The following is a 49,735-nucleotide window of genomic DNA, read 5'->3' on the forward strand; positions in this document are numbered from 1 at the left end:
ATTTCATCAGTTACAGATAGAGATATAGTAAATACAAGTATTGCCTTTATTTTGGTTTTAATATTATCAATTTCAAGATATTCATCTCTTTTAGCTATAGCGATAGATCCAAATACAGCTAGGCTTTCTGGAGTAAAAGTAAAAAGACTTGATGCATCTTTTACTCTCCTTGCAGCCATAACTATAGCCTTGTCTGTAAAAATAATTGGAGCTTTAATGGTTACAAGCTTAATAGTTTTACCAGTAGCAACAGCCTTAATTATTGCTAAAAGTTATAAACAAACATTTTTTATAACAATTACACTCGGCGTAATCTATATGATGCTTGGTATTATTCTAAGTTATCAATTCGATATAAAACCCGGTGGAGCAATTGTTGTAAATGCAATAATAGGAATGTTAATATTTGTTTTATATAAAAAGTTAAGAAAAAATAAAGTATAAAAATTGGGCTTTTACAGAATCTTATATTTTGTAAAGCCCATTTTAAATTTAAAAATTTCACTTAAATTCAATTCGATTTTATAACTTTAATAAAATTAATATTTTAAATATAGATTAAATTGATTTATAAATGTTTTTTTGGTAAACTGTTTATATATTGTGCAAATGTTTTCTAATGGAGATTATCTTATGAAAATTTCATAAAAAAATACTCTTATCAATCATATTTGTCCTAATTATTCTTTTTATTATCGCCATTATTACTTATTATTCTTTTAAATAATCACAAGGAGCCTTAATGAAAATAAAAATTGAACTATTACTTATTATAAGCTTATTTTCTATATTTGTAGGATGTAATATCATAAAAAATGAAAAAAATTTTTCTGAAGAAGAAATAAAAAAAGACGCCTTTATTATGTATAATCCTAAAAAAGAAAATGCAAAAAGCATTGAAACTTACAAGTCTTCTATGGCTGATGAGCTTTTTGAAGATACTTATGCTTACAAAATTTATGAAAAAAATAAGGAAAATCTTGGCAAAACTCGTGATATTCTTATGGAAGAATGCATTGATTACGCAAATAATTTGTATTTTATTTTTAGCTCTGATCTTGAAAAAATCAAAAAAAATAAGGGAAGTCTTAGGGCTAATTTGACTAATGAAAACGGCGAAGAATCTATCGAAAAAAGTTTATACGAAACTCAGCTTTTGGCAATTTGTGACACTTCTTCCAAACTTTATTATGCAATAAATGATTTAAAACTTGTAAATGATTTGATGGGAAATTCCTCTGATGATTTAAAAATTTATACAAAAGATTTTGTTGAAAAAAACGGGGAAAGTTTGCTTGATGACCAAATGAAAAATTTTGGTTTTGCTTATAATGATAAGGCTAAAGAAACTATAGAAAATCTTATAATATCCTATCTGGATGAATTTAAAAAAGATCTCCCTCACAAAGATGGAGATAAGACAAATATTAAAATCGAAAAAGAAGTTAAGCTCAGCATGGAAAAGCTTGAAATTTTGAAATATTTTGATGATTTAGAAAAAGCTTTGAGAAAAACTTATAAGGAAAATTAAAAAAATTAAATAATTTCAATCAAAAAGGCTCAAAATGAATTTTCATTTTAAGCCTTATTTTTTATCCCAAAACCTCTGATTTTTCTTTTATTTTTTCTTTTTTGTTGGCAAAATTTATTTTTCCTTCTTTTACTGTAAGATTTATTACCATATCTTTTGATAATTTTCCTTCCAAAATTTCTTCTGCCAATTGGTTGTCAATTTTATTTGTGATGTGACGTTCAAGTGGTCTTGCCCCGTATTCTTTTGAAAATCCGCCTTCTGAAAGTAAATCAACTACTCTCTTGTTGTAATTTATTTCTATTCCAAGATTTTTAAGTCTATCTTTTGTTTCTTCAAGTAAAATTTTTGTAATTTCCTTGATAGCATCTTTATCAAGTGAATTAAACATTATTATATCGTCAAGTCTGTTTAAAAATTCTGGAGCAAAGGCGTTTTTTATTGCCTTATTTATTATTTCCTTATTTGAATCGTCAATTTCTTTTTCCACATCTCCGGTTCCAAATCCAATTTTTGGATTTTGATTTAAAGAAGAAACTCCAACGTTACTTGTCATAATTATAATTGTATTTTTAAAATCTACAGTTCTTCCTTGACCATCTGTCAAACGTCCATCATCAAGAATTTGTAAAAGCAAATTGAAAATATCTGGATGGGCTTTTTCAATTTCGTCAAATAAAATTACAGAATATGGATTTTTTCTTACAGCTTCTGTAAGTTGACCGCCTTCTTCGTAACCAACATATCCTGGAGGAGATCCAACAAGTCTTGACACAGCAAATTTTTCCATATATTCACTCATGTCCATTCTGATTAGATTATCCATATCTCCAAATAAATTTTTTGCCAAAGATTTTGCAAGATATGTTTTACCAACTCCTGTTGGCCCTACAAAAATAAATGAACCTATTGGTTTTTTTGGATCTTTTAAGCCAACTCTTGCTCTTTTTATAGCGTGAGAAATTTTATCAATCGCCTTATCTTGACCTATAACTTCTTTTTTAAGGTCAATATCAAGATCCATATATTTTTGTTTTTCGTCTTCTGTTAATTTTGTTATTGGAACTTTTGACCAAGATGAAACAATTTTTGCAACTTCATCAAAAGAAATTTTTAAATCTGTTTTGTTTTCTTCTTTTTCTTTTTCAAGTTTTTCGCGAGTTTCATTTATTTGATCTCTTAGGCTTGCGGCTTTTTCAAAATTTTGCTCATTTATAGCCATATTTTTTTCTTCAATGAGCTTATCTAAAATTTCTTTATTTGAAACTTGATTTTTATTTTCCTTATAATTTTTAATTCTTTCTTTTGAACAAGCCTCATCAATTACGTCAATCGCCTTGTCTGGCAAAAATCTATCTTGGATATATCTTTGTGATAAATCTACAGCAGCTTTTATGGCTTCATCTGTAATTTCTACCTTGTGATGGTCTTCGTATTTATCTTTCAATCCTTCAATTATTTTTATTGTGTCATCTTTATTTGGCTCTTCGACATGAACTGGTTGCATTCTTCTAGTTAAAGCTTGGTCTTTTTCTACATGCTTTCTATATTCATCAATTGTTGTCGCACCAATTATTTGAATATCGCCTTTGGCAAGAATTGGTTTTAAAATATTTGCTGCATCCATAGAGCCTTCGCTTGCTCCAGCTCCCAAAACCATGTGAAATTCGTCAATAAATAAAACTACATCTTCTCTTTGTTCAAGTTCTCCAAATAATTTTTTAAGTCTATCTTCAAAATCTCCACGATATTTTGTTCCAGCAATCATGCTTGCAAGATCAAGAGATACAATTGTTTTTTCTTTCATAACAAAAGGAACTTTTCCATCAACAATTCTTTGAGCAAGTCCTTCGATTATTGCTGTTTTTCCAACTCCTGGATCTCCAATCAAAATCGGATTGTTTTTTGTTCTTCTTAAAAGAATTTGAATAACTCTTTCAACTTCATCTTCCCTTCCAATAACTGGATCAATTTTTCCAGCCTCTGCCATTTCATTTAAATTTTTGGCGAATTTTTTTAAATTTTCGCTCAAATTATTAGATGTATTAGAAGATTTTTCTTCCTTTTGCAAACGAATCAAATTGTCTCTGATAATTTTTTTATCAAGACCTGACAACATAAACATTAAATTTGTAAATGAATCATCGTCATTTAAAATTGCAAGAAGAACATCTTCCTCGCTTGCAGAAACTTTTTTTCTTTTTTGGGCAAAAAGTCTTGCCCTATCAAAAATTTGTCTTACTTTATTAGAATATTCCTTTGCAGGCCTTACCGCAGAGCCTTTGCCAATATTATTTATTACAATTGACCTTAAAAGTTCGTAATTTGCACCAGCTTCTTCCAAAGCCTTTGTCGCAAGAGAACCTGTTTTCATAAGAGCCAAAAGCAAATGTTCAACTCCTATATAATCGTGGCTAAGAGAATAGGATTCCCTTCGAGCCTGACCTGTTAGCCTATTTAATTTGTTATTTTCCATTATCTAGCCTCCATGTACGAATTTAAAAATTCATTTCTTTCATTGTCACGGTTGCCCTTGTACTTATCCTTTGTAATATTGAAAATCAAATACTCAATTTCTTGATTTGATAATTTTGTTTTAAAACCCAAAATATTATATTTTTTTAAATCATAAAGACAATTTATCATACTGGTTAGGGTCTTTAAATTCTTACTTTCTAAATTATCTTCCAAAATTTTTATAGAATCTTTTATATCTTCATCATTTAATCCATTTAAAGATTGGAAATCTCTCCTAAATCTTCTCTCATTTCTAACGACTGTATCTAAAATATTTTCAAAATTTTCCAAATATTCGTCCATTTTCTCCCTATAATTTCCGAAATTTTTCAAAATATAAATATCATCGTCATAGGATTTAAAATATTCTGGAACAAATCTTGTAAGATAAATTCCATCATGAGCAAGACTTGATTTTAAAGTTAGATATGCTTGGGTATTATCCAAAAGTCCAAACAAAAATAATTTAAACCTTATTTCAATTCCATTTCCACAATCTCTACCAAAACTTGTCAAATATCCATATTGAGGAGAAAAAGAAAAATCAAATTTTTTATCCAAATCTTCTTCAATTTCCATCGCCCTTTCATAAGCAAGTTTAATTTCTTCTCCAAAATTTGAAATATTTATAGAAATATGATCCTTATCATTTATAACAAGAATATAATCATCCTCAAAAACAAAACCAATCACAGCTTCTTTATTTTTTGAATCTTCTGTAATTATTCCTGCATTAATAAGTTTATTTAAAGTATTTTCATCTATCTCATCTAAAAGTATCAATTCATCCCCATAAATCCCCCTAAATTTTTCAATAATTTCTAGAGAATCTTTTTCCGAAAGACTTATGGGAAAATTATATCCTTCAATATTTCTTTTCAAAGATAAGTTGTTTTCAAGTATTATGTCCTTATAATAATCTATCAATTTCTCACCTTCATATTTAATTCATCTATTTTTTCTTTAAGATCTTGAGCCTTCTCAAAATCTTCAATCTCAACTGATTTTTGCAACTGTTCTTGCAAATTTTTAATTTTTATTGCCACTTCTCTGAAATCTCTGTGTTTTTTTGGAAATTTTCCGTCATATTTTTTCAAATTATTTACAGCCTTCAAAATTTCTACCGTAAGTTTTTTGTCGATTTCATAGCAATGAGGACATCCAAAAACTCCACTTTTTATATTTGTCAAAGAATTTCCACACTTTGGACAAGTTTCTTCTTTTAATGATGAAAAATAATCATAGGAAAAATTATTTTTGGAAATTTTATAATCATAATAAGAATCTATAATTTGATCCAGGCTTGGAACAAATTTATCTACCAAGCTTTTCCAATCAAAATTATTTATATCAATATCTTTTTCATTTCCATCAAAAAGAAAATTTCCTTCGCCTTTGGATAATTTTTCCATACAATCATTGCACAAGTGGAAATCATGTTCTATGCCATTTATAATTGCTTTTACAGTTACATTTGCTTCGTTGTCGCATCTGTCACACTTCATAATTAACTCCTTATTAGAAAGCTCAGTAAAATATTTTTTACTATATCATGCCTTACTAAATTTCTCTTATTTTTTTCTACATTCATAAGGGACTTGTCAAGGATAGCATAGACTGCAATTCCCAATTCATTTTCGTTCATATATCCCTTGTTAAAAAGTTCTGTAAAAAAACTTTTTGCCCTTTCCTCAGTTAATTCTTTATCTAAATTTTTAATAATATATTTTATATAATCATCTTCATCTTCAACTATAGTAATAATTCTTATAAAGCCGTTGCCGCCTCTTTTGCTTTCAATTAAATATCCATTGTATGGAGTAAATCTTGTAGAAAGCACATAATTAATTTGACTTGGAGAACACTCAAACCTTGTTGCCAAATCATTTCTTCCAATTTCTACAAAACCATCTTGAGTATCTTCCAAAAGAGCTTTCAAGAATTTTTCTATATCAGACGTTAGTCCTGCCATAGATTTACCTCGATTTCTTTGACTTTCTCTGACCTTTCAAATAATAAATAAAGATTCAATTCGAATCTTATTTTTATTGTACACTAAAATAGTATAGATTCAAGAATGTTGATATGCAATAAAAATATAAAAAAACAAGGCCAAAAAATTAGCCTCATAGTGTAGTCAAAGTATAAATGTAGATACTGTTTTATTTTAAAATAAAAATTAAGCTACGTACCATCTCGACTAGGTGAGTTAAGCGAACGCACGGAGAGATCTCATGAGATTTCTCGACTCACTACGTTCGCTCGAAATGGGCAAATTTTTAGTTTGTCAAAAGGCTGAGGCTAAAAATTAGCTTTATTTTTTAATCATCTCGCCTATTGCCAAACAAAATCCAAAGTCTTAAAAATTGTAAGGCAGTAGAAATTGTAGCTGCCACATAAGTTAAAGCTGCAGCTTTTAGCATATCTTTTGCATAATCATTTTCAACACCAACAAGCATGCCCGATTCATTTAAAACTTTCAAAGCTCTCCTTGATGCATCAAATTCTACAGGAAGAGTAATAATTTGAAAAATTAAAACAAAAGAAAATAAAAATATTCCAATGCTAATTAATTTTCCCATAGAAAGAAAGATTCCCAATAAAATCATAGGAAAAGATAATTTTGAGCCAAGATTTACTGCAGGAATCAAGAAAGATTTTATTTTTAAAGGAATATAGCCTTTTTTGTATTGAATAACGTGTCCACATTCGTGAGCTGCCGCAGCCAAAGATGCAATCGAAGTATCATCAATAGAATCTTCCGTCAAAGCAATTTCTTTACTAATAGGATTAAAATAATAAGATAAATCCCCTTTTATTTTTTTGATTGAAATATCATTATAAGAATTTGTAGATAAAATATATCTTGCAGCATCAAAACCTGTTATAGATTTTTGAGTTTTTATTTTTTTGTACTTATCAAATTTTCTTTGAATATTAGCTTGAGCAAGACTACTAATAAAAAGTCCAATCAAAACTAAAAAATAAGTTCTGTCAAAATAAAACATAATTTTCTCCTTTTATTTTTTTCAATATACTACAGGGATTTTTTATTTCAATTGTAAAAAAATAAAACACAAGGAAATTAGAAATTTAAAATATAAAGATAATAAAAAGAGCTATTGATTTAAATATGCAAAAAATCAAATAAAATCTTTGAAAATATTTCCCAAAATAAAAAGACCCCTTTGGGCCTTTTTATAATATAGAAAAGAATAAGTTAGTCCTAGTTTTCTATAGGGAAAACTATAAGGAATTAATAATGAAAAACCTAGCTATTTACTAGCTAATATTATTATAGCATGATTTTTTAAAAATGCAAACTTTTTTCACGAATTTTTACATCCTTTTGTTTTCAATATTTATAAGATAAATTTTCGTTTTCCTGAAATTATTTTATTTGTATTTGTCTACTTCTTTTTGAAGTTTTTCTGCATGCTCGCTGTCTCCCAATAAAACTAGGGTATCATCTTTTTTTATTTTCCAATTTGCATCTGGATTTATAACCATTTCTCCATCTCTTTTATAAGCTATTACCATCATTTTATATTTTTTTCTAAAATCTACTTCTATCAAATTTTTTCCAATTATTTCTTTGAAAGCTTTTAATTCTAGCATAGAATAATCATCTGAAAAATGGAAAAATTGTAGAAGATTTGATCCTGCAATGCTTCTTGCAAGCTTTTCTCCCATATCAATTTCTGGAAAAATTATTTGATCTGCTCCAATTTTTTCAAAATTCTTGCGTGATTTGTTGATGTTGCTTTGGCTATAATTTTTTCTACATTATGGTCTTTGGCAAATAAAGTTGCAGCCATTGACGCCTCAAGACTTTCTCCTGTTGCTATTACTGCCACATCAAAATTTCCAATTCCTAATTCTTCTAGCGCTTTGTCATTTGAAATATCGCATTGGACAGCACTTGTTACTTTGTCTGAAATATTTTGAACTAAATCATAATCTTTGTCCACCGCCATAACTTCTAATCCGTCTTCAAAAAGTTTTGTTGCAACTCTTTCTCCAAATCTTCCGATTCCTAAAACTATTACACTTTTTATCATTTTTTTCTCCTAACCTATACTAATATTTGCTTCTGGATATCTTATATATTTTGTTTTTGATTTAAGTCCAATTGAATAAGCCATAGTCATTGGACCAATTCTTCCTAGATACATACTTATTGTTATCAAAATTTTTCCAAGTGTTGACAAGTCCCCTGTGATTCCTCTACTTGCTCCAACTGTTGCAAAGGCTGATGAAACTTCGTAAGAAATATCAATTACTTTAAAATTTTCGCTCAATGACAAAATAAAAATAACTATAAATATAAGTCCCAAATAAACCATTATAATTGCAAGTGCCTTTCTAATGATTTTTGGTTCTATATGTTTTTTAAAAATTGTAACTTCATCTTCTTGTTTAAAAATTGAAATTGTTGATAAAATTAAAACTCCAAAAGTTGTTGTTTTTAATCCACCAGCAGTTGATCCTGGGGAACCACCTATTACCATCAAAATTATCAAAAGCAAAACACTTGTATCGTGCATTTGATTTAATTTTACAGAATAAAATCCCGCAGTTCTTGCAGAAACTGATTGAAAAGCTGATTGCATTATGGAATTTTTAAATCCTTCCTTATACAAAACTCCACCAGCTTGGCTTTCGATTAAATAAAAAGCAAGTGTTCCTATAACAATAAGACTTGCACTTATTATCAAAACTAGTTTGGCGTGAGTTGATAATTTTTCGAAAGATTTTTTCCTAAAAATTTCTGCTGTAACCATAAAACCAAGTCCGCCGATTACAACCAAACTCATAAGAGTTATATTTATTAAATTATCATTTCTGTATGGATAAATTGAATCTCCCAAAAGATCAAAGCCTGCATTACAAAAAGCAGAAACCGAATGGAAAATAGAATACCACAAGCCCTTTGCCATTCCAAAAATCGGCACAAAGCGAAGGGATAATAAAATTGCTCCCAAAATTTCTACTAAAAAAGTAAAAACCAAAACATATCTAAATAATTTCATAATGCCTTGGAGGGTGTCAATATTTAATTGTTCTTTTAAAATTTGTCTTGACTTTAATCCTATTTTTTTTCTTAAAAGTAAGGGAAAAAGTGTAGCCAAAGTCATTACACCAAGTCCTCCTATTTGAATGAAAATCAAAATCAAAATATGACCGTAGGTATTCCAATGTTCAGCCGTATTTACAGTTGTAAGTCCTGTAACGCAAGATGCAGATGAGGCAACAAAAATTGAATCAACTAAATTTGTAGCCTTGCCACTTCTTGTAAAAATCGGCAAAGATAAAATACATCCTCCAATAATAATCAAAATTGCAAAACCCAAAGTCAAATACAAGGGTGGATTTGATGTAATTTTATCTGATAATTTTTCCAAAAAATTTTGTTTATTTTTACTAATATTTCTCATTTTCTTTCCTTAAATAAAACCAATAAATTTAAAGCCTATTTTAAAGCTTATCTCATCTAATTTTATACCCTAGATTATAAATGTCAACACAAAGACAAAAGACTTTACAAATAATTTATTTTTTTGTTTTATATTATTTTTGAGGGTATAAATTAAAAAAGCAGATTGGAGTTTTTTATGAAAAAATATTATTTTAAGGAAAAATTTTTTAAAATTACAGATAAGTATCCGATTTTAGATGAAAACGGAAAGGAAGTTTTCTTTTTTGACCAAGATTTTAAATTCGTAGGTTATGAGGCGAAATTAAAAGATATGGATGGAAATATTTTATTTAATATTTCCAAAAAAATTCTTTCTTTTCTCCAAACTTATTATGTTGATTTTTGTGATGGAAGTCGTATGGAAATAAATCAAAAATTATCTTTTTTAAAAAGGAAAGTCGATGCTTTTTATGATGGAAAAGAATTAAATTTAAAAGGCTCTTTTATGGACCATGATTTTGAAGTTTATTACCAAAATAATTTGATTGCTGATATGAACAAGAAATTTTTTGCTTTTAGCGACCAATATGAGCTTACGGTTTATGACGAAAATTTTACTTTAGTTTTGATTGCCCTTTGTCTTTGCATAAATGAAATGAAAAATAGAGATGATGCTGCAGCTAACGCTTCAAATTAAAATTGATTTTTAAAATATTTAACATATAATTATATCAACAAGAGGGAGTAGCTTAATTATTCAATCGTCATTACGGTTTAACCCGGTTGAATAAACCACTTGGTAGCAAGACTTTTGGCGATGTGCCAGAAGTCTTTTCTTTTTGTAAAGAAAAAAATTAAAATAAAAAAATTTAAGGAGGTAGGAATGGACTATTTAGGTCAAAAAAATGAAATTGTAAAAAAACTTGACTCAGATAGCGCAAGAGGCTTGTCAAGCGAACTTGCAGCAAAACGTCTTGAAGAAAACGGCCCAAATAAAATTGAATCTAAGAAGAAAAAATCTCTTGGTAAAAAAATCGCCGAGCAAATCATTGATCCTATGGTAATTTTATTGATAGTTGCATCAATCGTTTCAGCTTTTACAGGCGATAAAGTTGAATGTTTTATAATTATTGCTATCGTTATTATCAATGCAATTATGTCAATTATTCAAGAAGGAAAAGCTGAAGATTCTGTTGAGGCCTTGCAAAAAATGTCATCGCCTGAGGCAAGCGTAATTCGTGATGGCAAAAAAATAAAAGTAAAAGCAGAAGAATTGGTTGTGGGAGATGTTGTCGTAATTGAAACTGGCGATATTGTTCCAGCTGATATGCGTTTATTAGAATCATCAAATTTAAAAATCGACGAGTCTTCTCTTACTGGAGAATCTGTTGCAACAGAAAAAAATTCTGAGGCTGTTTATGACAGCGAAGTAGGAATTGGCGATAGGGAAAACTTTGCTTTCTCATCAACAATTGTAACTTACGGACACGCAAGAGGAATTGTTACTCAAACTGGTTCTGACACAGAAATGGGAAAAATCGCATCAAGCCTTCATCAAGTTGAAGATAAGGATACGCCATTACAAAGACAATTAAATAAATTATCAAAACTTTTGGCAATTCTTGTAGTTGTTGTTTGTATAATTGTATTTGTTGTTGGATATTTTAGAACTGGCGATTCGCTTTTAGATAATTTAATGGTTGCAGTTTCTCTTGCAGTTGCAGCAATTCCTGAAGGACTTACAGCAGTTGTAACAATAGTTTTATCAATCGGAATGAACAGAATGGCAGAAAGAAAAGCCATTGTAAAATCCTTGGTTTCTGTAGAAACTCTTGGAGCAACAACAGCAATTTGTTCAGATAAAACTGGAACTTTGACTCAAAATGAGATGACCATTACAAAAATTTGGACAAATGAAAAAGAATATGAAGTTGAAGGGAGTGGATACGAACCAAAAGGCCACATAAAACTTGACGATGAAAAAATAGAAGATGAAGAAAATATAAAACTTCTAATGAAAATTTCGACTTTATGTAATGATGCTGATTTGGTTTTGGAAAATGACCAATATAAAATTATTGGAGATCCAACAGAAGGCGCTATGCTTACATTTTCTGAAAAATGGGGAATTGTTCAAGAAGATTTAGAAAAAAAACATCCAAGAATTGAAGAAATTCCTTTTGATTCTGACAGAAAAATGATGACAACCTTCCACAACGTCGAAGAAAATTATAAGGCAATGACAAAAGGCGCTCCGGATATAATAATTTCAAATTCTTCAAAAATTTTATTAAATGGAGAAATTGTAGATTTCACACAAGATTTAAAGCAAAAGGCAATGGATGAAAATAAAAATCTTGCCAAACAAGCTCTTCGTGTAATGGCTTACGCCTTTAGAGAATTTGATTCAATAAAAAATGAAGATTTAACAAGCGAAAATATAGAAAGAGATATGGTATTTGTTGGACTTACTGGAATGATAGATCCACCAAGACCAGAAGCAAAAAAAGCAGTAGCAGAATGCCACTCATCAGGAATTGATGTTGTTATGATTACTGGAGATTATTTAGAAACAGCCTTCGCAATCGCAAGAGATTTGGGAATTGCAGATTCCAAAGACCAAGCAATTGAAGGAAAAGAATTAAATAATATGAGTGATGAAGAAATTAGAAAAATTGCCAAAGAAAAAAGAGTTTTTGCAAGAGTATCTCCACAAAATAAGGTGCAACTTGTAAACGCCCTCCAAGAAAACGGCGAAATAGTTGCCATGACAGGAGACGGAGTAAACGATGCTCCAGCAATTAAAAATGCTGACATAGGAATTTCTATGGGAATTACAGGAACTGACGTTGCAAAAGATACAGCAAATATGATTTTGGTTGATGATAATTTTGCAACAATTGTAAATGCAGTCGAAGAAGGAAGAATAATTTTTGCAAATATTAGAAAATTTGTTTCATTCTTACTTTCATGTAACATAGCAGAAGTTTTGATTGTATTTTTGTCAATTCTATTTGGCCTACCTTCTCCACTTACACCAATTCAATTACTTTGGTTAAACCTAATAACAGATGCTTTCCCAGCACTTGCCCTTGGAGTTGAGCCTGGAGAAAAAGATATAATGGAAAGAGAACCAAGAGATCCAAAAGAATCAATAATTTCTGGAGATTTGAGAAATTCACTAATCGTTCAATCACTAGCAATTACCTTTGCAGTTTTGATGTCTTATATAATAGGATTAAAATTAATCTTCCCAGGAAATATAGAAGGAGCTCACACAATGGTTTTTGCAACCTTAATCACAAGCGAGCTTTTGAGAGCATTTTCTGTAAGAAGTACAAAATATACCCTAAAAGAATTGGGAATCGGTTCAAATAAACAATTAATAAAAGCAAACATCCTATCATTTGCCCTACTTTTAATAGTAATGTACGTAGGACCATTAAGATATTTATTTGAATTAGAATTAATAACCTGGCAATGGATAATAATTTTAGCCCTTGCCTTTATCCCATTAATTTTAGGAGAAGTTCACAAAATTAGCGTGAGAAAAAAATAAAATAATTTTAAAAAGCAAGAGTTTTAATTCTTGCTTTTTTTTGATTAATTAGTATAATGTAATTGACAAAAAGTTATGACAAGATAATGATAATCACAAAAAAGCAGGAGGGCAAACTCCTGCTTTTTTATTTTGGGCTACTTATCGTTAAAATATCTATCTAGCCACTTGCAGGTAAAATGACAAATTATTCCTGCCAAAATAGATATTATTAAAGTTATGACATAATCTATGATAATCACCCCCTAACTGTTACCAGTATAGGTTAACGATAACAAAAATATTATATCACAATTTAAACTTCACAGTTTACGAGTTGAATTCATTTTAAAAATATTCTATTGCTTTTTTCTTATATTTTAGTATAATGAAAGTACTAAGAGATATGAGAAGATAAAATCAATCATAGAAAAAGCAGGAGTTGTCGCTCCTGCTTTTTTTTGCCTAGTTATCGTCAATCAATATATCTATCTAAAAATTTGCAAATATAATGGCAAATTATACCTGCTAAGATAGAGAGCACTAGAGATATGAGCAAATCAATCACCCCCTAACTGTTACCAGTATAGGTTAACGATAACAAAATTATTATATCATAATTTTATTCTACAGTTTTAGCTTAAAAAACTCTTGTTGATTTTTATTTTTAAATAAGTATATTATTTTTGAGTAAAGGAATATATATTCATGGAATCAAAAAAAGCAGGAGGGCCAACTCCTGCTTTTTTATGCAATTTTACAATTTAAAAATAATTCCAAAAAGTGCGCCCATCCCTATTATTAATAGTGGATGGATTTTTTTGTATTTTCTTAATAAAAATAAAAATCCTAGGAACAAAATAAGTTGAATTAATTGAAATAAATCTAGAAAATTTCCTGTTTTTTCATATAATTTTACGTTAAATAAGGAAATTATCATTACATTTAACATCGCTCCCAAAATAAGTCCTGCTGTTGATGGCCTTATATATTCAAAAGCATTTTTTACTATAATTGATGTATTAAATTTATCCAAAGATTTTGCTATTATTAAAATTATAATTATTGCAGGACTTATTAAAGAAATACTTGCAAGGATTGCTCCAACAATTCCGTAGGCTCTATATCCTGCAAAGCTTGCAACATTTATTCCTATTGCTCCGGGCGTTGATTCTGAAACGGCAATCATATCTAATAATTCTTCGCTTGTAAACCAATCGTAATTTTCTGCCATTTTTTGCAAAAATGGAAAAGTTGCCATTCCTCCCCCAATTGCAAAAAGTCCAGTTTTGAAAAATTCCCACATCAACCTAAGCATATTTGCCTCCAAAAATAATTCCAAAAATTCCACAAGCTATAACAATAATTATTGGCGAAATAGAAAAAATTCCTATCGCAATAAAAGTTAATAAAAAATTAAAATTTTTATTTTTGTATCAGCAGTTTTTTTTACCATATTTATTACAGTATTTAAAACTAGAGCTGAAACTGCAATTCTAATTCCAGCAAATGCGTGTTTAATTAAAATTATATGAGAAAATGCTTTTAAGAAATTTGCAATTATTGTAATGATTATTATTGATGGAGTAATAAAACCTAGTGATGCAACAATTCCTCCAAGATTTCCTTTTCTTTTTCTCCCACAAAAAGTCGAAGTATTTACAGCAATTATTCCTGGAGTTGTTTGACCTATTGCGTAATAATCTAAAATTTCTTCTTGGCTAATCCATTTTCTTTTGTCAACCAATTCTCTTTGTAAGAGCGGAAGCATAGCGTAGCCTCCCCCAAAGGTAAAAGCGCCTATTTTAAAAAAAGTTATGTAAAGCTCAAATAATATTTTCATTTTAATTTCTCCTTTGTATTTTATTATAGCACAAGGCAGAGGTCAGGCTAAATCTCTTGATTTTAAGCTTTCTTGCAGTATGATTATTTAATATATGTAAAGAAAAACGAAAGGGACTTTATGAATTTAACTTTATCAAATTCTTATTTAGAACACTTAGAAGAAATTAAAAATTTATATATAGAAGCTTTCCCAAAAGCTGAAAGAAAACCTCTAGACCAAATTATAAAAGTTTGCGAAAATTCTTTGGGAAGAATTATTCCGATTTTGCTTGACGATGAATTTGTAGGAATGTTTATCACCTTGGATTCGGATTTCGACGATACGCTTTTGATTGATTATTTTGCCATAAAAAGCGATTATAGGGGGCTAAGTCTTGGTTCAAAATCTATAGAACTTTTGAATGAAAGAGAAAATAAAACAATAATTATTGAAATTGAACCTTGCGTTGAAGATGCTTGTAATCTTGTTCAAAGGCAAAAAAGAAAGAATTTCTACAAAAATTTGGGCTTTAAGCAAACTGACATAAACATTTCATGGTTTGGAGTTGATCTTGAGCTAATGAGTTTAAATAAAACTATAAATTTTGAACATTATATGAATCTATTAACTTCAATTTTCCCAAAATCTTACATTGAAGATAATATAAAGCTTGCATAAGAAAATTTTAAGGAGTTTTTATGAAATTATTTTTTGATTGCGATGGAACTATCCTTGATTCCATGCACATTTGGCTAGAACCAATAGCGAAACTTTTAAAAGAATATAATTACAAACTTACAACCGAAGAGAAAGGAAAAATTGAAGCCTTATCATTTTTGGATACAGTAAAATGGTTAAAAGAAAATGTCTGCACAGACAAGAGCGAAAAAGAAGTTTTAGATTATTTTTCTTCTACCATAACAGATGCCTACAAAAATCATTTGTTAGCAAAAGATGGAGCTGTTAAAATTTTACAAAAATTAAAAAACGATGGCTATGATATGTGTATTTGTTCATCAACTGACAAAATGCATCTAGAAAATGCCCTAAGAAGACTTGGCATAATAAATTTATTTGATTTTATCCTAACTCCAGATAAATTTCCTTACAAAAAAAGCGACAAGGAATATTGGCAAAAGGCACTTGATAATTATAAAATTGATGCAAAAGACGCAGTTTTATTCGATGATGCCCTTTATGCAGTAAAATCAGCCAAAAAACTTGGAATAAAAACCGTAGGCATAAAAGATTTCCCATACAACAAAAACGAATGGGACAAAATAAAAAACAAGCAGATATGGTAATTGATAATATCAAAGATATTGATATAGAAAAAATTAAAAATCTATAAAATAAAACCACCTAAAGGTGGTTATTTTTTTGAATATTTTTCTTATTTTAAAAAATCATCTAAAATCTATAACTTTTAAATTCTTTTTCATTTTCTTTTTCAAAAGAAAAAGTGAAAGAAGTCCTTTTATAATTGATGTTATTGTCATTGATAGCCAGATTCCCAAAACACCAAAATATGGCATTAATAAAATTGATATTGGAATTCTTGCTGCATTAAATATTATCGAAATTGCTGATGGCGTTCTTGTATCTGACAAGCCTTGGAAAATTCCTGTAGAACCTATTTCTAATGCCATCATAAGTTGGCTTGCTGAAAGAATTGCCAAATATTTTGCACCCAAATTTATTGTTTCCAAATCGCCTGGCACAAAAATTTCAAATAAATAATTTCTAAATGCAAACAAAATAATTGTAGCAATAATTCCAATTGCCCCTACAAGTTTTAGACTTTCTTTGACGCCTTTTTTTACCCTATCCATTAAGCCTGCTCCGTAATTTTGTGCGATTAATGATTGAACTACAACTTGGCATCCTTCTGTTGTTTTCCAAGAAATTGATTCGAGCTGACTTCCTATTGAATAAACTGCAACTGGTTTTGGTCCAAAATTTGCCATTAATTTATTTAAAATCATAGTTATTAGAGCGTGTATTCCGCTGATAAAAGCAACGGGAAGTCCTAGTTTAAAAATTCTCACTTGCCATTTTGTTGAAAGTGTAAAATTTTCAAGAGAATCTTTTATTACACCAACTTTTCTTTTCATAACAAATAAAAATATAAAAAATACAGTTGCTTGTCCCGTAACAGTTGCTATTGCCGCACCCCTTATTCCTAATTGAGGAATTGGTCCAAGACCAAAAATAAAAATCGGATCAAGAACTATGTTTAAAACCAAACCAATTGTATTTATTTTAAAAGGAGTAATACTTTCTCCAATCGAATAAAATGATTGGGAAAAAATCGGATTTAAAAATACAAATATATAACCCAAAGCTGTTATAGAAAGATAAGCATTTGCAAAATTTGAAACCTCTGCTCCTAGTTTATAAAAATCTATAATATAAGTTTTGAAAGTAAATATTAAAATTATGTAGATTATTGAAGTAATGCTTCCTTGCAAATATCCATTTTGTAAAATCAAAGACGTAAGTTTTTTATCTTTTCTTCCATAGGCTTGAGCCGCATAAACTCCTCCGCCAATTTTTGCAATCAAAGACAAAGCCTCAGCAATCCAAGCCAAAAAATAAGAAACTCCAACAGCAGCGACAGCATTAGAGCCAAGTCTACCAATCCAAATCATATCTACCAAAGTATAGGCGATTTGGACAAAAGCTGTAAGAGTTAAAGGAATGGATAATTTTATTAAAGATTTTCCAATATTTTCCTTTGTAAGATCAATATTTTTTCTTTTCTCCATAGGCATCTCCTTTATATTTTTCAAAATTTTTTATCAAATCTATTAGACTAATTAAAAATAATTATTTAAATCTCTATAATCTCCTAAATTTTACAAAAAAGGAATTTAATTGTCAATATTTATCAATATCAAAAACAGATTTTTTGAAATTTTTAAAAATTTATAATTTATTTAAAAATACTTCCTTTGACTTTTAAAATTTTAAAGAAAAAACTCCTAATCATTTTGATTAGAAGTTTTAAAAAATATTTACCAGTTTTTTATTTTTTATTCTATTATAAGAGAAGTTTCTGGATCAAAGAGATAGGTTTTTTCCATATCAAAAGCAAATTTTACTTCTTGTCCAACTTTTGCTTTTGTTGATGGATTTACTCTTGCTGTTATTTGATCTTCGCCTAAATCAAAATACAAATAAACTTCTGCTCCCATTAGCTCAAATACTCTAATTTTTGCATTTATTATTGAGCCATCGCTTGCTTTTTCTAAAAAGTCTTCTTCGTCATAAATTGATTCAGGTCTTATTCCAAATACAACTTTTTTTCCTATATAATCCTTATCGATTAATATGTCTGCTTTTTCCTTTGGAAGTTTTAATTTTAAATAATCATTTTCTACGAATACTTCTTCGCCTTCTTTTACCGCTTTAACATCTATCAAATTGATTTGTGGTGAGCCTATAAAACTTGCAACAAATAAATTTTTTGGATGATCGTAAAGATTTTGTGGTGTATCAATTTGTTGAACAACTCCATCTTTCATTACAACTATTCTTGTTCCAAGAGTCATTGCTTCTGTTTGATCGTGAGTTACATAGATCATTGTTGTTCCCAATTTTTGATATAATTTTGAAATTTCAATTCTCATTTGAACTCTAAGTTTTGCATCAAGGTTACTTAATGGCTCATCCATCAAAAATACTTTTGGATTTCTAACTATAGCACGTCCCATAGCAACTCTTTGTCTTTGTCCACCTGATAATTGTTTTGGTTTTCTTTTTAATAGATTTTCTATATCCAAAATCTTTGCTGCTTCTTTTACTTTTTTGTCAATTTCATCTTTTGGCACCTTATTTATTTTTAATGAAAATGCCATATTATCATAAACTGTCATGTGTGGATAAAGAGCATAATTTTGGAAAACCATAGCTATATCTCTATCTTTTGGTAGAACGTCGTTGACAACTTTCCCATCAATTTTTAGCTCTCCAGAGCTTATATCTTCAAGCCCTGCTATCATTCTAAGAGTCGTAGATTTTCCACAGCCTGATGGTCCTACAAAAATTATAAACTCCTTGTCCTCTATTTCCATATTAAAATCTTTTACAGCATGAAAGCCGTTGTCATAAATTTTATTTATATTTTTTAAACTTAAATTTGCCATTTTTTCTCCTTTAATATTAAAATTTACAGGGTAAATCTATAATATTATGAATTTATTTCCTATTTTTTTCTATAATTTCTTTCAAAAATTCTTCTTTTTCTTTTAATTTTTCCATTGATTTGAATTTATAAGACCAATTTTTTTCATCCAAGGTGGCTGGTGTATTTATTCTTGCTTCTTTGCCCAAGCCCAAAATATCTTGTAGAGGAATTATTACATATTCGCTATCGCACCTCATTGCAAATTCAAAAAAATTATCGTAAATATTTTCGTTTCTTATGCCGATTTTTTGGAAAAGTTTGTTTATATTTTCTTTTTCTTCTTCGCTTAAATCTTCAAACCAATCCATAATAGTTTTGTTATCATGAGTTCCTGTATAACAAATCGAATTTTCTGGTGCGTATATATAATTTTTTTCAGTTGCTCTTATATCTGTTTGAATTATTACCATTCCTTTTAGGTTAAAATAATCTCTAAGCTCAAAAACTTCTGGTCTTATTTCGCCTAAATCTTCTGCAATAAATTCTACATCTTTCAAATCTTTTTTTATTTTTTCAAACAATTCATAGCCAGGTGCAAAAAGCCATTCGCCTTCTACGGCTGTTTCATTTTTTGAATCTATTACCCAATAAGTATCAAAGGCTCTAAAATGGTCAAGCCTTACTATATCGTAAAGTTTTCCGTTATAGGCAAGTCTATTTATCCAAAAAGAAAAATCATCTTCTTTTATTTTTTCCCAATTATAAATAGGATTGCCCCATCTTTGTCCTGTAGCTGAAAAATTATCTGGTGGAACACCCGCTATTAATTTTGGATTGCCATCTTTTGTTATTTCAAAATATTGTTGATTTTCCCAAACATCAAGGCTATCAAGTCCTACATAAAAAGGAATATCTCCAACAATTTTTATGTTATTTTCGTTGGCATAAGCCTTTAATTTCATCCATTGTTTGTAAAAAATATATTGAACAAAAATTTCATAATTGATTTTGTCTTCATAAGGTGTTAAATCGAATTTTTTATCTACAATCCAATTTTTCATCTCATCTGGCCATTCATTCCAGCTTCTTAAATCATTTTCTTTTTTTAAAGTTATAAAAACGCCATAATTATACACAAAATCAAATTTCAAAAAATCTTCGTAGGCTTTTGTTTGATTTTCTTTGGTTTTTTTAAAATTTTCGTAGGCAATTTTTAAATATTTTTCTTTAAATTTTCTTACAAAATTATATTCAATTCTTTCTTTTTGTTCTATTTTTTCAGCCCTTTTTTCAAGCAGTCCGTCTTCATATAGCAAGTCTAAACTTATATAAATTTCATCTCCAGCAAATGAGGAATATGGCTGGTAGGGAGAATTTCCATATCCTAAGGGATTTAATGGCAGAATTTGCCACATATCGAATCCTGATTTTTTGATTATATCTATAAAATCAAATGCAGCTTTTCCAAAATCTCCAATCCCATTTTCTCCATTTAGACTTTGAAGGGGTAATAAAATACCTGCTTTTTTCATTCTAACTCCTTACTAACAATTGGTGCTGTTGTTTTTCCTACAAACAATTCAGCATCAAATTCCATTATCTTTTCATACGGTTTTTTCTTTATTATTTTAAATAAATCTTTTACTGACTCATAAGCAATTTCTGATGCTGGTTGGACTATGGTTGTGATTGGTTTTAATAAATATTTATTTATTTCCAATCCATCAAAACCTGCAACTGAATAATCTTGCGGAACTTTTTTACCAAAATCATCTATTGCCTTAATTGCTCCCATGGCGACTACATCAGATATTGCAAAAATTGCTGTGCATGGAATATTTTTTTTCACAATTTTTTTGCCTACTTCATATCCGTGTTCCATGGAATAGGGATTTATTCCCTTTTTGGGATAAAAAATTAATTTTTCATCAAATTCTATCTCATTTTCTTCTAGGGCTTTTTGGTAGCCCATAAGCCTTAACTTTCCTATACTTTGATCTTCAATTCTTGGCGCTATAAAAGCAATTTTTTTATGCCCAATGCTTATCAAATAATTTACTATTTTTTTGCTTTGAACAAAATCATCTACGCCAAGACAAGCTGATTTTTTTATTTTTAAATCTTTATTTATTATTGTCGTCATTGTAAAAGGAATTCCCAAAGAATTTAATTTTTTTCTATCTTCTACAAAATATCCGCCCAAAAATATTATTCCTTCAGGCTTTAAATTTTTTTCAACTTTATAAGCTATATCAATCTCACTTAAATGTTCTTCTACTTTTTGTAGGGCAAAAGTGTAACCAGCTTTTGTTATTTCTTCTTCGAGAACCTTTAACATTGGTGTAAAAAAAGGATTTGTAATTCCTTTTATGAGAACTGCTATTGTTTTTGTTTTTGTAATTTTTAAATTTCTTGCATTTTGATTTGGCACATAACCTAAATCATCAATGGTTTTAAGAATTTTTTGCTTGGTGGCATTGCTTATTTCTCCACCATTATTTATAGCTCTTGAAACAGTGCTCACACTTACCCCACACATAGATGCTATGTCTTTTATGGTTACTCTTTTCAATTTTTTATCCTTTAATTGCTCCTGCCGCAACTCCTTTAACTATGTGTTTTTGCATTGTCAAATAAAATACTATAACTGGCAACATACTAAGAACAAGCATAGCCATCATAGCTCCCAAGTCTTTGTTTCCATTACTTCCTACAAGCATTTGGATTACAACTGGAATTGTTTTGTATGGAGTACTTACTCCTATTACAAGATATGGAAGAAGATAATCATTCCAAATCCACATTGTATTTAAAATTGCAACTGTAATTGCTGTTGGTTTTAAAATCGGAAGAATTATATAAAAGAAATGTTTTATTGGCGAACATCCATCTATCATAGATGCTTCTTCGATTTCTATTGGGATTGATTTTATAAATCCTGAAAACATAAATACTGAAAGCCCACTTCCAAATCCTAAATATAAAACAACCATGCCGATTGGATTATTTAAATGTAGAAAGTCTGCAACTTTTATTGTTGGAAACATAACCATTTGGAAAGGTACTATCATTGAAAATACAAACAAGTAATAAATCACTTGTGTAAATTTATTTTTTACTCTTGTTAAATAATAAGCAGTCATTGCTGATAAAAGTACCACTACAAAAACTGAAATTATTGTTATAAAAAATGACCAACCTGCAGCTTGGAAAAATCCTGTTCTTGCAAGTCCAGAAACATAATTTTCAAGCCCTGCAAAAGTATCTCCTGTTGGAAGTGTAAAAGGAGAATCGCTTATGAAAAATTTTCCTTTAAAGGAATTCATAAGGATAAAGGCAATAGGAAATAGGAAAATCCCAAGTAGAAATAACATTATTACAAACAAAATTGCATTTATGGTTTTTTCTTTCATTATTGTTCCACCTCTTTTTCTCTGGTAAGTCTGATTTGAAGATAGGCAATGGCTGCTACTATAATAAAGAAAATAACCGCTTTTGCTTGTCCAACTCCTTCAAATCCATTTCTTGAAAACATAGTATCTACTATATTCAAAGCTAACATTTCCGTCTTATACAATGGTGCTCCTGCTGTTAAAGCAAGGTTTTGATCGTATAATTTGAAACTGTTTGTTAGTGTTAAAAATGTACAAATTGTAATTGATGGCATAACCATTGGAATTGTTATAGATTTTAAAGTTTGCCACTTACTTGCTCCGTCAATTTCGGCAGCTTCTATAAGTGATGGTGGGACATTTTGAAGACCTGCTATATAAATTACCATCATATAACCAATCAATTGCCAATTCATAAGTATTACCAAGCCCCAAAATCCATATTTTTGATTTGCTAAAAGCGTTTGTCCAAAATTTAATAAAAATGAATCAATCATAACTTGCCAAGTATAACCAAGGACTATTCCACCGATTAAGTTTGGCATAAAAAATACAGTCCTAAATAAATTTTTGCCTCTAATTTTTCTTGTAAGAACAACAGCTAGGGCAAAGGCTATAACATTTATAGAAATTACACAAACTATAGTAAATAAAACCGTAAAAACAAAAGCTCTACCAAATCTTTGTCCGCTTGATAAGGCTGTTACATAATTTTGAAAACCTACAAACTCAGAATTAAAAATTGTAGTGAATTTTGTAAAAGAAAGTCCGATTCCAAGTATAAAAGGAATAATAAAAACTATACAAAATACTAAAAAAGTAGGTAATACAAAAAATGGGAAATATTTTTTCAATATTTTTTCCATAAAAACCTCCTTTATGGATTTGTTTTAAAAAAAGTCTGAATGCAGGATTGATTTTTAATCAAGCTAACATACATTCAGACTATTTTTTTCTATCACAAAGATAGATTAATTTAACCTATAATCTTTTTTGGCTGCTAATTTTTTTATTTTGCAGCAGCTTTTTCATCTTTCCATGTTTTTACAAAAGAATCTTTAACTTCATCCCATTTCATTTCTCCAGATGCATATTGTCCTAGAGCTTGTCCAAAGAAATCTTTGAATGCTTGGCTTGGGAATGATGTGAAGTTCCAATCAATATTATATAAGTCTTTGTCAGACATATATTTTACAACTTCTTTTGCAAGAGGATCTGATGGTTGATCTTTTTCTTCAAATGTATCGAAAGGTGAAATAAATCCTAAATCTTTTGTTACAAATTCTTTTCCTTTTTCAGAAGTAAATAACCAAGTTAAAAATTCTTCTGTAGCTTTTTGATCTTCTTTGCTAGCTTGTGAATTTACAGAGAAGAAGTTTTCTGTACCAACACAGATACCTTGTTTTTCTTCGCCTTTAACTCCTGTATAGATTGGTAAGAATTTAATATTTTCTTCTTTTACTTTGTTTCCAGAAACTTCAGAAATTTGGCTCCAAGCCCAGTTACCATTTTGAACAAAAGCAGCTTTTTCAAGAGCAAATTCAGCCATAGAATCTGTAACAGCTTTTCCAGTTAAAGCATTTGGATCAACTGTAGAATTTTTAATATAAAGATCAAAAATATTTTTGTAATTATCAGCATATTTGAATTTAACTTCATCCATATCTTTTACTTTATTATCTTTATATTCATAATAAATTGGTAAGTTTGCTAAGTGAGTTTGCCATCTCCAATCTTCACCTGGTTTTAAAGATGTAGAAGCAAAGGCTCCATCGATGCCAAGCTCTTCTTTTTTAGCTTGCATATCTTCAGCAACTTCTTTTAATTTTTCAAAATTTTTGATTTCATCAACACTTTTAATCTTTGCACCGTCAAGGCCTATATATTTTTGTAAAATTGCATCGTTGTAGATAATTCCATATCCTTCAACTACATAAGGAATACCAAATACTCCTTCTCCATCCTTAACAGCAAGTTCTTTGTCGATAAGATGTTTGTAAAGTTCAGAATCTTTCAAATCTTTTGTGTAATCTTTCCAATTTTTGTAACCAATAGGACCGTTGATTTGGAAAAGAGTTGGTGCATCCTTTTTAGTAATTTCCGCTTTCAAAGTAGATTCATAAGTACCACTTGCAGCAGTAACAACTTTTACAGGAACACCAGTTTCATCAGTATAAGTTTTTGCGATTTTGTTCCAAACTTCCTCAACTTCAGGTTTAAAGTTTAAATAATAAACAGAACCCTTTGCACTTTCTCCGCCTTCTGCATTAGAATTGCTGTTGTCAGCATCATTTTTTTGTCCACAAGAAGTAAGAGCAAGAGAAGATGCAAGCACTAAAGCAGTTGTCAATAACGTTTTCTTCAATTTCATAAAAAATATTCCTCCATTTTATTTTCCAACTAACCAAAAACATTTATAAAAAGAAAACTCCAAAAATCCCTCTATTAATATTTTTTTAGAATTTTTCAATTTCTTTGCATTTTCAAAAAATTTAAAGCAAACAGTTTTCGGTATCGTTTCCGTAAATTCACTATATCATATTCCAAAATAAAAATCAAGACTTTTTTTCAAAAAATTTAAAAATTTTCAAAAAATAAAATCCCACAATTCCAAAGACTAAAAAGAAAAATAAAATTTTAAAAAAATTTTTCCAAAAAAATTATGAAATTTTTTTTAAAAAATAAAAAATATTCATCAAAAAAATAATGATTTCCCTAAGATTTTTACTTCAAATTATTTTATCCAATAAAAAAAGACCATAAGGCCTTTTTACAATTTATTAAAAATAATATCCAATACTCATAGTAATTGGAAAAGCAAGTATTAAAAAAATATTTAAAAACGATAATATGATATTTCTATTTTTTATAGAAAAAAGCATTCCAATTATTCCCAAAATCGGGCAAATAAATATAGTTGCAAGTCCTAATGGCCTTAGTCCATTTCCTAAAATAAATTCCAAGCTATCAACTGGCAAAAATATTGCAACAACCCATATTACAATTCCCAAAATAAAAATTGGTACTTCAACTTGTCTTTTCATATCTCCTCCTAAATTAAATCGCGAAAACTTGTAAGCATTATAGCGCCAAAACCAAGTATGGTTAAAAATCTAAAAACAAATTCACTTTTTTTAAGTTTTCTTTTTTATAAAAGTTTTATAAGTCAATCCAAATAATATCATTGTCGAAAATATAGCGTTTGGTCCGCTGGTATTTAAATTTTTTACCCATGATATTATCATGACAAGAATATAAGAAAGACTTGCTCCTATAATTTGAAAATTTCTTGTCCTATCTTCCATATTTCTCCTTATTATTTTTCAAACTCAAATACTTACTCTCTCTTTTAAATTTTTACCCCAATAAAAAATATTAAATCCAATTTTATAATATAAATTTTAAAAAATAATTATATTATTTTCTTTAATAAATTAGATAAAACAATTAAATGTGTTATTTTCACAAAAAAGGAGCTTACGCTCCTTTATCTACTTTTTTCTATTTTTTTCTGGCAAATATTTCCAGTATTTTTTTGGCATATTTTCTATCATTAGTTTTTTATTTTTTCTTTCTTTTATAGCTATAGCATCGTAAAATCCTATCCATAGATTTTGAAAAAATTCTTCCTTCTTACTTTCTTTTGTATCAAGATTTAATATTTCTACCACTTCAAAATTTCCATAAATTGATACAAAAGCCTTGTTTCGATTTTTGTCGTATATTACAATTTTTTCCTTTGGCATTCTTTGTAAAAAATGTCTGGACAAATCTTCTAAAATATCGTTGTGGGATTCGTATTTGGCAAATAAAAATCCTTCTTGGATTTCCTTAAATCTCAAAAGCCCCTTAAAGGCATGAGCCTCTCTGCTGTAATTTTTTACCATTTTATTAAAGGCTATTGCGTATTTGTTGGTTGATTTTGTGATTTTTTCTCCTTTTATAAAGGCAAGTTTTATAAGCCTTGCAATTATCGTGTCCTTGTTTTTATAATCTGATTTAAAGGCTATTTTTATATCATAATAAAATTCTTTGGAAATATTTTTCTTTATGGAATCTTCAACTCTTTTTGCTTTTTCAAAATCTGTTTTTATATATTTTTGGTCAAGAAAAGAAATTTGATCTTTTTCCCTTTCTATTTTTATTTTGAAAATTTCTTTATATTGTGTAAAAATTACCGTCAAAAAACCTTCAAAAGTTCCGTCATAAACTATAATTTTCATATTTCACCCAAAAAATGATAATTGCTCAAAAGATTTTGGAGCAGAAAGGCTTATCCTGTCTTTTAAATCTTTTTGGTCTTTGACTTTTAAACCTTGGTACTTGCCATTTACAGTTATAAAATTTCTGGCTTTTTTTACAGAAATATTTAAGGCTTTCAAATGCCAATATTCAAGTTTTCTGTATTTTCTTGCATTTACAATTTTTCTTGCAGAAATTATTCCGATTCCTGGAATTTTAATTAAATCATCAAAGCTCGCCTTGTTGATTTCCATTGGAAACTTCGAAATATTATTTATAGCCCAATCTGTTTTGGGATCTATTCTTAAATCAAAATTTTTATTTTTCTCATTTAATAAATCAGAAGATTTAAAACCATAAAATCTCAAAAGCCAATCAGCTTGATAGAGTCTATGTTCTCTCAAAAGTGGAGCTTTTTTTATATCTTTTGTAAATTCACTTTTTACAACTGGAACAAAAGCTGAATAAAAAACCCTTTTTAATGAATAATCGTCGTACAAATTTTCCGCCCTACTCACAATGTCAAAATCACTTTCCTCATCTGCTCCTATAATCATTTGGGTTGTTTGTCCTGCCGGAAGAAATTTTGGAGTATGCTTGTATAATTTAATCTCATTTTTCCTTTGGACAATTTTTTTATTGGCAAAATCCATAGAAGATTCAATCGCCTTTATAGATTTTTGGGGAGCTAGAATTTTTAGAGATTTTTCTAGAGGAAGTTCCACATTCACACTCATCCTATCCACCAAAAGTCCCATTTTTTTGAGCAAATCAGAATCAGCGCCCGGTATTGATTTCATGTGAATATAGCCATTGTAATGATATTCATTTCTCAAAATATCAGCAGTTTTTATCAAAAGCTCCATTGTATAATTTGGATTTTTTGTAACGCCAGATGATAAAAATAAACCTTCAATATAATTTCTCTTGTAAAAATTAATAGTCAAATCAGCAACTTCTCTTGGAGAAAATTCCGCTCTCTTTGTGACATTTGATGACCTATTGATACAATATTCACAATCGTAAATGCACTTATTAGTAAATAAAATTTTTAAAAGAGAAATACATCTGCCATCCTCACTCCACGAATGACAAATCCCAGCAAGATGCCCATTGCCCAATCCTTTTGAAGAATTTTTTCTACTAGAACCCGATGAAGAACAAGACACATCATACTTGGCAGCATCCGTCAAAATTTTCAATTTTTCTAAAGTATCCATAGCCTACTCCTTTTAGACTCTTAATGTCTTATTATTATATAAGATTTTTTTAAAACTTTCAAGAAAATATCTTCAATAAGCTATTTGACACAAAATATTTTTTAACCTATTATAAAGATAAAGCAAAAAAGAAAGGAATATATTATGAAAACAAATCTATTAATAATAATAATTTTACTTGCAAGCTTGGTTGTAAACATCCTACTTTTAACAAAATACAAATTTGGCGACAAAAGAGATGCCGAAATTTTTAATTACACATCAATCCACACCCTTATAGCCTTTACAATCTACCTAGTTCTAGAAATATTTTTTTCATTGATAAGTAAAAAATCAAGTCCAGATTCCTTTACAAATCTTTTTATAATTTCCTTTTTGTTCTTGGTAAACCAATTAATGTATAGGAAAAAAATCAAATAATTTAAAATGAAATAAAAGATTAAAAATAAACACAAAAAAAATCGACTTTAAAATTTCTTTACAATTTAAAGTCGATTTATTTTATATGTCCACTAGCACAGGATTCTGTTTTTGGTTCAATCACTCTTATGTCCTTTCTTTTTTCATATTTCTATATTTATATATTAAATATCTTAGCACATTGACAGTTTTTGTATATTTTTTTATTTTATGGGAAAACTTCCTCCTAACAAAATCTTTATCTATTCAATTGTTAGCTTGCTTTTTTTCTATTTATCCTATAAACAAATCTTTTAGAAAAATGTCAGATGGCTCTACTTTAACAATTAATTTCCACCACTTTTTCCACAAAAACCTATATTATTTTCTTTTTTTAAATAAAGCTTCACTATTATAAAGTTTTATAATATAAGATTTCAGATTTTAAATCCATTTAAATTTTTATAGTATAAATACATTTATAGCTTTAAATCTCATATATTACTATAAACTTAAGCATTTTTATTATCCATGCTAGTGGACTATCAGAAGATTTTATCTTCTGTTATTATAATAATACCCAGTGAAATCGATTCTAAACATTTTTTTTAAAATTTTTTAATTTTTTTGAAATTTTTAAATAAAAATTTATTTTTTCCCCTTATTTTTTATCGATTCGCCTATTGCTTTTTGTAATAATTTTAAATATGCATCATTTGCCTCTTTTTCTCTGTAAAAATGAACTCCGTCTGTGCCTTTGTAATATTCTGGGTGGGCCATAGCTTCTTTTTCCCAATCCATTATTGTTATGAAATCATATTTTTTTCCTAATTCTTTCATGGATTTTGTTGTTTTGTGAGGGTGTTTGAAGCGATCGTCAAAACATGTTACTAATATTAGTTTATGGTTTTTTGGTAGTGTTTTTATTATTTCTTCAAGGCTTTCTTCAGGATCTTTTATTGAGTTTGTTCCAAGGGCTATTACAAGAGTTGAGCCTAGTGTTCCTTCTTTTTTCATTTGTTTTATAATTTTACTTGCTGAATCAAGGGATCTATTTCCTTCTGCATCTACATATAAATTTTCTATATTTTCTTGTAAAAATTCTCTGTTTCCCAAAAGTACGCTGTCTGCTATTACTGTAATTGGAGCCGATTTTTCTTCTTCGATTTCTTTTTTTATTTGCCTATCTAGGCTTTCTTTGTCACGTTTTATCTTATCAATGTCCTGTCCTATTGATTTTTCATAGATCGTTTTTTCTATATCTATCATATTATCTGATTTTTGATCTATAAAATATCCTGAAAAAATTGTAAAGACTAAGATTATTACTATAAAACTTTGGATAAATATTTTATATTTATCATAGGAAAATTTCTTCTTTCCAAAAACTTTAAGGTCAATTTCAAATTCATCTTTATTAAATAAAGTCTCAAATACGTAGTAATTAAATAAAACTAAAAGACTTGTTATAATTAAAATTATTAAAAAAGCCCACCATTTTTTTGTAAAACTTGTAACTATTACATAAACTGGCCAGTGAAAAAGGAATATGCTATATGAATAGGCTGATAAATTTTGTATTATTTTTCTTTCTTTTAAATCTTTGTTGGAATATGCAATAATTATTAAAATTATTGTAGTTAAATCAGAAAGCAAAAATCCCAAACAGTAGGTAAGTTTATTATTATATGAAAATAAAAATGAAATTATTAGCAAAAATAATGAAAATCCTATGGTTGGTTTTAGGTATGGAATTTTTTTGTAAGAAAATCTTTTTACAAAACAAGCTAGAAATGATCCTAAAACAAAGGAACCCATTCGACTTAGGTCAAAAAAGTATACAAAGGATATTAATTTTTTATCTTTCAATACAAGAATTATCATCAACAAATATGAAAATAAATAAAGAATCAAAGATATTTTCATCAAGGCTGTTGAAAATCTTTTTTTGAAGTGATCTTTGTCCTTGTATTTTCTATAAAGAAATGATAAAAACAAGGGCCATAATATATAAAAATGGACTTCTATAGCCAATGACCATGTTGGCATAAACAAGCTTTTTATAAATTGTCCCTCGTATGATCCTCCCCTAATTATTTCAAAAATATTATAATTAAAGGAAAGAGCGGAAATAAATTGATCAAAATATCCTACTGCAAAATCCTTGTTTATAAAAAATGCAGATATATTTGTTAAAAAAATCATCAAAAGAAGTGGTGGGAAAATTCTTACAAATCTTTTATAATAAAAATTTTTTAAATCAATATCATCTCCACCGTATATTTCGTCAAGCAAGTGAAAACTTATCAAAAATCCTGACAAGACAAAAAGAACATTTACTCCCAAGAATCCTCCTGGGATAAAACTTGTAAAAAGATGATAAAATACCACCAAAAATATTCCCAATAATCTTATGTAGTCCAATCCCTTAATTCTCATTATCTTCTACCATCTTCCAAGTTTTTCCTTCTTTTTTATATACGCTTCCATCTTTTAATTTGATTTTTATATTTTTATTTCCCTTTTCTTTGTCAAAATCACAAATATAGGTATAATCTTGATTTACAAATTTACCCTTACCGTTAAATCTGCCTTCTTTAAAATCTCCAATATATTTTCCATCAGAAGTTTTGAGTTCTCCTTTTCCTTCAAATTTATTTTTTACAATTTCCCCTTCATAAAAAATTTCATCATTCACCTTATAATTTGAAACTTTTTTTGGTATTATTAAAAATAAAATATATACAAAAGAAAGCACAATCAAAAATCCAATAAGTATTCCTAATTGTGAATTAAATTTTTTCCTATCCATTTTCTCTCCCCTTATATTTATAGACTTATTATAACAAAGTATCAGAATTTTTTAATGTTTTCCCTAAAATTTTTTATAAAAACGCCCGATTTCGATAGAGAAATAAAGAAGAAAAACTATTTTTGGTAACGTTTGTCTATTTTATTTAATTGATTTATAATATGAATTGGAGGTACACTATGAAAATATTTAATAAATTATGTGTTTCAATATTGAGCGCAGTATTTTTATTTACTGCCTTAGCCTTACCTGCAAAAGCTTGTACAGGCGTTATAGTTGGTAGCGATTTGACTGAAGATGGTACTACAATTTTTGGTCGTACAGAGGATTTGGAAATAAATCACAACAAGGTTTATAAAATCAATGAAGCTGGCAAATACAAAAAAGGAGAAAAACTTGTAGATGTTTCTTACGCAGAAAAAGGTGGATATGAATTTGAACTTCCACACGATTCTTACCGTTTTACTTCTATAAGTGATACTACTCCTGAATATGGTAAGTTTGATGAGGCTGGCTACAACGAAAAAGGTCTTATGGCTGATATGACTGTTTCTGCATCTGCAAGCGAAGATGTTCAAAAGGTTGATCCATATCTTGATGGAGAAGAAGAAGGAAAGCCAATTGGAATTAGTGAGGCAATAATTACAACAGTTGTATTATCAAGTGCTGACAATGCACTAGATGCTGTAAAATTAATAGCTAATGAAGTTGCTACAAAAGGAGCTGCTGAAGGAAATGCTCTTGTAGTTGCTGACAAAACAGATACTTGGTATGTAGAAATTTATTCAGGCCATGAATTTGTTGCAATGAAATATCCAAAAGATAAATTCTCAGTTTTCCCAAATACTTTCTGGCTAAATGAAGCAAAACTTACAAAAGGCGAAGAAAGTGACAATTATATAATGAGCGAAGACGAAAATTATCTTTATTCTAAAGGAATTTTTGAAACAGCTAAGAAAGCAAAAACTTTTGAAGGAAATGAAGATGATAGAATTATAAATTTGGCAAAATCTTATGCAGAAAAGGAATTCTCTCCATCAAACCGTTCAAGAGTTGCATCAGGAATCAAATTCTTAAATCCTGATTCTAAAATTGATATGGAAACTGAAACTTATGAATTCCTACAAGATGCAAAAAAAGGTTCTATTTCTGTTAAAAATGTAATGGACTTTACAAGAAACAGACTAGAAAATTTTGATTTAGAAGCAAATGACAGAGGAAGAGATGAAACTTATCCAATAGGAAATAGAAATACTATGGAATCACACATCTTCCAAGTTTCAAAAGACGCAGAGGCAACAAATCCTGGAATAATGTGGCTAACACTTGGTTCCCCACTAGTTCAACCATACGTTGCATACTATCCAAACCAAGAAGATGCAATTGATGAAGTTAAAAACGAAACAAATGATCCACAAAAAGATAAGTCACATTATTGGATGGCAATGGATACCCTACACATGGTAGAGGCAAACAGAGATGACTTCATGAAAGACATCACTCCAGAAATTGACAAATTTGAAAAAGAACAAATAGCAAATACAAAAGTTTCAGGAGAAAAAGATCCAACAGAAAAAAATAAAGAAGAAGCTAAAAAAGCATTCGATTTATTAAAAGGATTCAACAAAGACTTAGAAGACAAATACAAAAATTATTTAAAGAAAAACGAATACGAATATACATTCTATGGAAGAAGAGCTACTGAAAACTTCACAGATACAACAATGGAAGTTAAAAAAAATACAAGCGATAAAGCTTTAAATCTTCAAGTTACACCAGACGAAGACGAAAAAGGTGGAAAAATCGAAATAGTAGACTCTTACGGAGAACCTGTAGAAAAATTAAATAATCCAGTAAAAATCTCAGTTCCTAAAAAAGCCTTTGAAAAAGAAGTTGCATTCGGCTCAAAAGATGACAAAATTGATGTAAAAGAAGAAGATGACAAATACGTATTCGAAACAGACAAATCATCAGTAGAATACAAAACAGAAGGCAAAGAAGAAGAGCCAAGCCAATCAAACGATGCATCATCAAAAGAAACATCAGCACAATCATCAAGCAATGAACAAGAAACAAATAAAACAGAAAACAAATCAAACAAAACATTAATAATCATTGCAGTTGCAGTAGTAGCAGCCGTTGTAGCAATATTTTCAAGAAAAAAGAAAAACTAGAAAATAAAATAAACTAAAAGCAAAAAATCGTATTGGTTTTTCCAATACGATTTTTTTGTAAGAAAAATTTTAAAATTTAAGTTTAGAAATTAAATAATAACTTACCTATCTTAACTAAATGAGCATAGCAAATGCGTGGATAGATCTCATTATTTAAGCAAATTCGAATAAATATCGAAAAGAATCCAAGCCTACTTGTCTTGAGTAATTTACCTATTATATATTTTATTATTTAGCAAATTAAAAAATCTCCCCGCGGGGAGATTTTTCATATAATTTTTAGATTAGGTCTAAGGCTTGATTTAAGTCTTCTATTATTTCGTCTGCATCTTCTAGGCCTACTGATAATCTGATTAAGCCTGGTGCTATTCCTGCTTCTTTTAGGGCTTCTTCTGAGTAGGTTGAGTGGGTCATTGTTGCTGGATGCTCAATTAATGTTTCTGCATCGCCTAGACTTACTGCTAGTGAACATAATTTTACGTTGTTCATTACGCATCTTCCTGCTTCGATTCCGCCTTTTACTTCAAATGTTACCATTGCTCCGTAGTCTTTCATTTGTTTTTTAGCTACTTCGTGGTTTTTGAAATCTTCTAGACCTGGATAATATACTTTTTCTACGTTTTTGTGTTTTTGTAATGCTTCTACAACCTTTTTGGTGTTTGCTACGTGTTGTTTCATTCTTACTTCGAGGGTTTTCATTCCTCTAAAGATTAGGAATGCATCGTGAGCTGATAGGACTGAGCCTGTGAAGTCTTTTTGGCCTACTAGTCTTACTTGAGTCATTAATTCTTTTGATCCGCATGAAAATCCTGCTATTACGTCGCCGTGTCCGTTTAGGTATTTGGTTGCTGAATGTACTACTATATCTACGCCAAGTTTTAATGGATTTTGTAGGTATGGTGTTGCAAAGGTATTGTCTGCGATTACTAATGTGTCTTTTGAGTTTGCTTTTGCAAGTTTTACTACTTCTTCTATATCTATTACATCTAGGGTTGGGTTTGCTGGTGTTTCTAGATATACTATTCTCGTGTTGTCTTTTAGATGTTTTTTGACTTCTTCTAGATCTGTCATATCTATAAATTCTACGTCTACGTTGAATTTTGTTATTTCATTTAAAAATGCAAATGTACATCCGTAGAGTGTGCCGCATGCTAGGATATGATCGCCTGCTTTGATAAATGGCCAGATTGATGATGTGATTGCTCCCATTCCTGATGATGTTGATACTGCTGCTTCTGCTCCTTCAAGGGCTGCTAGTTTTTTCTCCAAAGCATCGTTGGTTGGGTTTCCTAGTCTTGAATAGATAAATCCTTCTTCTTCTAGAGCAAATCTTCTTCCACCTTGTTCTGCGTTGTCAAATATAAAGGTTGATGTTTGATATATTGGTAGTCCTAATGAACCGTATGTATCTTTTATTGCGCCTGCGTGTATTGTTTCTGTTGCAAATGATCTTTTTTTGTTTTCTGTCATTTTCTAATCCTTTCATTTCCATTGTTTCATTTTTACCAAATATTTAATATAATATATCCAAAGAGACTAAGGAGATATTATGAATTTAAACAAAATTATTTACGCTATAGAAGTTTCTAAAACAGGTTCTATTTCAAAGGCTGCAAAAAACCTCTACACATCCCAGCCTGCCATTTCCATGGCTATAAATGATCTTGAAAAAGAACTGGGTTTTAAAATTTTTGAGAGAAATCAAAGTGGAACTCAAACAACCGCCAAGGGTCTTGAGTATCTCATAAAATGCCAAGATTTAATCAGCAAGTATAAGGAAATCCAAAGACAATATGCTCCAGATAATAAGGATATTTCTGAGCTTAGAGTGTCAAGTCAGCACTTTAATTTTGCTGTTTCAGCTTTTATGAAATTAATTGACAAGTACAAGGATAATTCTTTCAAATTTTATTTAAAAGAAACCACATCCCTTGATGCCATTAACCACGTTGAAAACGATTATTCTGATCTTGCCTTTATTTACATAAATGAACCTTATAGGCAAGCTATTTTTAATTTATTTAAAGAAAAATCTTTATCTTATGTTACAATTGCAAAGGTCATTCCTCATGTTTTCATTAACAAAGACCATCCATTAGCAAATGAAAATTTGATTAAGATAGATGATCTTTATAATTATCCTATGATAATTTATGAGCAAAATGACACTGAGATTTTACCGGAAGAATTTGTAAACCTACCTGATCACAAACAGGTTATCTATACCCAAGATAGGGGCACGACTTTAGGTCTTATTTCCAACACAAATTCTTTTAATGTTGGAACAGGTTGCCTTCATCCAAATAGTGGATTTCCTAATATCAAAACTGTTAAGCTTGAAAATCCAGAAAATTTATCTATGGATATAGGTTATGTTTACAAATCTTCCAAAAATCTTTCAAAGCTTTGTAAGGAATATTTATCCCTAACTAAGCGTGAGCTTGTTCATTGTCTTCCAAATTTTTAACATGACCTGCAACTTTTGATTCAGCCATATCATATTCAAAATTCCATTTATCTTTTGCAGCTGTAAATGGTACATAGATAGAAACTATGGAAACAACTCCCAAGATAAATTGATACCAGAAATATGGTATGATTTGGAATGGTGCTACAGCGCCTTTTGTAAAGCTTGCAGCTATCAATACTTGAGCAGCATAAGGTACTATTCCTTGGAATACACAAGAGAATGTATCAAGAAGTGATGCAGATCTTCTAGGATCAATCTTATATTCATTACACATTTTCTTTGCGATTGGACCTGAAATAATAATTGCAACAGTATTGTTAGCAATTGCTACGTCAGCAAGAGAAACAAGTGCAGCTATACCAAGCTCGCCAGATTTTTCTCCCTTAGCAAATTTTCTAATTTTTGCAATAATCCAATTAATACCGCCCTCTTTGGTAACCATATTAGAAAGACCACCAATTAACATAGAAAGTAAGAAGATTTCAAACATTCCAGTAAAGCCTTCCCACATAGTTTGAGAAAGAGCAAGCAAGTCAAATCCATTGTTCATAAGAAGAACAATACCAGATAAAACAATACCACCAGTTAAAACTAAAAATACATTAACGCCCATAAGAGCAACTACCAATACGAAAATATAAGGAATAATCTTAATAATATCGTAAGATAAATCTTTTTGAGCAGGTTGACTTTCAGGTGCACCCAAAATTAATAGCAAAATAAAAGTAATTATTCCAGCAGGAAGAGCCATCTTCAAGTTCATCCTAAACTTATCTTTCATTTCACAATTTTGAGTTCTAGTAGCAGCGATAGTTGTATCAGAAATAACAGATAAGTTATCTCCAAACATTGATCCACCAACCAAGGCACCAAGCATCAAAGCCATATTGATACCACCAGATTTAGCAAGACCAACAGCTATAGGTCCAAGAGCAGTAATAGTACCAACAGAAGAACCAGTAGCAATAGAAATGAAACAAGCTATCAAAAATACACCTGCAGTTAAAAATTTAGCAGGAACAAAAGAAAGTCCCAAACCAACTACAGAATCAACTCCACCAGAGGCAGAAGCCAAAGCAGAGAAAGCGCCAGCCAATATGTAAATCAAACACATAATAATAATGTTTGAGTCGCCACAACCTGCAACTAAATTGTCAAATTTCTCATCAATACTTCCACCAAATAATAAAAATGCACTAATAATACCAACAAAAGCTGCAATAGGTGCAGGCAATTGATAAAATGCCATTTCTACTCCTCTTAAATGAAGTACGATACCTGTGGCAAGATAAATAACGATAAAAACCAAAAATGGAATTAACGCCTTTCCTGAAATTTTTTCATTTTCTTTCACAATATTCACCCCTTTTTAAAAATGATTACGTTTTCACTATTATAATACATTAGATTGAAATCGTTGTAAAATACATATAAGTTATGGTGCATATAAGAAAAACTTATAAAAGCTTTTGCACATTTTAGTTGATAAAGGTTCTCATTTGTTTTATAATAAAAAAAAGATTGTATACTTGTTAATCTTTATTTGTAATTTTTTATTTAGAAGGGGTAATTATGATTAAAATTTCAAATTTACATAAGTTTTATGGAAAAAATTCTAACAAGATAGAAGTTTTAAAGGGAATTGATTTATCTTTTGATGAAGGAAAAATAATTTGTATTTTAGGGCCTTCTGGTTCTGGAAAATCTACCTTGTTAAATATTATTGGTGGAATTGAAACAATTGACATAGGAAATGTTAATATTTTTGGTCAAAATTTAGGTAAATTAAATAAAAAAGATTTGGAAATTTTTAGGCGTAATAATTTGGGCTTTGTTTTTCAATTTTATAATTTAATTAGTGATTTAAATGTTATAGAAAATATTGAGCTTGGTAAATTTTTGTCTGATAATCCTCTTGATATTGATGATTTGATAGATAATCTTGGTTTATCTGACCAAAAATATAAATTCCCAAATGAAATTTCTGGAGGTCAAGCGCAAAGAACTTCTATTGCAAGGGCTATGGTAAAAAGCCCTAGAATTTTAATTTGTGATGAGCCAACTGGTGCTCTTGATTATGAAAGTGCCAAGGATGTTTTGAATTTAATTGAAAATTTAAATAAAATTTATAAATCTACGATTTTAATTGCAACTCACAATACTAATATAAGTAAAATGTGTGATATTATTTTAAATTTACATGATGGTAAAATAAAGAATCTTTTTGTAAATTCAAATAAAATATCTGCTAAGGAGGTTTCTTGGTAATGAAAAATCCTCTTAATAAAAGAATTTATAGGCAAATAAAATCTAATCCTTTTAAATTTTTTTCTATTTTTTTAACTTTAACCATTTTAATTATTTTTTCATCATCATTTTTTACTGCCCAACAGTCTATTAAACATTTGTATTACAAGCAAATTGATGATGGAAAAGTTGAGGATGGAGAATTTGTTTGTATTGATAAACTATCTAATAAAACAATCAAAGCCTTGGAAGATCTTTCTTTGAATGTTTATGAAAATTTTTATTTTGAAGAAAAATATAATGATGATAGGACTTTAAGAGTTTTTAAAAATAGAAATAATATCAATATTAGTCAAATTTTTGATGGAAGATTGGCAAATAATGACAATGAAATTGCTATTTCTGCTAATTATGCAAGGGCAAATAAAATAAATATAGGGGATTTTTTGAAAATTAAAAATAAAAAATATCTCGTAACAGGCCTTGTTTCTTTGCCTGACTATTCTACTCTTCTTAAAAATAGGGAAGATATTGTTATGGATACGGGATATTTTGGTGTTTGTCTTTTGTCTTCTAAAACTTTTGATAAGATAAAGGATAAAAAAATTGTTTATAATTATTCCTATCATGATAAATTTTCTAAAAATAGTAAAGTTGCAAATAAAAGGCTTAAAAATTTTGGAAAAATTATCAATAAAAATAATCTAATGATTGATGGTGTTACAAGATATGACAATAAATGCATAACTTATATTATGGATGATATGGATGGGGATGTGCCTACTATGATTTCGGCTAGTATTTTATTATTTATTTCTCTAGCCTTTATTAGTGCTGTGCAAATTAAAAATTTAATTGAAAATGAATCTCCAATAATTGGTTGTCTTTTAGCTTCTGGTTACAAAAAAAAGGAATTATTAAAAAATTATATGGCTATGCCTTTATTTTTGGCAATTTTGGCATCCATTTGTGGAAATTTTATAGCCTTTACTTATTTTTATAAAAAATATGCTGATGTATATTATCTTTCCTTTGAACTACCAAAATTTGAGCTAAATACAAGCTATCTTACCTTTGCATTTACGACTATTTTGCCTATTTTTATATATTTAGTAATTAATTTTTTTGTTGTATATTTTTCTTTAAATCACAATCCTATTGACTTTTTGAGGAAAAATTTATATAAGAAAAATAAAATATCAAAACTTAAATTGAAAAATTTTTCTTTTATGCAAAAGGCAAAACTAAGATTGATATTAAACAACAAACTAAATTTTCTAGCCCTACTATTTGGAATTTTCTTAGCAAATTTGCTTTTGGTTTTCTCTATTTGCCTTGAACCTTCTTTTGAAAATTATGCAAAAAAAATGAAAGATGAGATGAAATATGACCATATTTACTTTGTAAAGACAAAGGATGAACTCATAAAATCAGATATGGCTAGCATTGTGAATGTAAATTTGGTAAATTTTGATGACAAAAAAATTCAAATTTATGGAGTTGATAAAAATAGCAAGTATGATAATGAAAATTTAAATGAGCTTAATAAATATGAAGTTGTTATATCATACGGTCTTGCACAAAGATTTAATCTAGAAAAAAATGATACAATAAAAGTCTTAAACTCTTATAATAATAAAACTAATACCTTAAAGATAAAAAAAATTGATGATAAGATAAAAACTTTGCAAATTTTAACAAATAGACAAAACTTAAATAAATTAATAGGAAAAGATTCCTCATATTTTAATAGCTACTTATCAGATAAAAAGTTAAATATTTCAAAAGAAAATTTAATAACAGAGATAAACAAAAAGGATATGACAAAATTTATGGACCATTTTTTTGACCACTTTAAATTTGTTTTTAAAATTGTCCTTCTTGTTTCGCTAGCCTTTTATTTTATAATAACGAGCGTTATTTCAACAACTATTATTGATAAATCAAAAGAAAATATAAGCTACCTTAAAATATTTGGATTTAAAGATAGAGAAGTTGTAAAAATTTACATCAATACCATACTCTTTTTACTAGTAATTTTTGAGATTGTTCTAATGCCACTACTGAATACAATACTAAAATTTTTAATAAAAATTTCTATGCAAAAACTAGATATTTTTGTAGATATATCTATCCCAAATAAAATATTTGCCTTTGCATTTTTCTTGAGTTTACTTACTTTTATAATTACACAAATTATTGAAAGCTATAAAATTTCAAAATTAGACATGGTAAAAGAGCTTAAAAATATCAATGGATAAATAAAAATTACACCTTGCTATCTGATGCTTTTGCTTATTTTTTTACATCTCCTTTTATATTTGCTAATTTTTTATGTCGATTTCTACAATAAAATTTAAAAAATCAAATTTTGGGTATATCAATATATATGAGTGGAAAATATATATAAAAAAGGAGCTAATAATGAAAATAAAAAATGTAACCATAGCTGGTGGTGGCGTTTTGGGTGCTCAAATTGCATACGTCACAGCTTTTCATGGATTTAATGTAACGATTTGGGGAAGAAGTGAAGGTTCTATTGAAAGAATTAAGCCAAGAATTGAAAATTTACACAATATTTTTTCTAAGGAGCTTATGGCTTGTCCTTCATATATTGGAGCTGAAAATCCAAATTATCCTAGGTCTTTTTTCAAGGATAAAAACGAAATTACTAATGAAAAAATAGAAGAATTAAAAAATGTAAATGAAAAAATTTTTAAAGAAATAAAATACACTACTGACTTAAATGAGGCTTTTTCTGATGCTGATTTTGTTATTGAGGCAATTGCAGAAATTGTTGATCAAAAGAAAGATTTTTATGAAAAAATTTCTTCTTATTTAAAGGAAGATGCAATTATTGCAACAAATTCTTCAACTTTCTTGCCTTCAACATTTAGAGAATATACAGGAAGAGAAGATAAATTTTTAAGTCTTCACTTTGCAAACTCAATTTGGAGACAAAATCTTGCTGAGGTAATGAAGCATGACAAAACAAGTGATGAGGCTTTTGAAAGTGTTATTGAATTTGCAAAAAATATAGGAATGTATCCAGCTGTAATTAAAAAAGAGCAAGCAGGATATATTTTGAATTCTTTGCTTGTTCCATTTATTAACGCTGGTCTAAATCTTTATGGAAATGATGTTGCTGAGCCAAAAGATATTGATATGGATTGGAAAATCGGAACAGGCTCTCCAAGAGGACCTTTCGAAATAATTGATATAGTTGGTATTACAACTGTAATAAATATTTCAAAAACAAATCCTCAAGCAAATGATCCAAATTCTCCAATTGCAAAAGCTATTAAAAAATTGGAAGAAAGAGCTGCCAAAGGCTTAAAGGGTATTGAAACTGGAGAAGGATTTTATAAATATAAATAAAAATATAAGGCGATAAATTATTTTTATCGCCTCAGACTGTTGACAAAGTAGGTGCAAATGCACCTACTTTTTAAACTTCTAAAGGAATGTGTTTAAATTCATTTACATCAAACAATCCTTTGTCTGTCATCTTTATATCCGGTATAACAGGTAGAGCCATAAATCCAAGAGTCATAAATGGATCTATTCCATCTCCTACTCCAAGCTCTTTTGCTTTTTCTAATAATTTCTTGATGTCTTCATGTACTTCTGTCATTGATTTACTACTCATAATGCCTGCTATATCAAGTCTTAAAGACCCTTCTAATTTTCCATTTGAAGATATTGCCATTCCACCACTCATCTCATCTATTTTCTTTATTACGTTTAGCATATCTTCATCATTGTCCCCAATAACAACTAAATTATGGCTATCGTGTGCTATTGTAGTTCCAACAGCGGCATTTTTTATATCATATCCCTTTATCAATCCTATTGCTATTGCAGAATTTCCGGTGTGTCTTTCAATTACCACTATTTTTCTTATTCCGTCATCTGAGTATTCGAAGTAACCATCTTTTACATCTACATCACAGATAATTTTCTTAGTTAAAAGTGATTCTTTTTCCATTTCAATTACATGGACTCTGTTTGAATTCAATCTAAGTTTTAAATCTTCTAATTTAAAATCTCTTATATTCATTTTTGAAAGTACCTTTGGAGAAAGTTTTTGTGGAAAATCTACTATTACTTTTCCATCTTCTGCTACTTTCTTGCCTCCAATGAAAACTGCTTTTGCGTTTATGTTATTCAAATCATCGAACAAAAAGAAATCTGCAACATACCCCGGTGCAATTGCCCCTGAATTTTCCATTTTGTAACACTGAGCCGGATTTAAAGTTGCCATTTTAATTGCATCTAAAGGTTCCATCCCCAATTTAATTGCTTTTCTCACATTGTTATCTACATTTCCATCTTTTAACAAGTCTTGCGGATGTCTATCATCTGTACAGAAGAAACAACGACTTATGTTATCTTTTGTAACTCCTTTTATCAGTGCTTCTAAATTTTTAGCAGCTGTACCTTCTCTTAATTGAATGTACATTCCTCGGCGAATCTTTTCTTTCATTTCATCTACAGCTGAACACTCATGGTCTGTTGAAATACCAGCTAGTACATAATCGTCCAACGCCTTTGCTGATAAAAGTGGGGCGTGTCCATCTACTACCTTATTGCTATTTTTAGCCAAGTCAATTTTTTCCAAGATGTCTTCTGATCGATTTACTGTTCCAACAAAATCCATCATTTCTCCTAAGCCCAAAACTCTCGGATTATTTATCATCTCTTTATAATCGCAAGCTTTTAAAATAGCTCCACTTGTTTCAAATGGTGTACATGGAACGCATGATGGCAACATTACATATACATGTGCCGGTAGATCTTTTGTTTCATCTATTATGTATTCAAGCCCATCAAGCCCACACACATTTGCTATCTCATGTGGATCTGCTATTATAGTTGAAACTCCTCTTGCAACTAAACATTTTAAAAATTCAGCTGGAGATACCATAGAAGACTCTATGTGCACGTGTCCGTCAGTCATAGTTGGTGATAGGTAGGATCCTTTTGCATCTACAATCTCATCTGCATCTTCATAATCTCCAATGCCAATAATTTTTCCATTCTTCACCGCTACATTTCCCTTGTAAATTTCATTTTGAAACACATCTATTACTTTGACATCTTTTATTATCAAATCCGCTTTCATATCACTCTTTAACATTTCTCTCTCCTTATAAAAATAACATTTTAACTAAAGACAAAATTCCCATAGCATACATTGGTAAAGATATTTGTTTAAATTTACCAGTTATAATATTTAATACTACATAAGATAAAATTCCTATCATAATACCATCCACAATACTGTAAGTAAGAGGAATTATGATAAAGGTTAAAAATGCAGGTATAGCTTCTATTATATTATCAAAATCTATAGCTTTTACTGCACTTGTCACTGCCATAAGTCCTGTTCGCCCTCCCTCTTCTATGCCGGCTGAAGTTTCTAATGTTGTTCCCACAATACTTGTTCCTAAACACCCCGCTACAATTGTTCCTAAAGAATCTACTAGAAAAGATTTATTCATATCTTTTGCTTCATTATTTTCATCTGTTAATCCCGCTTTTATTGAAAGGCCTGTTACAGTCCCTATATTGTTAAAAATAGACATGAAAATGAAAACGAATACACATACAGCCATGTCTGTAGTAAAAATTTAATGAGCAGTTAAACAGAAACAATCAGCCCAGATATTATAACATTCATTAAAAATTTAATAATATTAGAAAACCCTGGAGATTTTTCCTGGGTTTGTCTTCATTCTGAGGCGATAAATTATTTTTATCGCCTTTTAAATTTTTGTAAGCCCAGCTAATCCAAATAAATAATTTAAAAATTATTTCTCAAAATCTTCCCTCAAAATACCATAAACACAAGAATCAACAATCCCCTGATTATTATAATCAGCCTTTCTTAACCTACCCTCATAAACAAGACCACATTTTTCCATAACCTTGCCAGAATAAGGATTATTAGGATCATGAGAAGATTCGATCCTATCAAAACCAAGAGAAAATAAAAAAGAAATTATAGCAGAAAAAGCCTCAGAGGTATATCCCATATTCCAAAATTTTTTCCCAATACAATAACCAATATGACAAGAATTAACTCTTTTATCAATAGAAATCACACTAATAGTTCCAATCGGTTCAGCTAATTCTTTAAGTTCAATAATCCATTGAAAAAAATCATCATTTTTATAAGAATCAACCCAGTTTTTTATAACTTTTTCACTTTCAAAAACATTTTTATGAGCTTTCCATCTTAAAAACTTAGTAACTTCCTCATCACACATCCAATTCTTATAAGCCAAAGAGGCATCAGAAATCTTAGCCTTTCTTAAAATTAATCTATTAGTAAAAATTTTTTTAGTTAAATTCATAAAATTTATCCTCATTATTAAATATTTTTACATATATATTAACATACTAGATTTTCAAAAGTAAACTAAAACTTTAAATAAATTAAAACAAAAAAAATGAGCTGTTGAAACAACCCATTTTTTATTAATTTTTTTAAATTTCTTTTATTATTTTTAGCTTATATGTTACTATTGTTTCGCCATTTTCTCTTTGCATTTTTTAAATTATATTTTTCTCCACACAAAAGTTTTATCCTATTATTTACATTTTCCATGCCTATTCCTCCAAGTTTTGTTGGAATATTTTCTTTTTTTCTTTTGGACCAAGTCCGTTATCTATAATCTTTATTATTAAATATTCTGAATTTTTTTCTACTATAATTTTAATGTAAGACTTGGATTTTTTTTCTCTTATTCCGTGATAAATTGCATTTTCAATTATTGGTTGGAGTATTAATTTTGGAACGTATAGGCTGCTTGTTTGTATTTTTTTTATAAATTCGTAGGTAAATTTATTGTCATATCTTATTTTTTGTATATCTAGATAATTTTTTGCGTGTTCTATTTCCTTATCAAGTTTTACGAAATCTTCATCAATGTTTAGGCTGTTTCTTAAAAGCATCCCTAAATTTTTGGTTACTTTTATTGCTTTTTCATTTTCGCCAAATTCTACAAGCCACAAAATTGTATCCAAGGTATTGTATAAAAAATGTGGATTTATTTGGCTTTGGAGAGCTTTGACTTGGTAGGTTCTTTTTTGTTCTTCTTTTTTTTCTATATCTTCTGTTAGAACAAAAATCCTATCTATTAGGTTGTTGTATTCTTTTGTTAAGATTTGTATTTCACTTGATGCTTGAGGGAGTGATTCTATTTTATATAATTTTTTGTCGGTTTTTTTGATTTCTCCAATCAAATAAATTATTGGTTTGCTTATTTTTTTTGACACAAAAATCGACACTAACAAAGTCAAAACAAAAACGATTAGGGCAAGAATTAGGGAGCTTTCTATTAATTGTTTTTTTAAATTAGAAATTGCGTTTGAAAAGGAAATTCCTACCAGCTTCCATTGGGTATTTGGAATAAAAACATTGGATGAAACAAAATCCATTTTTTCTGGTTTCATCCTCTTTTTTAAAAGTTTTTCGTAATCTTTTTTGCCAAAATCTTCCATATTTTTTGATTTAAAAAGGAGTTCTTCTTCTGAGGACAAAATAAAAACATAGCCATATTTGCCAAAATTTATTGTCGATAAAAAATCTTCCAAAAATTTATAGGAAAGATTTATAACCACAAAGCCCAATCTTTTGTTGTTTTTATCTTTAATTTCTTTGGAAATACTTATTATATTTTTTGACGAATCGCTAGATATTTTTGAAAAATCAGCCTTGCTTGCAAATGCCATATTATTTGAATTTATAAGTTTCTTATACCAAGAAATATTTTTCATATCCTTATTTGTTTCTAAATTTACTTTCTCATTTGAAATAATATTTCCATTTTCAGAAACTAGGAAAATTTTTTTTATAAATTCATCACTTTTTTCGCTAACTTTTATTATGTCCTTCAAATTTTTAAAATCTGTCTTATCATCCATTATATTTTGACTTTCGGCTGACATAGCCAACAGACTTGCAAGGTTTTTGTTTTTTTCTAGATAGCTTGCCACATAAATACTTGCATTTTTGACTTCTTGGCTTGTTTCTTCTTTTTCATATGTCATAAGCTTTGAAGAACTTTGCTTGTACCAAGAAAAAAGCATTAGAGATATTATAAGAATAGAAATTACAAAAAAGCAAGCACTTATTTTGAATTCTATTTTTTTGAAAATCTTTTTCATTTATTTTTTCCTAATTTGTTTTGGACTTTTGCCAAAATATTTTTTAAATTTATTAGAAAAATATGAAACATCATAGATACCAACGGCATCTGCTATCTCTTGATTTTTCATATCGCTTGTCAAAAGCAAAATCCTTGCCTTTTCCATTCTCAATTTATTGGATAAATCTTGGAAGGATAGACCGTAAATTTCTTTTATTAAACTGCTTAAATAATTATTATTGTAACCAATGTCGCTTGCCATCTTATTTAAAGAAAAATCTTCACAAAATACATTTTTATCAATATATTTTTTTATATCTTCATAAGATTCTTTTGCCTTTAAATTCTTATCATTATACTCTTTCAAAGACTCATTTTTTCTGTTAATATTAAGCTTATTTACAGCAGTTTTTAACATATATTCTACATCTTTTTTGCTAACAGGTTTTAAAATATAATCATCTACCTTTGCCCTAATAGCAGCTTGGGCATAATCAAAATAATTGTAGCCTGTAAGAATTAACAAGTAAGAATCTGGATTTTTCTCCTTTATTTTTTTACTAGCACTAAGACCATCAACTATAGGCATATTTATATCCATTATAACTATATCTATCTTGTTTTTTAAAGCCAAATCAACAGCCTCTTTCCCATTTTCCGCCTCAAAAACTTGATCGATTTCCAAATTTTCAAAATCTATTAAATTTTTTATGCCCTTTCTTATGATAGATTCATCATCTGCTATTAACAATTTATACATAATCCCCTACTTTACAAGATGTTTTAAATATCCATATCCCCTATCTTCCATATCTTTAAGTGGAATAAATTTAATCGAAGCTGAATTTATACAAAAACGAAGACCGCCAAGTTCTTTAGGGCCATCATTAAAAACATGTCCCAAATGAGAATCCCCAGACCTACTTCTCACTTCAGTTCTGTTCATATTATACGACTTATCTTCACGATATGTCACAACATCTTTGGCTATTGGCTTAGAAAAAGATGGCCAACCACAACCCGAATCAAATTTATCACTTGATGAAAACAAAGGCTCTCCAGTTGCTACATCAACATAAATACCTTTTTCCTTATTATCCCAATATTCATTAGAAAAAGAAGATTCAGTTTCATTTTTTTGAGTAACCCTATACTGAATATCCGTAAGTTTTCTTTTCAAATCATCATCCGATGGTTTTGGATATTTAGCAGGGTCAATCACAACTTCACTCGCCTTTGACAAGTCGATATGGCAATATCCATTTGGATTTTTCCTCAAATAATCTTGATGATAATCTTCAGCCACAGTAAAATTTTTAAGTTTCATATTTTCAACCACAATTTTTTCGCTGTATTTTTTTGCCTGAAAGTTCATAACCTTATCAATAACTTCCTTATCAGAATCATCCACATAATAAATCCCAGTCCTATATTGACTTCCCCTATCATTTCCTTGTTTATTAAGGCTAGTTGGATCAATTATTTTAAAATAATGATTAAGCAAGTCCTCAAGCTTTATTTTTTTACTATCATAAGTTACTTCCACAGTTTCCGCATAGCCACTTTTGCCACTACTTACCGTTTTATAAGTCGGATTATTAACCTTTCCATTTGCATAACCACTTACAGCATCATAAACCCCATAAATTCTTTGCATATATTCCTCAACACCCCAAAAACAACCACCAGCTAGGTAGATTTTTTTAAGATCATCCTTAGAATAATTTTCCTTTTCCTTATCCATATCTTTTTGATTTTCCATTTCCTTTAAATTTTTCTTATTATTAGAGTCAATAATTTCATCAATTTTTTTGCTAATTTCCTCATTTGTGCTAGAAATATTTCCATTATCCTTAGACTTATTCTTAGATTTATTAGAACAAGCCACCAAAAAGATAGCACAAATCAAAAAAACAAAAATAAATTTACTTTTCATACAAAACTCCTATTTAATCTGTTTAAAAATTTCATTAATAGTATCCTTATCCAAAGCCCCCGGAGCAACCTTGACAAGCTTACCCTCAGAATCCAAAAATACATTTGTAGGAGTAGATTTAACATTAAATTTTTTAATAAAATCCCCACTCGTATCATACAAAGTATTAATATTTTTATATTCCAAACCATCAAACCATTTAATAAAATCCTTCTTAGATTTTTCCCCCATTTGGTCAGGAGCAACCACACTTACAACCTGATAATCCCCATCACTATTAGACAATTCATCTAATTCGCCAAGACTTGACAAACAAATAGGACACCAAGAAGCCCAAAACTTAATATAAGTTTTCTTCCCCTTAAAAGACTCCAAAGAAACCTTGTTTCCGTCCCTATCCTCAAGATTCAAAGAATTATCACTATCTTTATTTTCCTTACTATTACTTGAAATATTTTTATCCTTCATATCATTCATATTTTTATCCGCCGATTTTTCACTAGAGCATGCACTAAGAGCAAAAGCTATCACTAAAAACGGTATCGCTAAAGATTTTTTCATATATCCTCCTAAATAAATAAATTATTAAAAAATGAAGTAAGATTAGGCAATTGATTAGTCATAAGAACAACGCCCATTACCATTATCAAAAATCCACCCAAACGTTTCATAAAAATAAGATGCTTTCTAAAAAAATCAAAATTTTTATTAAGAGTAGAAGATAAAACAGCCATCAATAAAAATGGAACCATAAGGCCAAACGAATAAACTAGCATCATAAAAGCCCCATAAAATTCCTTACCACTGCTTGCAGAAGTAAGAAGAACCGCTCCAAGAATTGGACCAACACAAGGTGTCCAACCCAAAGAAAAAGAAAGCCCCATAAGATAAGTCCCCAAAGCCTTAGTTTTCTTATTTTTAAAATTAACAGTCTTAGTAACATTCAATCTTTCAATATTAATAATTTCCATTTGATGAAGACCTAACAAAAACACAATAAGTCCCCCAATAAAAATTACCCATCTATTATTGACAAATTTTCCAAAAAAACCTGCACCAAAACCCAAAATAACAAAACTAGTAGCAAGACCCAAAATAAAAGTCATAGTTTTAATAATAGCACCAATATTTATATAAATTTTTCCAAATTTAAAATTTTTATATTCTCCCCTTTGATCCGTAATGATACCAATATAAGCAGGCATCAAAGAAAAAGTACAAGGAGCAAAAAACGATAAAAAGCCAGCAATAAAAACCGAGCTTAAAAGTAATTGATTTTCAATCATAAATACCTCCTTTTTTTTATAATATAATTATAAAATCAAAGGAAAAATAATAGAATAGAAATATCTTATGTAAAATATAAAAATAATCAGATATTAAAAAATAAAATAAAAATACAAGCAAAAAGAAATTTAAAATCAAAAAAAATATATTTATAGACAACAAAAAAGACTAGCTTATGCTAGTCTTGATTGTTTGGCAACTTCCTAGTCTCCCGGGAGGTCTCCCTCCGAGTACCATCGGCGTTAGAAGGCTTAACTTCTGTGTTCGGTATGGGAACAGGTGTATCCCTTCTGCCATCGTCACCATATTCATGACCTAACCCGAAAACTTGTTTTCGTTGGTAGGTCAGATGTCGCGTAGTCCAAATCTTTGATTTGGCTAACGGAGCCGACTCCCCAACTTAATGTTTAGGTTAGTTCTTCAATTTTTACCTTTTTAATT

45 protein-coding genes and 1 rRNA gene (1 of these 46 running past the window's edge) are annotated in these 49,735 nt (G+C 29.1%); 12 read left to right on the plus strand and 34 right to left on the minus strand.

The window, feature by feature from the left end; all coding sequences use genetic code 11:
• Window positions 1-444, plus strand: the 3' portion of a protein-coding gene (locus HGAG_RS10005; RefSeq protein WP_004839695.1) for a metal ABC transporter permease. The gene continues 357 nt to the left of window position 1, outside the view; the window shows 444 of its 801 coding nt (coding positions 358-801); the start codon falls outside the window, past its left edge; it ends in the stop codon at window positions 442-444.
• A 298-nt stretch (window positions 445-742) separates the two neighbouring features.
• Window positions 743-1,531 (plus strand): hypothetical protein, encoded by a 789-nt coding sequence (locus tag HGAG_RS10010; RefSeq protein ID WP_019119014.1) that lies wholly within the window; start codon window positions 743-745, stop codon window positions 1,529-1,531.
• A 61-nt stretch (window positions 1,532-1,592) separates the two neighbouring features.
• On the opposite strand, the gene HGAG_RS10015 is transcribed toward HGAG_RS10010, so the two are convergent.
• The 8 genes from HGAG_RS10015 to HGAG_RS10045 form a co-directional block, all read right to left on the minus strand.
• Complete coding sequence (locus HGAG_RS10015) at window positions 1,593-4,007, minus strand: ATP-dependent Clp protease ATP-binding subunit (protein WP_019119015.1); 2,415 nt, start codon at window positions 4,005-4,007, stop codon at window positions 1,593-1,595.
• Window positions 4,007-4,975: an ATP--guanido phosphotransferase gene (locus HGAG_RS10020; protein ID WP_019119016.1), complete on the minus strand. Its 969-nt coding sequence runs from the start codon at window positions 4,973-4,975 to the stop codon at window positions 4,007-4,009. Before HGAG_RS10020 ends, HGAG_RS10015 begins: the two co-directional genes overlap by 1 nt.
• Window positions 4,972-5,553 (minus strand): hypothetical protein, encoded by a 582-nt coding sequence (locus HGAG_RS10025; RefSeq protein ID WP_004839686.1) that lies wholly within the window; start codon window positions 5,551-5,553, stop codon window positions 4,972-4,974. The genes HGAG_RS10020 and HGAG_RS10025 overlap by 4 nt, the downstream gene beginning before the upstream one ends.
• Window positions 5,554-5,555: 2 nt before the next feature.
• Window positions 5,556-6,020: a CtsR family transcriptional regulator gene (locus HGAG_RS10030; protein WP_019119017.1), complete on the minus strand. Its 465-nt coding sequence runs from the start codon at window positions 6,018-6,020 to the stop codon at window positions 5,556-5,558.
• A gap of 349 nt (window positions 6,021-6,369) precedes the next feature.
• Window positions 6,370-7,056 (minus strand): zinc metallopeptidase, encoded by a 687-nt coding sequence (locus HGAG_RS10035; protein ID WP_019119018.1) that lies wholly within the window; start codon window positions 7,054-7,056, stop codon window positions 6,370-6,372.
• Window positions 7,057-7,444: 388 nt separating this feature from the next.
• Window positions 7,445-7,741 carry a TrkA C-terminal domain-containing protein gene (locus HGAG_RS12235; protein ID WP_244263860.1) on the minus strand — a complete coding sequence of 99 codons (297 nt, stop codon included), beginning with the start codon at window positions 7,739-7,741 and terminating at the stop codon, window positions 7,445-7,447.
• Window positions 7,742-7,758: 17 nt separating this feature from the next.
• Entirely contained in the window at window positions 7,759-8,109 is a 351-nt protein-coding gene (locus tag HGAG_RS12240; protein WP_244263861.1) for a potassium channel family protein, read from the minus strand.
• Between the two features lie 9 nt (window positions 8,110-8,118).
• The gene (locus HGAG_RS10045; RefSeq protein ID WP_019119019.1) at window positions 8,119-9,486 is read right to left on the minus strand and encodes a TrkH family potassium uptake protein; all 1,368 of its coding nucleotides are present in this window, start codon (window positions 9,484-9,486) and stop codon (window positions 8,119-8,121) included.
• Between the two features lie 177 nt (window positions 9,487-9,663).
• Between HGAG_RS10045 and HGAG_RS10050 the strand changes: the two genes are divergently transcribed.
• Together HGAG_RS10050 and HGAG_RS10055 are read left to right on the plus strand one after the other, a co-directional pair.
• Complete coding sequence (locus HGAG_RS10050) at window positions 9,664-10,164, plus strand: LURP-one-related/scramblase family protein (RefSeq protein ID WP_019119020.1); 501 nt, start codon at window positions 9,664-9,666, stop codon at window positions 10,162-10,164.
• A gap of 186 nt (window positions 10,165-10,350) precedes the next feature.
• Complete coding sequence (locus HGAG_RS10055) at window positions 10,351-13,026, plus strand: cation-translocating P-type ATPase (RefSeq protein ID WP_019119021.1); 2,676 nt, start codon at window positions 10,351-10,353, stop codon at window positions 13,024-13,026.
• 736 nt (window positions 13,027-13,762) lie between these two features.
• On the opposite strand, the gene HGAG_RS10060 is transcribed toward HGAG_RS10055, so the two are convergent.
• Together HGAG_RS10060 and HGAG_RS11045 are read right to left on the minus strand one after the other, a co-directional pair.
• Window positions 13,763-14,323, minus strand: a complete 561-nt coding sequence (locus HGAG_RS10060; protein ID WP_019119022.1) for a chromate transporter — start codon at window positions 14,321-14,323, stop codon at window positions 13,763-13,765.
• Between the two features lie 87 nt (window positions 14,324-14,410).
• Window positions 14,411-14,848, minus strand: coding sequence for a chromate transporter (locus HGAG_RS11045; protein ID WP_019119023.1), 438 nt, complete (start codon window positions 14,846-14,848; stop codon window positions 14,411-14,413).
• Window positions 14,849-14,968: 120 nt separating this feature from the next.
• Between HGAG_RS11045 and HGAG_RS10070 the strand changes: the two genes are divergently transcribed.
• Both HGAG_RS10070 and HGAG_RS11050 read left to right on the plus strand, forming a co-directional pair.
• Complete coding sequence (locus HGAG_RS10070; RefSeq protein ID WP_019119024.1) at window positions 14,969-15,508, plus strand: GNAT family N-acetyltransferase; 540 nt, start codon at window positions 14,969-14,971, stop codon at window positions 15,506-15,508.
• Window positions 15,509-15,528: 20 nt separating this feature from the next.
• Window positions 15,529-16,134, plus strand: coding sequence for an HAD family hydrolase (locus HGAG_RS11050; RefSeq protein ID WP_019119025.1), 606 nt, complete (start codon window positions 15,529-15,531; stop codon window positions 16,132-16,134).
• A gap of 102 nt (window positions 16,135-16,236) precedes the next feature.
• Here HGAG_RS11050 and HGAG_RS10080 read toward each other — a convergent pair whose 3' ends face one another.
• The 11 genes from HGAG_RS10080 to HGAG_RS10130 form a co-directional block, all read right to left on the minus strand.
• Entirely contained in the window at window positions 16,237-17,598 is a 1,362-nt protein-coding gene (locus HGAG_RS10080; RefSeq protein ID WP_019119026.1) for an MATE family efflux transporter, read from the minus strand.
• A gap of 267 nt (window positions 17,599-17,865) precedes the next feature.
• Window positions 17,866-18,978: an ABC transporter ATP-binding protein gene (locus tag HGAG_RS10085; RefSeq protein WP_004839663.1), complete on the minus strand. Its 1,113-nt coding sequence runs from the start codon at window positions 18,976-18,978 to the stop codon at window positions 17,866-17,868.
• Between the two features lie 52 nt (window positions 18,979-19,030).
• The gene (gene malQ / locus HGAG_RS10090) at window positions 19,031-20,491 is read right to left on the minus strand and encodes a 4-alpha-glucanotransferase (RefSeq protein ID WP_019119027.1); all 1,461 of its coding nucleotides are present in this window, start codon (window positions 20,489-20,491) and stop codon (window positions 19,031-19,033) included.
• Entirely contained in the window at window positions 20,488-21,531 is a 1,044-nt protein-coding gene (locus HGAG_RS10095) for a LacI family DNA-binding transcriptional regulator (protein ID WP_019119028.1), read from the minus strand. The genes malQ and HGAG_RS10095 overlap by 4 nt, the downstream gene beginning before the upstream one ends.
• Window positions 21,532-21,535: 4 nt before the next feature.
• Entirely contained in the window at window positions 21,536-22,372 is an 837-nt protein-coding gene (locus tag HGAG_RS10100) for a carbohydrate ABC transporter permease (RefSeq protein ID WP_004839659.1), read from the minus strand.
• A complete protein-coding gene (locus HGAG_RS10105; protein ID WP_004839658.1) occupies window positions 22,372-23,217 on the minus strand; it encodes a carbohydrate ABC transporter permease in 846 nt (281 codons plus the stop codon). The genes HGAG_RS10100 and HGAG_RS10105 overlap by 1 nt, the downstream gene beginning before the upstream one ends.
• A gap of 143 nt (window positions 23,218-23,360) precedes the next feature.
• Window positions 23,361-24,722, minus strand: a complete 1,362-nt coding sequence (locus HGAG_RS10110) for an ABC transporter substrate-binding protein (RefSeq protein WP_019119029.1) — start codon at window positions 24,720-24,722, stop codon at window positions 23,361-23,363.
• 409 nt (window positions 24,723-25,131) lie between these two features.
• Entirely contained in the window at window positions 25,132-25,395 is a 264-nt protein-coding gene (locus HGAG_RS10115; RefSeq protein ID WP_004839655.1) for a hypothetical protein, read from the minus strand.
• Between the two features lie 90 nt (window positions 25,396-25,485).
• The gene (locus HGAG_RS11055) at window positions 25,486-25,656 is read right to left on the minus strand and encodes a hypothetical protein (RefSeq protein ID WP_019119030.1); all 171 of its coding nucleotides are present in this window, start codon (window positions 25,654-25,656) and stop codon (window positions 25,486-25,488) included.
• Window positions 25,657-25,842: 186 nt separating this feature from the next.
• The gene (locus tag HGAG_RS10125) at window positions 25,843-26,574 is read right to left on the minus strand and encodes a TIGR03915 family putative DNA repair protein (protein WP_019119031.1); all 732 of its coding nucleotides are present in this window, start codon (window positions 26,572-26,574) and stop codon (window positions 25,843-25,845) included.
• A gap of 3 nt (window positions 26,575-26,577) precedes the next feature.
• The gene (locus HGAG_RS10130) at window positions 26,578-27,813 is read right to left on the minus strand and encodes a putative DNA modification/repair radical SAM protein (RefSeq protein ID WP_019119032.1); all 1,236 of its coding nucleotides are present in this window, start codon (window positions 27,811-27,813) and stop codon (window positions 26,578-26,580) included.
• 144 nt (window positions 27,814-27,957) lie between these two features.
• Here HGAG_RS10130 and HGAG_RS10135 point away from each other — a divergent pair, with 144 nt between their 5' ends.
• On the plus strand, window positions 27,958-28,233 hold the full coding sequence (locus HGAG_RS10135) for a hypothetical protein (RefSeq protein WP_019119033.1): 276 nt from the start codon (window positions 27,958-27,960) through the stop codon (window positions 28,231-28,233).
• Window positions 28,234-28,860: 627 nt separating this feature from the next.
• Here HGAG_RS10135 and HGAG_RS10140 read toward each other — a convergent pair.
• A complete protein-coding gene (locus tag HGAG_RS10140; protein WP_019119034.1) occupies window positions 28,861-30,651 on the minus strand; it encodes an acyltransferase family protein in 1,791 nt (596 codons plus the stop codon).
• Window positions 30,641-31,024 carry an MORN repeat-containing protein gene (locus HGAG_RS10145; RefSeq protein WP_019119035.1) on the minus strand — a complete coding sequence of 128 codons (384 nt, stop codon included), beginning with the start codon at window positions 31,022-31,024 and terminating at the stop codon, window positions 30,641-30,643. Before HGAG_RS10145 ends, HGAG_RS10140 begins: the two co-directional genes overlap by 11 nt.
• 179 nt (window positions 31,025-31,203) lie before the next feature.
• Here HGAG_RS10145 and HGAG_RS10150 point away from each other — a divergent pair, with 179 nt between their 5' ends.
• Window positions 31,204-33,198, plus strand: a complete 1,995-nt coding sequence (locus HGAG_RS10150) for a C69 family dipeptidase (RefSeq protein WP_019119036.1) — start codon at window positions 31,204-31,206, stop codon at window positions 33,196-33,198.
• A gap of 279 nt (window positions 33,199-33,477) precedes the next feature.
• Here the strand turns inward: HGAG_RS10150 and megL are convergent, their stop codons facing one another.
• Window positions 33,478-34,668, minus strand: coding sequence for a methionine gamma-lyase (megL, locus tag HGAG_RS10155; RefSeq protein WP_019119037.1), 1,191 nt, complete (start codon window positions 34,666-34,668; stop codon window positions 33,478-33,480).
• A gap of 79 nt (window positions 34,669-34,747) precedes the next feature.
• On the opposite strand from megL, the gene HGAG_RS10160 reads away from it, so the two are divergent.
• Window positions 34,748-35,665: a LysR family transcriptional regulator gene (locus HGAG_RS10160; RefSeq protein WP_004839646.1), complete on the plus strand. Its 918-nt coding sequence runs from the start codon at window positions 34,748-34,750 to the stop codon at window positions 35,663-35,665.
• Here the strand turns inward: HGAG_RS10160 and HGAG_RS10165 are convergent.
• Window positions 35,628-37,022 carry a Na+/H+ antiporter NhaC family protein gene (locus HGAG_RS10165; RefSeq protein ID WP_019119038.1) on the minus strand — a complete coding sequence of 465 codons (1,395 nt, stop codon included), beginning with the start codon at window positions 37,020-37,022 and terminating at the stop codon, window positions 35,628-35,630. The genes HGAG_RS10160 and HGAG_RS10165 overlap by 38 nt on opposite strands.
• A 218-nt stretch (window positions 37,023-37,240) precedes the next feature.
• Here HGAG_RS10165 and HGAG_RS10170 point away from each other — a divergent pair, with 218 nt between their 5' ends.
• The 3 genes from HGAG_RS10170 (at window position 37,241) to HGAG_RS10180 (ending at window position 41,293) form a co-directional block, all read left to right on the plus strand.
• Window positions 37,241-37,936 carry an ABC transporter ATP-binding protein gene (locus tag HGAG_RS10170; protein WP_019119039.1) on the plus strand — a complete coding sequence of 232 codons (696 nt, stop codon included), beginning with the start codon at window positions 37,241-37,243 and terminating at the stop codon, window positions 37,934-37,936.
• Entirely contained in the window at window positions 37,936-40,176 is a 2,241-nt protein-coding gene (locus HGAG_RS10175; protein WP_019119040.1) for an ABC transporter permease, read from the plus strand. The genes HGAG_RS10170 and HGAG_RS10175 overlap by 1 nt, the downstream gene beginning before the upstream one ends.
• Window positions 40,177-40,339: 163 nt before the next feature.
• Window positions 40,340-41,293, plus strand: a complete 954-nt coding sequence (locus HGAG_RS10180; protein WP_019119041.1) for a 3-hydroxyacyl-CoA dehydrogenase — start codon at window positions 40,340-40,342, stop codon at window positions 41,291-41,293.
• A gap of 70 nt (window positions 41,294-41,363) precedes the next feature.
• Here the strand turns inward: HGAG_RS10180 and ade are convergent, their stop codons facing one another.
• The 9 genes from ade to rrf all read right to left on the minus strand — a co-directional run bounded on the left by ade (window position 41,364) and on the right by rrf (window position 49,601).
• Entirely contained in the window at window positions 41,364-43,055 is a 1,692-nt protein-coding gene (gene ade, locus HGAG_RS10185; RefSeq protein ID WP_019119042.1) for an adenine deaminase, read from the minus strand.
• Window positions 43,056-43,065: 10 nt separating this feature from the next.
• Window positions 43,066-43,533 (minus strand): solute carrier family 23 protein, encoded by a 468-nt coding sequence (locus HGAG_RS10190; RefSeq protein ID WP_154645853.1) that lies wholly within the window; start codon window positions 43,531-43,533, stop codon window positions 43,066-43,068.
• A 195-nt stretch (window positions 43,534-43,728) separates the two neighbouring features.
• A complete protein-coding gene (locus HGAG_RS10195) occupies window positions 43,729-44,274 on the minus strand; it encodes a GNAT family N-acetyltransferase (protein WP_019119044.1) in 546 nt (181 codons plus the stop codon).
• 256 nt (window positions 44,275-44,530) lie between these two features.
• The gene (locus tag HGAG_RS11060) at window positions 44,531-46,090 is read right to left on the minus strand and encodes a sensor histidine kinase (RefSeq protein ID WP_019119046.1); all 1,560 of its coding nucleotides are present in this window, start codon (window positions 46,088-46,090) and stop codon (window positions 44,531-44,533) included.
• Window positions 46,091-46,831 (minus strand): response regulator transcription factor, encoded by a 741-nt coding sequence (locus HGAG_RS10205; RefSeq protein WP_019119047.1) that lies wholly within the window; start codon window positions 46,829-46,831, stop codon window positions 46,091-46,093.
• Window positions 46,832-46,837: 6 nt separating this feature from the next.
• Window positions 46,838-48,007 carry a peptide-methionine (R)-S-oxide reductase MsrB gene (gene msrB, locus HGAG_RS10210; RefSeq protein WP_019119048.1) on the minus strand — a complete coding sequence of 390 codons (1,170 nt, stop codon included), beginning with the start codon at window positions 48,005-48,007 and terminating at the stop codon, window positions 46,838-46,840.
• Between the two features lie 9 nt (window positions 48,008-48,016).
• Window positions 48,017-48,568: a redoxin family protein gene (locus HGAG_RS10215; RefSeq protein ID WP_019119049.1), complete on the minus strand. Its 552-nt coding sequence runs from the start codon at window positions 48,566-48,568 to the stop codon at window positions 48,017-48,019.
• Window positions 48,569-48,576: 8 nt separating this feature from the next.
• Window positions 48,577-49,293, minus strand: coding sequence for a cytochrome c biogenesis CcdA family protein (locus HGAG_RS10220; RefSeq protein ID WP_004839634.1), 717 nt, complete (start codon window positions 49,291-49,293; stop codon window positions 48,577-48,579).
• 191 nt (window positions 49,294-49,484) lie between these two features.
• Window positions 49,485-49,601, minus strand: a 5S ribosomal RNA gene (gene rrf / locus HGAG_RS10225).
• Window positions 49,602-49,735 lie beyond the last annotated feature (134 nt).

This window comes from Anaerococcus obesiensis ph10, assembly GCF_000311745.1.
In the GTDB taxonomy this organism is placed as follows: domain Bacteria; phylum Bacillota; class Clostridia; order Tissierellales; family Peptoniphilaceae; genus Anaerococcus; species Anaerococcus vaginalis.

Bases quoted from the DNA above. Each gene is read 5' to 3' on its own strand.
- HGAG_RS10070 (WP_019119024.1), top strand. From the start codon at position 14,969: ATGAATTTAACTTTATCAAATTCTTATTTAGAACACTTAGAAGAAATT.
- HGAG_RS10145 (WP_019119035.1), bottom strand. From the start codon at position 31,024: ATGGATAGGAAAAAATTTAATTCACAATTAGGAATACTTATTGGATTT.
- malQ (WP_019119027.1), bottom strand. From the start codon at position 20,491: ATGAAAAAAGCAGGTATTTTATTACCCCTTCAAAGTCTAAATGGAGAA.
- HGAG_RS10130 (WP_019119032.1), bottom strand. From the start codon at position 27,813: ATGGATACTTTAGAAAAATTGAAAATTTTGACGGATGCTGCCAAGTAT.
- HGAG_RS10160 (WP_004839646.1), top strand. From the start codon at position 34,748: ATGAATTTAAACAAAATTATTTACGCTATAGAAGTTTCTAAAACAGGT.
- HGAG_RS10150 (WP_019119036.1), top strand. From the start codon at position 31,204: ATGAAAATATTTAATAAATTATGTGTTTCAATATTGAGCGCAGTATTT.
- HGAG_RS10110 (WP_019119029.1), bottom strand. From the start codon at position 24,722: ATGAAATTGAAGAAAACGTTATTGACAACTGCTTTAGTGCTTGCATCT.
- HGAG_RS10175 (WP_019119040.1), top strand. From the start codon at position 37,936: ATGAAAAATCCTCTTAATAAAAGAATTTATAGGCAAATAAAATCTAAT.
- HGAG_RS10140 (WP_019119034.1), bottom strand. From the start codon at position 30,651: ATGAGAATTAAGGGATTGGACTACATAAGATTATTGGGAATATTTTTG.
- HGAG_RS10015 (WP_019119015.1), bottom strand. From the start codon at position 4,007: ATGGAAAATAACAAATTAAATAGGCTAACAGGTCAGGCTCGAAGGGAA.
- HGAG_RS10100 (WP_004839659.1), bottom strand. From the start codon at position 22,372: ATGAAAGAAAAAACCATAAATGCAATTTTGTTTGTAATAATGTTATTT.
- HGAG_RS10125 (WP_019119031.1), bottom strand. From the start codon at position 26,574: ATGAAAATTATAGTTTATGACGGAACTTTTGAAGGTTTTTTGACGGTA.
- HGAG_RS10180 (WP_019119041.1), top strand. From the start codon at position 40,340: ATGAAAATAAAAAATGTAACCATAGCTGGTGGTGGCGTTTTGGGTGCT.
- HGAG_RS10055 (WP_019119021.1), top strand. From the start codon at position 10,351: ATGGACTATTTAGGTCAAAAAAATGAAATTGTAAAAAAACTTGACTCA.
- HGAG_RS10135 (WP_019119033.1), top strand. From the start codon at position 27,958: ATGAAAACAAATCTATTAATAATAATAATTTTACTTGCAAGCTTGGTT.
- HGAG_RS10205 (WP_019119047.1), bottom strand. From the start codon at position 46,831: ATGTATAAATTGTTAATAGCAGATGATGAATCTATCATAAGAAAGGGC.
- HGAG_RS10195 (WP_019119044.1), bottom strand. From the start codon at position 44,274: ATGAATTTAACTAAAAAAATTTTTACTAATAGATTAATTTTAAGAAAG.
- HGAG_RS12235 (WP_244263860.1), bottom strand. From the start codon at position 7,741: ATGGGAGAAAAGCTTGCAAGAAGCATTGCAGGATCAAATCTTCTACAA.
- ade (WP_019119042.1), bottom strand. From the start codon at position 43,055: ATGTTAAAGAGTGATATGAAAGCGGATTTGATAATAAAAGATGTCAAA.
- HGAG_RS10050 (WP_019119020.1), top strand. From the start codon at position 9,664: ATGAAAAAATATTATTTTAAGGAAAAATTTTTTAAAATTACAGATAAG.
- HGAG_RS10045 (WP_019119019.1), bottom strand. From the start codon at position 9,486: ATGAGAAATATTAGTAAAAATAAACAAAATTTTTTGGAAAAATTATCA.
- HGAG_RS10030 (WP_019119017.1), bottom strand. From the start codon at position 6,020: ATGGCAGGACTAACGTCTGATATAGAAAAATTCTTGAAAGCTCTTTTG.
- HGAG_RS11045 (WP_019119023.1), bottom strand. From the start codon at position 14,848: ATGAAAATATTATTTGAGCTTTACATAACTTTTTTTAAAATAGGCGCT.
- HGAG_RS12240 (WP_244263861.1), bottom strand. From the start codon at position 8,109: ATGATAAAAAGTGTAATAGTTTTAGGAATCGGAAGATTTGGAGAAAGA.
- megL (WP_019119037.1), bottom strand. From the start codon at position 34,668: ATGACAGAAAACAAAAAAAGATCATTTGCAACAGAAACAATACACGCA.
- msrB (WP_019119048.1), bottom strand. From the start codon at position 48,007: ATGAAAAGTAAATTTATTTTTGTTTTTTTGATTTGTGCTATCTTTTTG.
- HGAG_RS10025 (WP_004839686.1), bottom strand. From the start codon at position 5,553: ATGAAGTGTGACAGATGCGACAACGAAGCAAATGTAACTGTAAAAGCA.
- HGAG_RS10060 (WP_019119022.1), bottom strand. From the start codon at position 14,323: ATGCTTAGGTTGATGTGGGAATTTTTCAAAACTGGACTTTTTGCAATT.
- HGAG_RS11050 (WP_019119025.1), top strand. From the start codon at position 15,529: ATGAAATTATTTTTTGATTGCGATGGAACTATCCTTGATTCCATGCAC.
- HGAG_RS10220 (WP_004839634.1), bottom strand. From the start codon at position 49,293: ATGATTGAAAATCAATTACTTTTAAGCTCGGTTTTTATTGCTGGCTTT.
- HGAG_RS11060 (WP_019119046.1), bottom strand. From the start codon at position 46,090: ATGAAAAAGATTTTCAAAAAAATAGAATTCAAAATAAGTGCTTGCTTT.
- HGAG_RS10215 (WP_019119049.1), bottom strand. From the start codon at position 48,568: ATGAAAAAATCTTTAGCGATACCGTTTTTAGTGATAGCTTTTGCTCTT.
- HGAG_RS10010 (WP_019119014.1), top strand. From the start codon at position 743: ATGAAAATAAAAATTGAACTATTACTTATTATAAGCTTATTTTCTATA.
- HGAG_RS10190 (WP_154645853.1), bottom strand. From the start codon at position 43,533: ATGGCTGTATGTGTATTCGTTTTCATTTTCATGTCTATTTTTAACAAT.
- HGAG_RS11055 (WP_019119030.1), bottom strand. From the start codon at position 25,656: ATGGAAGATAGGACAAGAAATTTTCAAATTATAGGAGCAAGTCTTTCT.
- HGAG_RS10035 (WP_019119018.1), bottom strand. From the start codon at position 7,056: ATGTTTTATTTTGACAGAACTTATTTTTTAGTTTTGATTGGACTTTTT.
- HGAG_RS10115 (WP_004839655.1), bottom strand. From the start codon at position 25,395: ATGAAAAGACAAGTTGAAGTACCAATTTTTATTTTGGGAATTGTAATA.
- HGAG_RS10080 (WP_019119026.1), bottom strand. From the start codon at position 17,598: ATGGAGAAAAGAAAAAATATTGATCTTACAAAGGAAAATATTGGAAAA.
- HGAG_RS10085 (WP_004839663.1), bottom strand. From the start codon at position 18,978: ATGGCAAATTTAAGTTTAAAAAATATAAATAAAATTTATGACAACGGC.
- HGAG_RS10105 (WP_004839658.1), bottom strand. From the start codon at position 23,217: ATGGAAAAAATATTGAAAAAATATTTCCCATTTTTTGTATTACCTACT.
- HGAG_RS10170 (WP_019119039.1), top strand. From the start codon at position 37,241: ATGATTAAAATTTCAAATTTACATAAGTTTTATGGAAAAAATTCTAAC.